Source organism: Kribbella sp. NPDC026611 (assembly GCF_040638345.1).
Classification (GTDB): Bacteria; Actinomycetota; Actinomycetes; order Propionibacteriales; family Kribbellaceae; genus Kribbella.
Window position 1 is genome coordinate 1 of sequence record NZ_JBEZYC010000007.1, and the last position, 57,241, is coordinate 57,241.

A 57,241-nucleotide genomic window follows, 5' to 3' on the forward strand; every position below is an offset into this window, starting at 1 on the left:
GTACTGCGACCGGGAGGTCGTGGGAGAGTAGGACGCCGCCGGACATTCACACTGTTAAGGGCCACCCCATCCGGGGTGGCCCTTAACATTTGTCCGGGCAAGATTCTTGTCCCGGATTGGTCTGTGTTTGTCCATGCTTGTCCGTGGGTCGCGCGTCCGCCGGCCGATGAGCTGCCACCTGTGGGAAGCCCTCGATGGGGTGGAACGTTGTGGGTGGCGGTAGGTTTGTCCGATTACAGCTGTTCCGCATCGTTAGGAGTCCACCCGTGGCTACGCCACCTCGCAATCCTCGCTCCGGTTCTGGGGACCGTCGTGGTTCCTCCGGAGGCGCCGGCCGTTCCGGCGGTACTGGTGGTGGACGCTCCAACTCGGGTGGTCGCTCCGGCTTCAACTCCAGCCGCGGTGGTGCGCCCAACCGCGGTGGCTCGTCCGGCGGTGGCGGTTCTGCCGGTCGTGGTGGTTCGTCTGGTCGCGGTGGCTCGAGCTCGGGGAGCGGTGGGAGCCGCCCGGGTGGGTTTGCCGGCCGGCGTTCTGCCGGTGGGTCTTCGTACCAGAACCGGGACCAGGGCTCGAGCGAGAACAGGCGTGGGTTCGCCGGGTCGCGCGGGGACAACAAGTCCGAGCGGGATCCGTTCGGCGGTCAGTTGTCCGACGACCGCGGTGGACGTGACGACCGCCAGGGCGGCGGCTACCGGCGCGACGACCGCAGCGGACGAGACGACCGCAGCGGCTACCGCCGCGACGCCGGCGACAACCGAAACCCCCAGCGCGACGACCGCGGCGGTTACCGTCGCGACGATCGCGGCGACAGCCGTGGTGGACAGCGTGATGACCGCGGTGGGTTCCGTCGGGACGATCGCGGTGATAGCCGTGGTGGACAGCGGGACGACCGCGGCGGTTACCAGCGGGATGACCGTGGTGACAGTCGTGGTGGACAGCGGGACGACCGCGGCGGTTACAGGCGTGACGACCGTGGCGATAGCCGCGGTGGTCAGCGGGACGATCGCAGTGGCTACCGGCGTGACGATCGTGGTGACAGCCGTGGCGGTCAGCGCGAGGACCGTGGTGGTCAGCGGGACGATCGCGGTGGGTTCCGGCGGGATGACCGTGGTGACAGTCGTGGTGGTCAGCGTGATGACCGTGGTGGTTACCGGCGGGATGACCGTGGTGACGGCCGGGGTGGGCAGGGCGATCGCGGTGGGTTCCGGCGGGATGAGCGTGGTGGGGCTGGGGCGCCTCGGGCCGGTGGGACGGCTGGTGGGCGGTTTGGGGCTGGGCGTGATGAGCGTCGTGGGTCCGGGGACCGTGAGGACCGGCGTGGGCCTGGGACTCGGGATGAGCGCAGCTCCGGGTCGCGCGGGTTTGGATCGCGAGATGAGCGCGGCAGTGGGTCGCGCGGGTTTGGGTCGCGGGATGAGCGCAGTTCCGGGTCGCGTGGGGTTGGTTCGCGGGATGAGCGCGGCGCGGGCGCGCGTGGGTTTGGGGCTCGGGATGAGCGGCGTGGGGCGGGGGCTCGGGACGAGCGTCGCGGCGGTGGGGCGCGGGATGCGCGTGGTAGCAGTGGACCTCGTGATGCGCGTGGCGGTGGGGGTCGGGATGAGCGTGGGGCTGGGGCGCGGGGTGGGTTCCGGCGGGACGATCGTCGAGATGACCGGCGGGATGATCGTCGGGACGACCGGCGTGAGGAGAAGGCTGGGCCGCGGCGGGATGACCCGAAGATCCCGGAAGGGATTACCGGGGCTGAGCTTGATCGGTCGGTGAAGGCGGAGCTGCGGTCGTTGCCGCGGACGCTCGCCGACCTGGTCGCGCAGCACTTGGTGGCATCGGGACGGTTCCTGGACGACGACCCGGAGCTGGCGTACCAGCACGCGCGGACCGCGCGGCGGCTGGCGGCGCGGCTTGGGGGAGTGCGGGAGGCGGTTGCGATCACGGCGTACCTGGCTGAGCACTTCGACGAGGCGCTCACCGAGTTCCGTGCGGTGCGGCGGATGACGGGCAATCACGAGGTCATCGCGATGATGGCTGACTGCGAGCGTGCGCTCGGCCGGCCGGACAAGGCGCTTGCGCTGACCAAGGACAAGCACGTCAACGCGCTGTCCGAGGCGACGCAGATGGAGCTGCTGATCGTGGCGGCTGGTGCGCGGCGCGACATGGGACAGGTTGCTGCGGCGATCCAGACGCTCGAGGTTCCGGAGCTGACGAAGCGTACGCGCGCTGACTGGTTGCCGCGGCTGCGCTACGCGTACGCCGATGCGCTCGAGGCCGCTGGTCGTAAGGACGATGCGCTGATCTGGTTCCACCGTGCGGCGGGTGCTGACGGCGACGGTACGACGGGAGCCGCTGAGCGGGCCGCCGCACTCGAGGGCCTGGAGTTCACCGACCTCGACGAGGACGACACGGTCGAGGACGAGGAGTACTTCGAAGAGGAGTACGCCGAGGACATCGCCGAGTCCGATGAAGACGAGTCGGAGGAGGACGAGTCCGACGACGTAGACGACGACATCGCTGACGAGGTCGCGGACGACATCGCTGACGAGGTCGCGGACGACATCGCGGACGAGGTCGACGAGGACGAGTCCGACGAGGTGGACGAGGACTTCGCGGACGAGGTCGAGGTGGCAGACGCCGACTCGGCCGGAGACGACGCGGATCTCGGCGACGAGGATGACGCCGACCAGACGGACGACGTCGACATCGACGCGACTGATGAAGTCGATGCGGACGATGCGACCGACGAGGCTGACGACGGTGATGATGCGGGTGTTGTGGGGTCAGAGGGTTCGGAAAAGTAGGCCTACGCGGGGTTTGGGGCCGAAGGACGTGGCCTTCTGGGGTAGCACCACGCCCTGGGCGGCTGAGCGCAGTACCTGGTCCAGCTGTGGCGCCGTGAGCTCCACAGCGGCCTGCTGAGGCCCAGCCAGCGCCAGTGCGTCGGACAGGGTGTGGTGGAAGGTGAGGTCGTCCTCCACCACACCCCACGCGGGCAGCAGCACCTCATGGAGCTGTGTGACCGTCGGAGTGTCCTTGCCGGACCGCAGCGTCAACCAGTCCGAACCGTCGGTGACCGAAATCCGCCCGTCGAGATCCTCCAACCGCCCAGGCAGCACCTCCCACCCCGCCGGCGTCCGCGACCGCACAACTGTCAGGTCCAGCCCAGGTACCACCCGGTGGATCGGGTCCAGCGTCAACGGATGCCGGTCGTAGTCGACCAGCATCGCGAGCCCCACCTCAGCGCTCCGCCGGTATGGCTCCCGCAGCTGCCGCTCCAGGTACGCCGCATACCGGTGGTGGCCATCAGCGATCAACGCCTCGTGCCGTGCGAGCTCAGCCGCGATCTCTGCGAGCTGCTCCGGCGCCTCGATCCGCCAGATCCGGTGCTCGGCACCCCTGTCCGTCTCAGCCTCCAGCCACGGCTGCCCGGACCGCGCCGCGTCCACCGCATCGCTGGCCACCCCGCCGTCGCCGTACGCGAGCAGGATCGGCTCCAGGTCCGCGTCTGTCGCCTCCATCAGCCGGAGCCGGTCGTCGACCCAGTGCGGCATGACGTCCTCGTGTGGCAGCACCACGTGCCGTGCCGGGTCCAGCCGGAGCGCCCCGACCAGCCCGCAGAGTACGGCGTCGCCCAGCCGCTGCTCGTAGACGTACAGCGCCGGCCGCTGGTCCTGCACCACCACACCGTCGCGCTGCCACCGGGACAGTCGCTCCGCAGCCCGGTTGTACCGGTCCGGTCCGAGCTCCGGGTCGCGGGGCACCGTGAGCCGCACCATGTTGTGCAGATCGCGGTCGGTCAGCCGCCGGACGAGGGCTGGTTCGAGGACGTCGTACGGCGGTGACGTGACGGCGCCGAGTGCGCTCACCATGCGCGCCACGAACCGCCACGCGCGTAGCGGCTCCAGCCTCAGCACACTCCCCTCCGTATCCGGCATGAGCGGCATCGTACGATCGGACGGATGAACACGGAACGTGAGGCACCCGCGCCTTTGTCGGAGTGTGACGAAACCCTCGCCAGTCGGTACGACGTCGCGCTGCTCGACCTCGACGGCGTGGTGTACGTCGGACCCGACCCGGTCCCGGACGCGCCCGAGAACCTGCGCGCCGCGGCCAAGCAAGGGATGCGAATCGGCTACATCACCAACAACGCGAGCCGGCCGGCGCGGATCGTCGCCGAGCACCTCGCCTCGTTCGGGCTCGACGTGCTCGCCGACGACGTGGTCACCTCCGCCCAGGCGGCGGCCAAGCTGGTCGCGAGCGAGTTCCCCAAGGGGTCTCCGGTTCTGGTCGTCGGTGGCGAGGGGTTGTACGTCGCGCTCGAGGAGTACGGGCTGACCCCGGTCCGGAGCAGCGACGCGAATCCGGTGGCCGTCGTACAGGGCTTCCACCCCGACGTGAACTGGGTGATGCTCGCCGACGGCGCACACGCGATCCACGAGGGCGCCAAGTGGTTCGCGACCAACCTGGACCTGACGATCCCGACCGCCGCGGGTAAGGCGCCCGGCAACGGGACGCTCGTACAGGCGATTCGCGCTGCCGTCGACGTGGATCCGGTCGTGGCCGGGAAGCCCGAGCCGCCGTTGCTGGAGACGAGCATCGAGCGGCTGGAAGCCAAGCGCCCGTTGATGATCGGCGACCGGCTCGACTCGGACATCCAGGGTGCGAACGCGGTCGGCATCGCGAGCCTCTGGGTGGCGACCGGCGTACACGACGCGTACGACCTGGCGCGGGCGCCGAAGAATCAGCGGCCGACGTACATCGCCGCCGATCTGAGCGCGCTGGCCGAGAAGCAGCCTGGCGTGACGGTCGACGGCGCCAAGCACACGTCTGCCGGGTGGACCGCCGAGGTGGTCAACAACGCCGTCGCGGTCAAGGGCGAGGGAGCGCCGTACGACGGTCTCCGCGCGATCCTGTCCGCGGTCTGGGCCGCCGTCGACACCCCCACCGACCAGCCCAAGGCCGCGAAGAGCGTCGGCCGCACCCGTCGTCCGCGCCCGAAGCCCGCCCCGAGCGCGGATTCGATCGCCTTGGACGCGGCGTTGCACCGGGTCGGCCTCGACAAGTAGGCACGCCTGGCTGGTATCTCCGGATCGAGGCGATACCGTTGCTGGGACGAAGCGAGGAGGCAGTCATGGTGATGGACGCACTGCGCGGCTACGTACAACTGGCGAACGGGTTGACCGAGGTCACCAAGCAGAAGGCGCAGGCGGCAGCGAAGGCACTGCTGCAGCAGACCGGCGCGGACAAGATGACCAACCGGGTCACCGACCTGGCCGACGAGATCGTTGCCACCAGCAAGAGCAACCGCCAGCTGCTGCAGGCGATCGTGACGAACGAGGTCGAGGGCGCCGTCGCGCGGCTCGGGTTCGTCCGGGCCGAGGAGGTCGCGGCGCTGGCGCGCCGGGTGAAGCTGCTCGAGACCGAGCTCGCTGACGCCCGCACTCACGTGGCAGAACCGGCCGCCGCTGCTGTCAGCGACGTGGACGACGACTGGTCCGAGCCGTTGCCGGCAGCGCCGGCGAAGAAGGCCCCGGCCAAGAAGGCTGTTGCCAAGAAGGTCGCGAAGAAGGCGCCGGCCAAGAAGGCCGCGGCGAAGAAGGCAGCGGCCAAGAAGACGGCGAAGAAGGCCTGACCGTGACCGAGCACCCTGGCGAGCAGTTCCCACCGGACGTGGATCCCGACGTCGAGCCGGGTTTCCAGCCGGGGGAGTACGAGGAGACGCAGGACGAACCGGACTACGACACCGAGCCCGGTTCGCAGCAGCAGGAGCACGTGGATCCGGCGGAGGTGGAGTTCGGCCCGGAGTTCGCCCGGGAGCCGGGGCAGGAGCACGAGCACTCCTTCGAGGCCGAGTCCGCCGAGGACCCGGACGACGAGAGCCGGCCGATCGAGAGCCCGGAGTACGAGAGCCAGCCCGTCGAGGACCCGGAGTACGAGGGCGGGTCGGACGAGGGTGGGCATCCGTTGGCGGAGGAGACGATGTCGCGGCTCGACGAGCTGCGGGACCGGCCGGTGGGTGAGCACGCCGAGGTGTACGCCGACCTGCACGAGCGGCTGCAGAGCGCGTTGGTGGAGGCGGACGCCGAACAGGGCGACCGGAGCTGAGTGGCCAAGGGAGTCAAGCGTTCGCGGCTCGACGCCGAGCTGGTACGACGCGGCCTCGCCAGGTCGCGTGAGCACGCGAGCGACCTGATCGCCGCCGGCAAGGTGAAGGTGTCCGGTGCGGTGGCGACCAAGGCCGCGACTGGGGTCGGCGCGGACGCGCCGATCGTCGTCGACACGTCCGACCACGACGACCCCGGTTATGCGAGCCGCGGCGCGCACAAGCTGATCGGTGCGCTCGAGGCGTTTCCACAGGTCGAGGTCAAAGGCCGGCGAGCCCTGGATGCGGGTGCGTCGACGGGCGGGTTCACCGACGTACTGCTGCGCAACGACGCCGCGCACGTGATCGCCGTCGACGTCGGGTACGGCCAGCTCGTCTGGGCGCTGCAGACCGACGACCGGGTGACCGTGATGGACCGGACCAACGTTCGCACGCTGACCCTCGACGACATCGGTGGTGAACCGGTTGATCTCGTGGTCAGCGACCTGAGCTTCATCTCGCTGACGATCGTGCTGCCCGCGCTGACCGGTGTCGTCAAGCCCGAAGGCGAGCTGGTGCTGATGGTGAAGCCGCAGTTCGAGGTCGGCAAGGAGCGGCTGGGCAAGGGCGGGGTGGTCCGCGAGCCCGAGCTCCGGGCGGACGCCGTCCGCCAAGTGGCCGCCAAGGCGCACGAGCTCGGCTGGGGAATCCAAGGCGTCGCGGCCAGTCCGTTGCCTGGTCCGTCAGGAAATGTCGAATACTTCCTGTGGATACGCCGGGAAGCGCCGCCCCTCGATGAGACGATGCTCCTGACCGCCATCGAAAGCGGTCCCCAGTGACAGAGCGGTCCACAGCGACGTGGGAGGGCAGGGTGGCTGAGCACGAGCTGCGGCGCGTGCTGCTGGTGACGCACACCGGCCGGGAGCAGGCTGTCGAGGTGGCGCGCGATGCGCACCGGCTGCTCACCGACGCCGGGATGCAGGTCCGCCTGCTCACCGAGGAGGCGGAGGCGCTCAAGCTCGATCCCGTCGAGGTCATCGACGATCCGGAGAAGGCGGCGCTGGACGTCGAGCTGATCATCGTGCTCGGCGGCGACGGGTCGATCCTGCGCGGTGCCGAGCTGGCCCGCCCGCACGGGACGCCGGTGCTGGGGGTGAACCTGGGCCACGTCGGCTTCCTGGCCGAGGCCGAGGTCGACGACCTGGAGCGGATCGTCCAGGTCGTGGTCGACCGCAGCTACACGGTCGAGGAGCGGATGACGCTGGCCGTCGACGTCCGGCTCGACGACGAGCTGATCTTCGAGACCTGGGCGCTGAACGAGGCAAGTGTCGAGAAGGCCGCCCGCGAGCGGATGCTCGAGGTCTTGGTCGAGGTGGACGACCGCCCGCTGTCCCGCTGGGGCTGCGACGGGGTCGTGGTCGCCACGCCGACCGGGAGTACGGCGTACGCGTTCTCGGCCGGTGGTCCGATCGTCTGGCCGGAGGTCGAGGCGATCCTGATGGTCCCGCTGAGCGCACACGCGCTTTTCTCCCGGCCGATCGTGGTCGCGCCGACGTCGCGGCTGTCGATCGAGCTGATCCCGTCCTGGCACGGTCGCGGCGTGCTGTGGTGCGACGGGCGGCGGATGGTCGAGGTGCCGCCCGGTGCCGAGATCCAGGTACGGCGGGGTGCGACGCCGGTCCGGCTGGCCCGGGCCCACGAGGCGCCGTTCACCGACCGGCTGGTGGCGAAGTTCGACCTGCCGGTGCTCGGCTGGCGCGGCGCCGCCGAGCGCAAACGCAACGGAAACGGACGCTAATGCTGTCAGAGATCCGCATCACCGGACTGGGTGTGATCGAGGACGCGACGCTGGACCTCGATCCCGGGTTCACGGCTGTGACCGGCGAGACCGGGGCCGGTAAGACCATGGTCGTGACCGGCGTGAACATGCTGCTCGGCGGCCGCGCGGACAGCGGTCTGGTGCGGCACGGCGTACGGCGGGCGCGGGTCGAGGGCCGGGCGACCGACGTACCGAAGTCGATCGTGCGGGAGGCCGAGGAGCGCGGCGGCGAGCTGGACGACGAGGAGCTGCTGATCGCGCGCGAGCTCTCGTCGGAGGGCCGGTCGCGGGCGTTCCTCGGTGGCGCCTCCGTGCCGGTGTCGGTGCTGGGCGAGGTGTCCGGCGACCTGGTCGCGATCCATGGGCAGGCGGATCAGTGGCGGTTGCTGCAACCTGCGCGTCAGCGTGAGACGCTTGACACCTTTGCCGGCAAGCGGGTCCAGGTGCCGCTGCAGGAGTACTCCGCTGCCTACAAGCGGCACCGCGAGATCGAAGCCGAGCTGACCGAACTCACCACACGCCAGCGCGACCGCCTGGCCGAGGCGGACTTGCTGCGCTTCGGTCTGGACGAGGTGGCGAAGGCAGAGCCGCTGCCAGGTGAGGACACCGAGCTGGCGGCCGAGGAGGAGCGCCTCGCGTACGCCGACGGTCTGCGTACTGCGGCGACGACGGCAGCGGGCGCCCTGGCGGCGGAGGACCTCGACGCGACGCGGCCGAGCGACGTGCTCGGCCTGCTCGCGCTGGCAAAGCAGGTGCTCGACGGCGAACGCGAACACGACGCCAAGCTGGCTGAGCTCGCGGACCGGGCCGGCGAGCTGGGCTACCTGGCGGCTGACTTGGCCGGCGAGCTCTCGTCGTACGCCGCTGACGTCGACACGGACCCGGCGCGTCTGGCCGTGGTCAGCGAGCGGCGGTCGCTGCTCAACGGGCTCGTTCGTAAGTACGGAGACGAGCAGGGGACTGTCGACGAGGTGCTGGAGTGGACCAAGCGCTCCGCGGCCCGGCTGGCTGAGCTGGACGGCAGCGACGAGCGCGTGGAGCTCCTGACCGCAGAGCTGTCTGAGCTGGACGCGCGGCTCGGCGACCTGGCCGGACAGATTCGCGAAGCGCGAGTCGAGGCGGCACAGCGGCTTGGCGTTGCGGTATCCGAAGAGCTGGCCGGCCTGGCGATGCCGCACGCGTCGCTGTCGGTAGAGGTGCACGAAACCGCCCGTGGCCCGTTCGGCATCGACGAGATCGAGTTCTGCTTCGCGGCGAACCCAGGGAGCCCGTCACGCCCGCTGCAGAAGGCTGCGTCCGGTGGTGAGCTCTCACGAGTGATGCTGGCGCTCGAGGTGATCCTGTCCGACACGCACCCGGTGCCGACGCTGGTCTTCGACGAAATCGACGCCGGCATCGGTGGCCGCGCCGCGGTCGAGGTCGGCAAACGCCTGGCCCGCCTGGCCGAGAAGGCCCAGGTGATCGTGGTCACCCACCTACCGCAGGTAGCCGCCTTCGCCGACCGTCACGCCGTTGTCCTCAAGAGCGACGACGGATCGGTCACCACCAGCGGCCTGGTAGCTCTGGACGACGACGCCCGCCTCAAGGAACTCTCCCGGATGATGGCCGGCCTGGAACACTCCGACGCCGCCCAGGCCCACGCCGAAGAACTCCTCGCCCTCGCGGCCGAACGGCACAAACCCCGCAAGAAGGGTCGTTCGAAAGGATGAATTGACGGACAGTCACCGTTAATTCAGTGCGTGAACGCGGGCCTGGCTGGGTAAATGAGCCAGGAAGGGGCTCTTGACATGGCAGGATGAGAGCGCGATGAAACTGCCCAGCCTGCGGAGAGCACGTCCGACTGAACTGCCCGGCATCACCGGAGTGGTCCGGCTGGATCGCCGTACCAAGAATCTCACCAAACGGCTCAAGCCGGGAGAGATCGCGGTCATCGACCACGTCGACCTGGACCGGGTGAGCGCCGAGGCGCTGGTCGACTGCAAGGTCGCCGCGGTCGTCAACGTGGCCGACTCGATCAGCGGCCGGTACCCGAACCTCGGTCCGGAGATCCTGGTCGAGGCCGGCATCCCGCTGGTCGACGGCGTCGGCCGCGAGGTGTTCTCGGTCCTGCACGAGGGCGAGCGGGTCCGGCTGAACGAGTCCTCCCTGTACCGCGGTGACGAGGTCGTCGCGAAGGGCATCAGCCAGGACAGCCAGAGCGTCGCAGAGCTGATGGACGAGGCCCGGTCCGGGCTGTCGACCCAGCTGGAGGCGTTCACCGCCAACACGCTCGAGTACCTGCGGCGCGAGCGCGACCTGCTGCTCGACGGCGTCGGCGTACCGACGATCCACACGCCGATGGAGGGCAAGCACGTCCTGATCGTGGTCCGCGGGTACGACTACCGCGAGGACCTGGTCGCGCTGCGGCCGTACATTCGCGAGTACCGGCCGGTCCTGATCGGGGTCGACGGCGGCGCGGACGCCCTGGTCGAGAACGGGTACGTCCCGGACCTGATCGTCGGCGACATGGACTCGGTGAAGGACGACACGCTGAAGAGCGGCGCCGAGGTGGTCGTGCACGCGTACCGCGACGGCCGCGCCCCCGGCTCCGAACGCCTCGAGCGGCTCGGCGTCGACTCGATCGAGTTCCCGGCCACCGGCACCAGCGAGGACGTTGCGATGCTGCTGGCCGACTCGAAGGGCGCCTCGCTGATCGTTGCGGTCGGCACCCACAACTCGTTGGTGGAGTTCCTGGACAAGGGCCGCTCCGGGATGGCGAGCACCTTCATCACCCGGTTGCGCGTCGGTGCCAAGCTGGTCGACGCCAAGGGCGTCGGCCGCTTGTACCGCAGCCGGGTGTCGACGCTTCAGGTGGTCGCGCTGGCCGTGGCCGGGTTGTTCGCACTCGCGATGGCGATGGTCGCCATCGGCGCCGACGATGTGCTCTGGTCGATCCTGCGGGCGCGCTGGGGAGACTTCGTCTACTGGATCCGGGAGCTGTTCACGTGATCGACTTTCGCTACCACATCGTCTCGATCGTGGCGATCTTCTTCGCCCTGGGTGCCGGTGTGGTGCTCGGCGCCGGCCCGTTGAAGGGCACCGGCAGCGAGATCGTCGCGAGCCAGGCCGAGAAGGACCGGCAGCAGCTCCAGGACGCGCGCGACGAGCTGGTCCAGGTGAAGGCGCTGGACAAGTACCGCGACGACTACGTCGCCAAGGTGACCGCCGGCCTGACCGACGGCAAGCTGACTGGCCGGAAGATCGCGATCGTGACCATGCCGGGTGCGAACAACGACCTGACCAACAGCATCCAGGACGAGCTGGAGAAGGCCGGCGGCGTCATCACGACCAAGGTCGCGCTGGACGCCAAGCTGTTCGACTCCGGTCAGCGCCAGCTGGTCGAGACGCTGTCCAACCAGCTGGTCACCCCGGACCTGAACTTCACCAACACCACGACGTACCAGCGGGCCGGACTCGTCCTGGCGCGCGGGATCGCGGCCAAGGAAGAGGGCAAGAGCGCCGACGCCGACTCGACCAAGATGATCAGTGGCCTGACCGGCGCGAAGCTGCTGTCGCTCAAGCCGTCGCAGCTCAAGGAGCGGGCCAGCCTGATCGTCGTGGTGGCTGCCGACCCGCCGACGACGTCGACCGACAACGGGACGTTCAGCGACGCGATCGACTTCATCGGCGGCCTCGACCAGGGCAGCGCCGGCGTGGTCGTCGCCGGTACGCCGGACAGCGCGGGCGACCGCGGTCTGCTCAAGGACTTGCGGAGTGACTCCGAGGCCACCAAGATCGTTTCCTCGGTGGACGTTGCGGACCTCCCCTCCGGGCAGATGACGGTGGTCTTCGCGCTGGTCGAGCAGGCGAGCGGCAAGGCGGGGCAGTACGGCGCGGTCAACGCGAAGAACGGCGTCGCGCCGTCGGCCGTACAGACGAAGGACAACTGACGTGGGACTACTTGGTGCTGCCGTTGCGGCAGCCGCTACCGCCGCGCTCGAGCGAGCCGCGGAGAAGCTGCCGAAGGAGAACCGGGAGCCGTTCGAGCGGACGAACCACCGTGGTGAGGCAGTCACGCTGCTCGAGGGCCCGGTGGCCGTGCTCGGTGCGCTGGCCGGCGTCGCCGCGTCGCGTTCGTCCGGCAAGGTGAAGGCTGCGGCCCTGGTGGCCGGCTCGATCTCGGGCGCGGTCGGTGCGTACGACGACCTGCGCGGAACCACGCAGGCCAAGGGTTTCCGGGGTCACCTGAGCGCCTTGAAGCGCGGTGAGGTGACCAGCGGCGCGATCAAGATCCTCGGGGTCGGCGTGGCCGGTCTGACCGCGGCCGCGCTGCTGCCGCGCAAGTCGGGCGGCGCGAAGGCGATCGCCGGGATCGTTGCCGACGGCGCCTTGATCGCGGGTACGGCGAACCTCACCAACCTGCTCGACCTGCGTCCGGGCCGCGCGCTCAAGGGCGTCGCTGCTCTGAGTGCCCCGCTCGCTGTCGTGAGCGGCCCGGCCGCCGCAGTAGTGGGTGCGGCCGCCGCCTCCGCGCCGTCGGATCTCGGCGAGCGCTCGATGCTCGGTGACTGCGGCGCGAACGGCCTCGGCGCGATGGCCGGTACGGCGCTCGCCGCATCCCTCCCGCGTCCGCTCAAGACGCTCGTGCTCGCCGCGGTCGTCGCGCTCAACGTGGCCAGCGAGAAGGTCAGCTTCACCAAGGTGATCGCCGGCACCCCGTTCCTCGACAAGATCGACCAGTGGGGCCGACGGCCCAGGTGAGTCGGGTCGCCCGCGCCGCACTGATTGTCGCGGCCGTCACTGTTCTGGCGCGGGTGGTCGGGTTCGGGCGCTGGCTGGTCTTCTCGAAGACGGTTGGTGCGGGCTGTCTGGCCGAGGCGTACACGACGGCCAACCAGCTGCCCAACATCCTCTTCGAGGTCGTTGCCGGCGGCGCGCTGGCCGGTGCCGTGATCCCGGTGCTCGCCGGTCCGGTGGCGCGGGGCGACCGAGCCGCGCAGGGCCGGATCGTCGGCGCGTTGCTGTCCTGGTCGTTCGTGCTGCTGGCGCCGGTCGCCTTGCTGGCCTGGGTTCTGGCCGGCCGGTACACGGACGCGATGCTCGACCCGGGCGCCGACTGCGGCAGTTCGGCGGCGACAGCGACGCGCATGCTGGCGATCTTCGTCCCGCAGGTCTTCGGGTACGCCGTCGCAGTGGTCGCGACCGCGGTTCTTCAGTCCCACAAGCGCTTCGCGGCCGGCGCGCTCGCGCCGCTGATCTCGAGCGTCGTTGTCGTCGCCACCTACTTCTGGTTCGCGGCCCTTGCTCCCAACGCCGACGCCGCGTCCCGTGGCGCGACTGATCTGTTGGCCTGGGGTACTACGGCAGGTGTGGCTGCGCTGGCGTTGACTGCTTTGGTCCCGATGCTCGTGCTGCGGTTGCCGATCAAGCCAACGCTGCGGCTGGACCCCGGCGCCGGTCCGGTGCTCCGCAGGCTTGCACTCGCCGGCCTGGCCGTACTGATCGCGCAACAGCTGACCTTCGTGGTCACGACGTACCTGGCCAACCACCGTGGCGTTGCCGGCAGCATCGCCGTCTACACGTGGGCCAACGCGGTCTACCTGTTGCCGTACGCCGTTCTGGCCGTGCCGATCACCACTGCGGTCTTCCCGCGGCTCGCCGCGGCCTTCGAGGCGGGGGAGGGCTTCGACCGGTACGCGGCGTCGTCCACCCGCGCCGTGATGCTCGCCGGTGGCGCCGGAGCCGCCCTGCTCGTGGGTACGGCGGTACCGGTCGCCCGCATCTTCGCGTACGACGACGGCGCCGTACAGAACGCCAGAGCCTCCGCCCTCGCGGACGCGCTCGTGCTCTTCGCACCTGCTGCCATCGGCTTCGCCGTACTCATGCACGTCGGCCGGGTGCTGTACGCGCGGCACTCTGGTCGGTCCGTCGCTGTGGTTACGTCTGCGGCATGGGTACTGGTTGCCGTGGCTGGAGTCGTGTTGACAACGCAGTGGGGCGCGGTACCCGCGCTGGCCGCGGCGATGTCGGTTGGCATGGTCGTCGGCGCGGTAGCGCTGCTCGTGGTCCTGCGACAGGAGGCAGGGGGCGGTGCGCTCGCCGGATTCGCCCGTGCGACGCTTGCCGGGCTGACGGGCGCTGTACTGGCCGGAGCGGTCGGCTGGGCGGTCTCCGTACCGGCTGGTGACGCGGGCCCTGGCAAAGCGGTCGGGTTCGCTGTCCTGTCCGGTGTGGCGGTTGTCGTGGTGTACGCCGTGGTCGTGCTTGGCTTGGATCGCGCGGACGCTCGCGCACTGATACGTCGGGAGAAGTGATGAGGATCGGCCTGCTGCTCGCGGAAGCGCGTGGTGGCATTGGGCAGCACGTCGCGTCGCTCGTGCCGCGGTTCGTGAGTGCCGGCCACGAGGTGGTCGTGTCTGCACCGCCCGGCACCGCCGAGCACTTCGACTTCGCGCCCGCCACAGTCGTTGCTCAGGCCGCCGGTCTGCGGGGGTGCGACGTGATCCATGCCCACGGCTACCGCGCCGGCATGACCGCACTGCGCGACCGGTCGCGCCTGCGGCCCCTGGTCGTCACCTGGCACAACGCGATGATCACGCCCGGTCCACGCGGTCTTGTGATGCGCATGGGGCAGCGGCTGGTTGCCAGAGGCGCCGACCTCACGCTGGGCGCCTCCACCGACCTGGTCGAGCTGGCCAAGAGTCTCGGTGCCCGCAACGCCCAGCTGTCCCCAGTAGCGGCGCCGACGATGCCTCAGGGCCACACGCCGCCAGCCGACGTACGTCGTGAGCTCGGGCTGACGAACCAACCCGTCGTACTGACCGTGGGCCGGCTCGCACCGCAGAAGGACTACCCGACGCTGCTGTCCGTAGCCGCTCGGGTGCACGAGTCCACACCGCATGCTGTTTTCGTAGTGGCCGGTGACGGACCGCTGCGGGACAACCTGCAGGCCCGGATCGACGCCGAGAAGCTACCGGTCCGGCTGTTGGGCCACCGGACCGATATCGCGGACCTCCTGGGTGCGGCGGATGTGTTCCTGCTCACATCGCACTGGGAGGCCCGGGCGCTGGTGGTCCAGGAGGCGATGCAGGTCGGCGTACCGGTCGTCGCGACGGCGGTCGGCGGCATCCCCGAGCTGGTCGGCGACGCCGCGGTACTGGCGTTTCCCGGCGATGCGGACGGGCTGGCCGACGGGGTCCGGACCGTGCTGTCGGAGCCCGAGACGGCGAACGCTATGCGGACGCGGGGCCGGGAGTTGGCCGCCAGATGGCTGGACGAGGACGCAGTGGCAAAGAATCTCCTCGACCTTTACGCGGGTCTCGTCGCGACCGGTGCTTGACAAGCGGTAGGCTGGAGGCCCGTGGACAGGGCTTCTATTTCTCAGCGGACCAAACACGTATTCGTCACGGGGGGCGTAGCGTCGAGTCTCGGTAAGGGGCTGACCGCCTCGAGTCTCGGCAGTCTGCTGACCGCACGGGGCATCCGGGTGACCATGCAGAAGCTGGACCCGTATCTCAACGTGGACCCCGGCACGATGAACCCCTTCCAGCACGGCGAGGTGTTCGTCACCAACGACGGCGCCGAGACCGATCTGGACATCGGGCACTACGAGCGGTTCCTCGACCGGAACCTCTCCCAGGTGGCGAACGTGACCACCGGACAGGTGTACTCCAGCGTCATCGCCAAGGAGCGGCGGGGTGAGTACCTCGGCGACACCGTCCAGGTGATCCCGCACATCACCAACGAGATCAAGGAACGGATGCTGGCGATGGCCGGTCCGGACGTCGACGTGGTGCTGCACGAGATCGGCGGGACGGTCGGTGACATCGAGTCGCTGCCGTTCCTCGAGGCCGCTCGCCAGGTCCGGCACGACGTCGGCCGCGACAACGTCTTCTTCCTGCACATCTCGCTGGTCCCGTACCTCGCCCCGAGCGGCGAGCTGAAGACCAAGCCGACCCAGCACTCGGTCGCCGCGCTGCGGTCGATCGGTATCGCCCCGGACGCGGTGGTCTGCCGCTCCGACCGGCCGATCCCGGACGGCGTGAAGCGGAAGATCTCGCTGATGTGCGACGTCGACCAGGAGGCCGTGGTGGCCGCGCCGGACGCGCCGTCGATCTACGACATCCCCAAGGTGCTGCACGCCGAGGGCCTGGACGCGTACGTCGTCCGCCGCCTGAACCTGCCGTTCCGGGACGTCGACTGGACGCGCTGGGACGAGCTGCTGCGGGTCGTGCACCACCCGAAGGACGACGTCACGGTCGCGCTGGTCGGCAAGTACATCGACCTGCCAGACGCGTACCTGTCGGTCGCGGAGGCGCTGCGGGCCGGCGGCTTCGACAACGACGCGCGGGTGAACCTGCGCTGGATCGCCTCCGACGAGTGCGCCACCCCGGAGGCCGCGGCGCGGCTGCTCGGCGACGTGGACGCGATCTGCATCCCGGGCGGCTTCGGCGTCCGGGGAATCGAGGGCAAGATCGGCGCGATCCGGTACGCCCGCGAGCAGGGCATCCCGATCCTCGGCCTGTGCCTGGGGCTGCAGTGCATGGTGATCGAGGTGGCGCGGCACCTGGCCGGGCTGGACGAGGCGAACTCCAGCGAGTTCGACCCGGACGCCGAGCAGCCGGTAATCGCGACCATGGAGGAGCAGAAGCACATCGTCTCCGGCACCGGGGACATGGGCGGCACGATGCGCCTCGGGCTGTACCCGGCCAACCTGGCCGACGGCTCGATCGTCCGTGAGCTGTACGGCGCTCCGTCGGTCCAGGAGCGGCACCGGCACCGCTACGAGGTCAACAACGCGTACCGCGACAAGCTGGAGACCGCAGGGCTGGTCTTCAGCGGCCTGTCGCCGGACAACGAGCTGGTCGAGTTCATCGAGCTCGACCGGGCGCAGCACCCGTACTTCGTGGCCACGCAGGCGCACCCGGAGCTGCGGTCGCGGCCGACCAAGCCGCACCCGCTGTTCTCCGGCCTGGTCGCGGCTGCACTGGACCGCCAGCGCGAGTCCCGGCTGCCGGTGGACGAGCCCGCGGTCGCCAAGAAAGCCGCTGCCAAGACGACGGTCAAGGCTCGATGAAGGACTTTCCCGAGCTGCGCTTCGGTGGCGGACTGGCCGACAAGCCGGAGCACTGGCCGGTCTCCGCCTCCGAGGTGGTGCACGAGACCGGCCGGGTGATCTCGGTACGACGTGACACGGTCACGCCGGCCGGTGCGGACTCGTTCGTCCGGGATGTCGTCGTACATCCCGGTGCGGTCGGGGTAGTGGCCTTGGACTCGGACAACCGGATGCTGCTGGTCCGCCAGTACCGTCACCCGGTCGGCTACCGGTTGCTGGAGCCACCGGCCGGGTTGCTCGACGTCCAGGGGGAGCAGTACCGCCTGGGCGCCGAGCGGGAGCTGTGGGAGGAGACAGGGACCAAGGCGGCCGACTGGCGCCTCCTGGTCGACGCCTTCACGTCTCCCGGCCTCACCAACGAGGCTGTCCGGATCTTCCTGGCCCGCGACCTGTCGCCCGCGGACGAGGCGTTCAAGCGGGAGCACGAAGAGGCCGACATGGAGACGGTCTGGGCTCCGCTGGTCGATGTCGTCGGTGCGGTCCTGGCCGGCCAGCTCCAGAACCCCATCCTGGTGATGGGCTCGCTGGCCGCTTGGACTGCTCTGAACGGCCCGGGCTTCGACGTTCTCCGGGCCGCTGACTCTCCCTGGCCGGCCAAGGACCACTGAACCGTCCGTAGTCCTTGACGTGCGGTCCGTAGTGGGCTATTTGTTGCTGACAACGATGTCACTCCGCCCAGTTACGTCGAAGGTTGGCCGCCCATGCGTTTGTCAGCTGTCCTTGCCGTTGCCCTCGTCGCTCTCGCCGCACCTACCGCACAGGCGACACCATCACCGACACCGTCACCGTTCGGGGGAGGCAGCGACCACCCGACGACGGCCACACCACCTGATCCATCGGTCGCCGGACTGCGCGCGCCGGAGCTCGCGGGCAGCAGCCGGATCACCGAGAGCTCGCTGGACCCCACCGAACACGTCGACCCGCTGATCGGCGCCTCCAATGCGGGCAACACGTTCCCGGGCGCGGTGCTTCCGTTCGGGATGTTCTCGTTCAGCCCGGAGACGAGCCGGGGGAACGCCTACCGGACCGCCGCGCCCGGCGGCTACCTGTACGGCGCGACACGGATCCGCGGGTTCAGTCTCACGCACATGAGCGGTACCGGTTGCGCCGGCGGGTCGGGGGACATCCCGATCTTTCCGCTGGCCGGGGAGGTGACCACCTCGCCGCAGTCGGACGCGAAGGACGCTGTCTACGCGAGCACCTTCAGCCACACCAACGAGGTAGCCAAGCCCGGCTACTACAAGGTCGGTCTGGACTCCGGTGTGACCGCTGAGCTCGCCGCCACGACCCGCACCGGGTCCGCGGCGTTCACCTTTCCGGCTGACAAGGCCAAGACCCTGCTGTTCCGTACGTCGAACTCCGAGGTCGGCTCCAGCGACGCCGAGGTCAGCATCGACCCGGCCAAGCGAACTGTCAGCGGCTCGGTGACGGCCGGCAACTTCTGCGGCTACCTGGCCAGCGTGGCGCAGCGCAGCTACTACACGCTGCACTTCGTCGCCGAGTTCGACCAGCCCTTCAAGAACCAGGGGACCTGGACCGACAGCACCGTCACGCCGGGCAGCACGGCCGCTCGCGGCGGTACGACGTACGGCACCGACGGCTGGATGCCGCCGAACAAGGGCTCCGGTGGGTATGTCGGCTTCGACAGCGACAAGGTGACGATGCGGATCGGCATCTCCTACGTCAGCACCGCCAACGCCCTCGCCAACCTGCACGCCGAGAACCCCCGCGGTACGTCGGTCGCCGTGACGACCGCGAAGGCCAAGCAGGCCTGGCGCAAGCAGCTGGACCGCACCGAGATCACCGGCGGTACGACGGACCAGCGGACCACCTTCTACACCGCGATGTACCACGCACTGCTGCACCCGAACGTGTTCAGCGATGTCAACAAGCAGTACTGGGGTTTCGACCAGAAGCCGCACTACGTGTCGCGCGGACAGCAGGCGCAGTACGCCACCTTCTCCGGCTGGGACGTGTACCGCTCTCAGCTGCAGCTGTTGACCCTGCTCGAGCCAGAGCGCGCTGGCGACATCGCGCAGTCCCTGTTCAACCAGGCCGCGCAGAACGGCGGCATCTGGGACCGCTGGACGCATGCCTCCGGCAGTACCTCGGTGATGACGGGCGACCCGTCCGCGCCCGCAGTGGCCGGCATCTACGCGTTCGGTGGCACCAACTTCGACGTACGGGGTGCACTGAGGTCGCTGGTGAAGGCGGCGACCGTTCCGACCGCCAAGGACCTCAGCTCGGCCGGGAAGCCGGTCATGACGGTCGGCGAGCGGCCGTCGCTCGACAAGTACCTCGCGCTGCACTACGTACCGACCAAGTCCAACGCGTGGGGCGGTGCGGTTGAGACGCTCGAGGACGTGACCGACGACTTCGCCCTGGCGCAGCTGGCCCAGCGGACGGGTGACAGGACGACGTACCAGCAGTTCCTGAACCGGTCGCAGTACTGGCAGAACGTCTTCAACCCGCAGAACGGCGGCTACGTCCAGAACCGGGACGACAACGGGGCCTGGCCGGCGTTCACGCCGTCGACGTTCGACGGGTTCGCCGAGGGCAGCAGCGCGCAGTACACCTGGATGGTCCCGCACAACCGGGCCGGGCTGGTCGACGCGCTGGGCGGTACGGACGCGGCGAACCAGCGGCTGGACGCGTTCTTCAAGAACCCGGACGGCACCTGGGCGCTGACCGGAGCCAGCGAGCTGCACGCGGAGATGGACAACGAGCCGTCGATCAACACGCCCTGGATCTACAACTACACCGGCAAGCCGTACCAGACGCAGGAAACGTTGCGTCAGGCAATGAATCAGCTGTGGAACACCAGCACCGGTGGGATTCCGGGCAACGACGACCTCGGTGCGATGTCGTCCTGGTACGTCTGGACCTCGCTCGGGCTGTACCCCGACGTACCGAGCCGGTCGGAGCTGCAGGTCGCGGCACCGCTCTTCCCGCGCGCGGTGATCCACCGGGACGGTGGCAAGACGATCCGGATCAACGCGCCGGGCGCGGACGCGACGTACGTGCAGTCGCTGAAGGTGAATGGTCGTACGACGACCAAGCCGTGGCTGCCGGAGTCGTTCGTGCAGCAGGGCGGCACGCTGGACTTCAAGCTGGGTGCGACGCCCAACACCGCATGGGGCGCCTCCCCACAGGACGCACCGCCGTCGTGGCGGACCGGTGAGATCCCGTTCCAGACCGCCACCGACGCCAGCCGGGTTGTGGTTGCTCCTGGCACCACCAGCGGACCCATTGCTTTGCAGGCGTACCGGCTGAGCGGTGCGGCGCAGGACGTGACCTACACGGTCAAGACACCGACCGGTCTCACGGCCACGCCGGCCAGCGGCACGTTCCACGTCGACAAGACCGGCAACGCCGCAGTGACCATCAGCGCAGCAGCAGGTACGCCGGACGGCCGCTACCCAGTCACGGTGTCGATGAAGGCCGCTGACGGCACCGCGCTGCCGCAGGTCGGTTTCACTGTCGTCGTCGGCCTCCCGAACTCGTTCTTCGTACTACGTGAGGGCGTGGGCATCTCCGACGACAACGGCGACCACACGGAAGCTGACTACGACGGCGGTGGCGTCAGCTACTCCCGTCAAGCGCTGGCCGCGGCCGGTCTAACTCCTGGTGGCACCGGCAGCGTCCAGGGACTCAGCTTCACCTGGCCGGATGTCCCCGCGGGCGACCCCGACAACGTGCCCGCCGACGGTCAGCTGCTGAACCTCGACCTCCCAGCCGGTACGACGAGGCTGTCGTTCGTCGGCAGTGCGGTCAACGGCAACCAGCAGACGACCGCGACGCTCAACTACGCGGACGGCACGACGTCACCGATCGACCTGTCCTTCAGCGACTGGACGCTGGGCGGCGGTGGGGACACGCTGCACTACGGCAACGTGATCGTTGCGACCACGCCGTACCGGAACGAGTCGGGTGGCGGCAGGGACAACGTCACGACGCACATCTTCGCCACGGCGCCTGTGACCTTGACCCGAACGCCTGTCAGCATCACGCTGCCACAGAACCGCGACCTTCGGCTGTTCACCGTGGCAGCCGGCTGAACGGGAGGGATTGCTGATGAGAGTTCCGAGTGTGATCGCTGGTGCGACGCTGATGGTGGCCAGCCTGCTGGTGGCCACTGCGCCCGCCGACGCTGCGCTTCCGACGACAACGAATGGCCCATGCGGCTACGAGGCGACGCCGGACGACCCGGCGGTCCGTCCCGTGTCGCTGCCGCCGGACCCGCTGCACACGCCGGACCAGGGGATCGTGAAGGTCCTCGTCGCGACCAACCGGGGCCCGATGCTGCTCTCGCTCGACCGGGCCAAGGCGCCGTGCACGGTGCAGAGCTTCCTGCACCTGGCCAAGAGCCGGTTCTACGACTTCACCACGTGCCACCGGCTCACGCTCTACCCGACGCTGAAGGTCCTGCAGTGCGGCGACCCGAGCGGGACCGGTGAGGGCGGACCGGGCTACAAGTACAAGGACGAGCTGCCCACGGACCTTCCGAACTGGCCCGGCGACTCCACCGGTACCCGGAAGGTCTACGCCCGCGGCACGGTAGCGATGGCCAACGCGGGCCCGAACACCAACGGCTCGCAGTTCTTCCTGGTCTTCGCGGACTCTCGCCTGCGCCCTGACTACACCGTCTTCGGCACAGTCGACCGCCTCGGCCTCGCCACGCTCGACCGGGTAGCAGCCGGTGGCACCGTGGTAACCCCCGACAACCCGGACAATCTGGACGGCGCACCCGCCCTCAAGACCGACATCCTGGTCGCCCGCTCACTGGGCGTCCGGTAGGACCTCGCCGCCGCCCTCCGCGAGGGCGGCGGCGACCAGCCGGCGGCTCGCCGCGAACTCCTCGGCCGGGACCTTCGGGAGCAGGTCGTCCCAGGCGGCGATCATGGCGCCGCGGAGCTGCATCATGCCGAGGGGACGGGCCAGGAACCACAGGTGGAAGTGCTCACTGCTGTCGCCCCACCGGTTGAAGTGGGTCCGGCCCACGCTGTCGAGCCGGCGAATCGCGTTGGTGACTCGCTGGATCAGCACACCCAGAGTCGCGGTGAGTTCCGGCGGCATGTTGTCGAGCCGGTAGTGCTCGGTCGGCTCCAGCACACCGACGAAGGGCAGCCCGGTAGGCCCTAAAGCCTTCAACTGCCACTGGTGGTCCCGCCAGATCACGGACCGGTCCGGGTCGGAGCAGGTGAGGCACGGCGGGCCACCGGCTTCGCCCCGCCGCGGCGGCTCGGGCAGTACCGGGTCTGCGAGGCGGACCACCTGCACGTCGCCTTCGAAGGGAAAGAACGGTTCGCCGAGCAGTGGTTCGACGGACATGCGCTCGCCGTACGGCAGACGAGCGTGGTAGTCGGACGGCAGCTGGTTCATGCCCTGCACTGTGCCGGAGGATGGGCTCATGCGAAAGCCGGAGCTGGCCAGCTTGTTGGGTCTCGAGCCGCACCCGGAGGGTGGGTGGTACCGGGAGACGTGGCGGTCGGACGTCGAGTTCGAGCCGGACGGGTACGACGGAAAGCGCGCGAGTGCTACCGCGATCTACTTCCTGCTGGCGCCGGGGGAGGAGTCGCGCTCGCACCAGGTGCGGTCGGCGGAGATCTGGCTGTGGCACTCCGGCGGCCCACTGACCCTGCAGTACGGCGAGGAGACCGCGACCCTCGGCCCGGACGTGCAGGCAGGACACCAGCCTCAGGTGGTCGTCCCGGCCGGGGCGTGGCAGTCGGCACGCCCCGCTGGTGACCAACCGGTGCTGGTGTCCTGCGTGGTCTCGCCCGGCTTCGACTTCGCCGACTTCCGCCTAGGTTAGGACTGTCGCCAGCGCCTCGTACCCGGGCAGCAGATCGATCCCCTCCTTGCCCAGCTGCTGAATCGCCACGTGGTCGGCGCCGGCGTCCAGGTGTGCCTTCAGCCCGGCCGCGATGTCCACCGCCGACCCGTGCAGCACCAGCGCGTCTACCAGCCGGTCGCTGCCTCCGTCGGCGAAGTCGTCGTCGGTGAACCCGAGCCGCTGGAAGTTCGCCAGGTAGTTGCTCAGCTGCAGGTACGTCGCGAGCGTCTCCCGCGCGGTCGCCCGCGCGATTTCCGGATCGGTCTCCAGCACGATCATCTGCTCCGGCGCGAGCAGCACACCACCACCGAGCACGCGCCGCGCCTCGCGGGTGTGGTCCGGCGTGGTCAGGTACGGCAGCGCACCCGCCGCCCGCCGCCCGGACAGCTGCAGCACCTTCGGCCCGAGCGCGGCCAGCGCACGTCGCTCGGCCGGCACCTTGGCGTCGTCGAGCTCGTCGAGGTAGTTCACGAGCGCCTCGTACGGCGACGCGTACGTCGCGGTGTGCTCCCGGTGGCCGACGCCGACCCCGAGCAGGAACCGCCCCGGCTGCTCGTCCTCCAACCGGTGGTACGACGCCGCGACCTCGGCCGCCGGCGACTTCCAGACGTTCACAATGCTGGTGCCGACAGCAACCGAATCCGTTGCGGCCAGCAACACCTCGGCGTCGCGCAGGTCCGCTTTCGGGGAGCTCCCGAGCCATAACGTCCCGTACCCCGCCTGCTCCAGGCCCGCCGCCAGTTCGGGACCGTAGTGCTGGGCCCCGTGCCAGACCCCGTACCGTCCCAGTTCGACCGCCACGCCGTGCTCCTCTCGTCGACCGTCACGCGTGCAGCCCGGGGCGGACGGGCTCCAGTACCAAGCATCTCCTCCGCGCCGGAGTAGCCGTCAACAATGGTTGTCACGTCAAGGGTGCGAACTCGTTGCCGGCGGCCCGGGGAACGGCGCTCCGTGGCGGCAAGCTCACCGACCGTGCCCGGATCCGGGTCGTGCCGGTCCGGCCGGATTATCGACGGGGTACCGGTGGGGCAGGTGTAACCGAACCGCCACGCGCGAATGTGTGCGTCGCGTGAAGATCAGACCATCCCATCCGGTGGTATGAACCTCGCGGGCATACACTCGGCAGCGACCTGGCAGCTCACCCCTCAACCGCCGGGCCGCGGACACAACGACGTGGGCCGTACACCTGGAACGTGAAAGAAGGGCAAGTTGTGAAGGTCGGAGTACCGAAGGAAGTCAAGAACCACGAGTACCGGGTGGCGATCACGCCGTCCGGTGTGCACGAGTTCGTGCGCAGCGGGCACGAGGTGCTGATCGAGCAGGGGGCGGGCAACGGATCGCTGATCCCGGACGCGGAGTTCGTCGCGGCGGGGGCGCGGATCGTGCCGACCGCGGACGACGTCTGGGCCGACGCGGAGCTGGTGCTCAAGGTGAAGGAACCGGTGGCGGAGGAGTACCACCGGATGCGCAAGGACCAGGTCCTGTTCACGTACCTGCACCTGGCCGCCAGCCGCGACACCACCGACGCGCTGACGAAGGCCGGCATCACGGCGATCGCCTACGAGACCGTCCAGTTGCCGGACGGGACCCTCCCGCTGCTGGCGCCGATGAGCGAGGTGGCCGGCCGGCTCGCACCGCAGTCCGGTGCCTACCACCTGATGGCGCAGGGCGGCGGCCGCGGCGTGCTGCTCGGCGGCGTGTCCGGCGTGCACCCGGCCCGCGTGGTCATCCTCGGTGCCGGGGTCTCCGGGATGAACGCGGCCGCGATCGCGCTCGGCATGCAGGCGCAGGTGCAGCTGTTCGACCGCAACATCGCCCGGCTCCGCCAGGCCGACCAGATCTACCAGGGCCACCTGCTGACGATCGCCTCGAACGCCTACGAGATCGAGCGCGCGGTGCTGGAGGCCGACCTGGTCATCGGTGCGGTCCTGGTCGTCGGTGCGAAGGCGCCGAAGCTGGTCACCAACGACATGGTCAGCCGGATGAAGCCGGGCAGCGTGCTCGTCGACATCGCGATCGACCAGGGCGGCTGCTTCGAGGACTCCCGTCCGACCACGCACGCGGACCCGGTCTACAAGGTCCACAACTCGTTGTTCTACTGCGTCGCGAACATGCCCGGCGCGGTCCCGAACACGTCGACGTACGCGCTCACCAACGTGACGCTGCCGTACGCGATCGAGCTGGCGAACCTGGGCTGGCGGGAGGCCCTGAAGCAGGACCACAGCCTCGCGCTGGGCCTGAACACCTTCGATGGCCACGTCACCTACGGACCGGTCGCGGACGCGCACGACCTGTCCCAGCTGAAGCTCGACGAGGTCCTGGTCTGAGCATTGCGCGAGCGGTCGGCGCGTACCTCGACCACCTGACGGTCGAGCGCGGCCTGGCCGCGAACACGTTGGCGTCGTACCGGCGGGACCTGCGCCGGTACGGCGACTTCCTCGCCTCGGTCGGGATCGACGATCTCGGCCGGGTGACCGAGGCCGTGGTCAGCGACTTCCTGATGCGGCTACGCGAGGGTGACGCCGACCATCCACCACTGACCGCGTCGAGCGCCGGACGGACGGTGGTGGCGGTCCGCGGGTTCCACCGGTTCTGTCTGCGCGAGGGAATCACTGCGGTGGACCCGGCGGCCGCGGTGAAGCCGCCGGCGCCACCACAGCGGCTACCGAAGGCGCTGTCGGTGGACGAGGTGACGCGGATCCTCTCCGCTGCGGCTGGAGCAGAGGCGGAGCCAGCTGTGTTGGCTACGCGCGACGCGGCGTTGCTGGAGTTCCTGTACGGCACCGGCGCCCGCATCTCCGAGGCGGTCGGGCTGGACGTCGACGACATCGACCTGGACGCCGGTGCGGTCCTGCTTCGCGGCAAGGGCAGCAAGGAGCGGGTGGTGCCGGTCGGGTCGTACGCCCGCGAGGCACTGTCGGCGTACCTGGTCCGCGGTCGTCCTGACCTGGTCTCCCGAGGTCGCGGGACCCCGGCCCTGTTCCTGAACGCCCGCGGCGGCCGCCTCTCCCGCCAGAGCGCCTGGACCGTACTGCGCCGAGCCGCCGAACGCGCCGGGATCGCCAAGGAGATCTCGCCGCACACCCTCCGCCACTCCTACGCCACCCACCTGCTCGACGGCGGCGCCGACGTCCGCGTGGTCCAGGAGCTCCTGGGCCACGCCTCGGTCACAACCACCCAGATCTACACCCTGGTCACGGTCGACAAGCTCCGCGAGGTCTACGCAACCTCCCACCCCAGAGCCCTCCACACCTGACCCCACGCCGCCGCGATACTCGGTGCTGTGCCGATCCCAGCGCAAGAGTTCGTGACGGCCTTCGCGCAGCAGCTGTCCGACTACAGCGGTCGCGACGTCGCCCAGGTCAGTGCTGATGTCCGGTACGGCGGCGACAATCTCCCGCTCTGGGTCACCGACCTGCTGACGGAGGACCTGCGCGCCTACATCGAGGACCCGGCCCGCCCGGACCTCGCCCGGTTCCGGCCGGTGTACGAGAGCGCCCGCCAGTCCGTCATGGACCTCCTGCGGCGTGAGCTCCCGCGGGCGACGAGGCCGGACACGGGGTTCGTGACCGAGCAGCTGGAGGCGCCGCGGGCTCACGCCGGACGAGTGTTCGCCACCGCGGTCGGTTTCGTGGACTCGACCGGCACGCAGACCGGCGAGCCACGTTCACTCGACCGGCAACGAGCCTTGCGGGCGCATGCCGCGCTGGAGTCGTTGCACGGGCTGCCGGAGGATCGGCGGCCGGACCTGGCGAAGCTGGCGCAGTGGCAGGCTGCAGCGGAGGACATTGCCCGGAGTGACCGTCCGGGCCGCAGGGAGAGCCTCGCCGCCGAGATCGACGGGACCCTGGAGCGGGCGGCCGGCTACCTGCACGAGGTGCCTAGGTCCGGCACCCGTGCCGAGGATCTACTTCGGGCTGGTACCGCCATCGCGTGGACGGCGGACCGGCAGCTCGACTTCAAGGTTCAGCTCGGGGTCGCGGGCGTGCTCGGACGGACCGAGACACCGGGGAGCGACAGGTTCGAGGGGCGGCTGGCGGCCAGCTTCGCGCAGGGCGTTGCCGCCGCGTCAGGCCGCCCGGCGGCGTACGCACTGGAGCGATTCGTCGCCGAAGCGCACAGGCACGGGCGAGACCAGTGGGCTGAAGCCGGCCGGATCCTGGTCCCGGACGGCGCGGTCGTGCACGCCTCCCACGTCGACCTGGCCTACGCGCGCTCGTTGGTCAAGAACGCGATGCGTGACGAGCTCCTGACCCACTACGGCAATCCGGACCGGATGCCCGACCTGACGCCGGAGGAGGTCGGGCTGCGGGCTGCCGCGGCCGGTACGGCGATGGTCGGCGAGCTGAGCATCGACCTCCCTACGTCCCCGGTTCTGGACCCGGACCTGGAGTCAACCGTCGCGGCGGCCTCCGACGGAGTCACCGCGGCCGGCGGACGGACCGCGTATTCGGCGGCCACGCTGGATCCGGATCAGGAGAGACTTATCGCATCGGTCGAGCGCGGGCCGAAAACCGAAGGTCACTCGTACTAGCTCTAGTCTCCTCGGGTGAGTGAACAGGGGACGGCGGCTGAGGAGCGGCATGCCAGTTGGTTGGAGTTGTTCTTCGACCTGACCGTGGTGGCTGCGGCGGCGCAGATTTCGCATCGGTTGCACGGGGCTGAGACGGTCGGGCAGGTCGCCGTGTGTGCGGCGATGTTCTACGCGGTGTGGAGCGTCTGGACCGCGACCAGCGTGTACGCGAACGTCGCGGGCGAGCGCACCAGGCGCCGCGCCGTACTGCGGACCATGCTGGGGATCGGTGTGATGGCTGCCGCGGTACCGGGGGTGTGGCCGGGGCTGCTGCCGGAGCATGACGACGTACCGCACGGTGGCAGCCGGACCATCGCGTTCACGGTGGCGTTCCTGGTCTGCCGCGGGATCGCTGCGTCGTCGGCCAACCGGGACGGGAAGGTCATCGGTTTCTGGCCGGCCACCCAGGGCGTCATGGCTGCTCCGTGGATCGTCGCCCTGTTCGTCCAGACGGAGACGGCGTACTGGCTGTGGCTCGGTGGGATCGTCGCAGACCTGCTGTTTTCGGTGATGGGTGCTCGCAACCCGAAGGCCTTGAAGCAGCGGGCGGACAGCGTCCGGCACCAGCAGGAGCAGGAGCAGCGCCGGGCGTCGTGGATCAACCGCCTGCCGTTCGGTCGCCGCGAGGATGTGCAGGTGAAGCCACCGCTCATCACCGTGGCCAAGGTCGAGCGCGGGCACCTGGACGAGCGGCTGGGCCTGTTTGTGATCATCGTGCTCGGTGAGGCGCTGGCACAGGTCGTGGCAGCCAACACCGACCTGGACTGGAACTGGCAGGTCGGTCTGGCCTCGCTGGCCGCGTTCTGGTTGCTCATCCAGCTGTGGCAGCTGACGACGCTGTACGGGTTCAGCCCGGCGCCTCGCAGTACCACTCCCCTCGAGCCGTGGGCCGCACTGCTCGCCCACCTCGTCGTCACCGGAGCCATCGTCGCGATGGCGGCCGGACTGGGTGGGCTGATCCCGGATGCGGGTGAGCACCTGGAGACGAAGGACCGCTGGTACCTCTTCGGCGGGCTGGCGCTGTACTTCGTGATCAGCGGGGTGGCCGGCGTGATCGGCCGGGTCCGGCTTCGCTGGTTCCTCGGCTGGCAGCTGCCGTGCCTGATCGCCTCGATCCTGCTCGCGGTCCTGGCCGACGGACTCCCCGCGTGGACGCTCGCGATCGCTGCTGCCGCCGTACCGAGCTGGTTCTACAGCTACAACCGGCTCGTGAAAGGTTAGACCCCGGTTCCGGCGCAATCGGAACGGTGTGCGATCATCTGATTACGGTTGGTCATCCAGACCGGGTGATCGGCCGGGTCCGGAGCTTTGTCGACATTCGACCCGACCCCGGTGCGGAGTGGCTGGTTGAGAGTGCTTGAATGCACGCTTACAGTCGCTGGGATCGCCCGTATCGGTTGAAAGGTTTGACGAGTCATGAACGAGTCGACATTCCCGGGCACCGAACGATTCTCGGGACACCTGCCGGAGCACCTTCCGGCCCCGGAACCGGCCCACCAGCCGATCAGCACCCCACCCAGCACGTCACCCAGTCCTGCACCGACCACGCCACCCGACGGCAACCCCGCGCGCCCGGTTCCGCCGGCGCGGCTGCCCGACAACTATGCGGAGATGCCGAAGCCGACGGCCAAGCTCACCGCGGAGGACCTCGCACCTGTGAACGACCCGAACGGCCCGCGTAACAAGATCGGGCCGACCGGCCGGCCGCTGCCGGACCTGCCGGAGCCGAAGCCGCCGACGAAGACCGGGCCGGCGCAGGTGATCGCGATGTGCAACCAGAAGGGTGGCGTCGGCAAGACCACCACCACGATCAACCTCGGCGCGGCGATCGCCGAGACCGGCCGCAAGGTCCTGCTGATCGACTTCGACCCGCAAGGGTCGGCCTCGATCGGCCTCGGCGTGCAGCCGCACGACCTCGAGCTGTCGGTCTACAACCTGCTGATGCAGCGCGACATCACCCCGGACGAGGTGATCCGGCCGACCAGGGTGGAGAACCTCGACCTGCTGCCGGCCAACATCGACCTGTCCGCGGCCGAGGTGCAGCTGGTCCAGGAGGTCGCCCGCGAGTACACGCTGCAGCGGGTGCTCGAGCCGATCATCCCGAACTACGACGTGATCCTGATCGACTGCGCTCCGTCGCTCGGTCTGCTCACGGTGAACGCGCTGACCGCGTCGCACGGCATCGTCGTACCGCTGGAGTGCGAGTTCTTCGCGCTCCGCGGCCTGGCCATGCTGACCGACACGATCGGCAAGGTGCAGGACCGGCTGAACCCGAAGCTGGAGATCGTCGGGATCCTCGGCACCATGTTCGACGGCCGCACCACGCACGCCCGGGAGGTTCTCGACCGGGTCGTGCAGGCGTTCGACGAACGTGTCTTCCACACCGTCATCCGGCGTACCGTCAAGTTCCCCGAGACCACGGTCGTCGGGGAGCCGATCACGACGTACGCCCCGTCCTCGTCCGCGGCGCACCAGTACCGCGATCTTGCCAAGGAGGTGCTCGCGCGTTGTCCCGCCGGGTGAGCCTGCCAGGTGCCAGCGAACTCTTCGGGGGTGCGGCACCGCAGCAGACCAAACCCGAGAAGCGCACCACCACTGAAGGCCCGGCGTCGGTCCGGGCCCGTACGACGGTCGTCGACGACCGGAAGTCGAGTGGTCGGATCCGGCACGACACGAAGATCACCGTGTACGTGACGGAGGAGGAGCTGCTCGGCTTGGAACAGACCAGACTCGCGCTGCGCGCGGAACACGGCCTGATGGCCGACCGCGGCCGGATCGTCCGCGAGGCGATCGACGTGCTGCTCGCCGACTTCGTCGACCACGGGCCGGACTCGGTGCTGGTGCGGCGGCTTCGCGCGTCCGAGGACCGGGCCGCGGAGCTCAAGGGCACGGAGTGACCGTGTCCTCGGACTCGTTGCCGCTCGACCTGGACGCGCCACCGGCTGTTGCCGAGGGCAAGGGGTTCAGTGTTCACCTGGTGAACTTCGAGGGGCCGTTCGACCTGCTCCTGCAGCTGATCTCGAAGCACAAGCTGGACATCACCGAGATCGCGCTCTCGGTGATCACGGACGACTTCATCGCGCACATCAAGGCGCTCGGGTCGGAGTGGGACCTGGACCAGACGTCGGAGTTCCTGCTGATCGCGGCGACGTTGCTCGACCTCAAGGCGGCCCGGCTGCTGCCGAAGGGCGAGGTCGAGGACGACGAGGATCTCGCGCTGCTCGAGGCTCGGGATCTGCTGTTTGCGCGGTTGTTGCAGTACCGGGCGTTCAAGCAGATCGCGGCGCTGGTGCAGGAGCGGATGGCGGTCGAGGCGAAGCGCTTCCCGCGATCGGTCGGCGTCGAGCCGCGGTTCGCCGAGCTGTTGCCTGAGGTGTTGCTGGGTCTTGATCCGGCCGGTCTCGCGGCGTTGGCCGCGCGGGCGATGGCGCCGAAGGACGATGTGGTGCCTGGGGTGTCGCTGGCCCACCTGCACGCTCCGCGCGTCACGGTCCGGGAGCAGGCTCTGGTGATCGTCGACAGGTTGCGGCGACAGCGGGCGACAACTTTCCGCGCGCTGGTCGCCGACTCGCCGGACACTGTCACCACCGTGTGCCGTTTCCTGGCGTTGCTGGAGCTCTTCCGCGAGGCAGCCGTCACCTTCGACCAGGTCACGCCACTGGGCGAACTGACCATCCGCTGGACCGGCACCGACGAAGGCTCGATCGCCGTCAGCGACGAGTTCGACGAAGAACAAAAACCCCCGTCCGAGGAAGGCGAAGCCCCCCAGGTAGACGACAACCCCGACTTCCTGGAACCAGGCCCCACCCACACCGAAGAAGACCCCACCCCCGAACCCACCGAGACGGCCCCCCAGTGACCAACCCCACCACCCCCCACCCCGCCGCCTCACCCAGCACTAACCCCGCCGCACCCACCTCCCACGCCTCCCACGCGGACAGCCCACCCCCGGACACCCCACCAACCGAGGAACTGGCCGGCGCCGACCTCGCTGCAGACCCAACCACCGCCAACCCGGCTGGTGACCGGCTTGCTGTGGACGCGGCTGGTGACAAGCCCGCTGGGGACAAGCCCGCTGGGGACCCAGCCACCGGCCAGCCTGCGGCTGAGCACCTGGCTACCCCCGCACTCAACTCCGAGGCCGGTACTCCGCAGAGCGATAGCGCGTCTGCCGAGGACGAGACCGCGGAGGACGCCCCGTCTGACGAGCAGCGTTCAGCGGCCGAGGGACCGGCTGATGGCGGGCTCGCTGGAGACCCGGCCCTCGACGAACCGCCCGGTGGCGAGCCCGCTGGAGACCCAGCCACCGGCGACCCGGCTGGTGGCGAGCCCGCTGGAGACTCAGCCCCCGGCCAGCCTGCGGGTGAGCACCCGGCTGCCCCCGCGCTCAACTCCGAGGCCGGTACGCCGGAGAGCGGTAGCGCGTCTGCCGAGGACGAGACCGTGGAGGACGTCCCGTCTGACGAGCAGCGTTCAGCGGTCGACGACGGCATCGACGAAGACAGCACACAGTCCGAGGACGCCGCACCAGCAGAGGACGGCGCACCAGCAGACGACAGCGCCTCGGCGGACGACGACGTACCCGCAGACGACGACGTACTGGGAGAGGACGGCGTACCCGCACACGACGACGTACCCGCGGAGGGTGGCGTATCGGCTGGGGGTGAGGAGCATCTGCCGCCGGGGCAGACTGCGGTGCCGCTGGGGGATGAGGTTGTTGTTGATGATGAGACGATGCGGCGGGCGCTGGAAGCGATCCTGATGGTGACGGACGAGCCGCTCCCCGTGTTGACGTTGGCGAGAGCGGTCGGCCGGCCCACGGGTGATGTGGCGGACGCGTTGGTGCAGCTGGCGGGGGAGTACACCGACCAGGGTCGCGGGTTCGACCTGCGCGAGATCGGTGGCGGCTGGCGGTACTACACCCGCGCAGAAGCCGCGCCGTACGTCGAACGCTTCGTCCTCGACGGCCAACAGGCCCGCCTCACCCAGGCCGCACTCGAGACCCTGTCAGTTGTCGCATACAAACAACCAGTCAGCCGCGCGAGAGTCTCCGCCATCCGTGGCGTGAACGTCGACGGTGTCATGCGCACCCTCGTAGCCCGAGGCTTGGTCGAGGAGGCGGGAGCCGACACCGACTCCCAAGCCACCCTCTACCGCACCACGACGTACTTCCTGGAACGCATGGGCATGCAGTCCCTGGACGACCTCCCCGAACTAGCCCCCTACCTCCCCGACATGGACGACATCGAAGAGGAACTGGCCGCCCAATCCCTACCACCCGCCGACTCCCCAGAACCAGGCACGCCGACCTCCGACGAACCGCCCGCCACGTCGGGAGCTGAGGAAGCCGCATCCGACGGCGGCGACCGCGCGACGGCTACCGACGAGCTGGCCGCGGAGGGTGCTCCAGCCGTGAGCGCGGAAGCTGACCTGGACGAGACCGACGAGGCCTCGGTGGACACCGACGAGGACCAGGCAGGCACTCCGGCGTCCGGCGAAGCGGATGGCGTCTCGGAGAATGACTTCGGCGAGGACGGCTCGTACGACGCTGGGGACGTCGGGATCGACGGGGACCTGGTGGTTGACGAGGCCGTGGAGCTGGATGTCGAGCACAAGGAAGACGCGTTGACGCCCTCAGATGAGATGGGCGCGTCGGACGAGACCGACCCGACAGACGCTGACGTACTGACGCGTGAAGACGAACCCGCAGAGGACGAATCGGCGGTGGGCGGCGGCCAGCCGGCGGGGGATGACTCCGGGGAGGGGGTGCGGGATGGAGGGTGAGGGGAAGGTTCGGTTGCAGAAGGTTTTGGCTCGGGCGGGGGTGGCTTCTCGGCGGAATGCGGAGATCTTGATCGAGGAGGGGCGGGTCGAGGTTGACGGGGTGGTGGTGACCGAGTTCGGGGTCCGGGTGGATCCGGAGCTTGCCGTGATCAGGGTGGACGGTGAGCGGATTCCGCCGGTCAGTGCCAACGTCTACCTCGTGCTCAACAAGCCGCGCGGTGTGGTGACGACGATGTCGGACCCGCAGGGGCGGCCGTGTGTCGCCGACTTCGTGCAGGATCGGCCGGAGCGGCTGTTTCACATCGGCCGGCTCGACACCGACACCGAAGGCCTGCTGCTGCTCACCAACCACGGTGAGTTCGCGCACCGCCTCGCGCACCCGTCGTACGAAGTCTCCAAGACGTACGTCGCCGAAGTAGACGGCAACGTCAAACCAGCGGCACTGCGCCAACTCCTCGACGGCGTCAACCTCGACGACGGACCCGCCCAGGCGGACACCGTCAAGGTCGTCTCGACCGTCCCCGGCCGCACCCTCGTCCAGATCACGCTCCACGAGGGCCGCAACCGCATCGTCCGTCGCATGTTCGACGCGGTCGGTCACCCGGTCAAGCGCCTGACCCGCACCGCGATCGGCCCGGTACGCCGTGGCAACCTGCACACCGGCGAGCTCCGCGACCTCGACCCGAAGGAACTCGGCCAGCTTCTCGACCTGGTCGACCTGTAGCCCGCACACTGTCCGCATGTGGGCCGTGATCGGGGTATGGGACATCGACGAGGACCTGATCGACGCGATCCGCAGCCAGGTGCCCGACATGGCCGCAGGCAAGATCAACCTGCCCGGCTTCGTCCACGGCACCTGGACGATGGACGGTCACGCAGTACTCGTCTTCGCCGACGAGCCCAGCGCACTCCAGTACTACGAAGACATGCTGACGCAGGGCGCCGTCGACCGTCCCGGCATCCGCAGCGTGGTCTGGCACCTGTCCGAGGTCGGAGCCGAGTCGGACACCACCGGCTGGACCGCCCGCGACGGCACCCGCCACGCCCAGCCCTAGCCGCCAGACCTAGCCGACCAGCGCGTCAACCCTCATTCGCCGTAGAGCAGCGCGTCCGCCTCGGAGCTGCCGGGGAAGTGCCGGAAGTAGGCCTTGTCCTCCGGAGCCACCAGTTGGTTGCCGACCTTGCCCAGGCCCTTGATGACCGTTGCGGTGCCGTTGGCGTGGCTGACGGCGTACAGGTAGCCGTTGCGGGTGTCCTTGTCGATCGCCAGCAGCACTGTGCTCTGCTTGCCGCACCTCTCGGCGATGAGCGTCTCGAAGCTCTGCCAGGTCGACGAACGCACCTTCTTGACCACCGGCCCGCCCCTGGACGGGATGCGGATCGTGTACAGCGCCCCGCCGCGGGTGTTGGCCAGGAACGTGTCGTAGGTGGCGGTCTGGCTCAACAGCGCCATCGTCTTCACCGCCGAGAACCCGGTGTATGTCGCCTTGTTGCGCCAGACGGACCCCTCCACGGTCCAGCGCGTGATGACGTTCCCCTCGAGCGCGTACGTGTTGGTGCGCGGGACGGGGTACGTGTAGGCGTTCGACTGCTCGAAGTAGGTCTGGTGGATCCAGCCGCCACCCACCTTGGTCTTCTGGTACGACGCGGGGTCGAGCTCACCCGTGGTCAGGTCCGTGACGTACCGGAACCGGTAGAGGTCGTTGACGATCTGTACGTACCCCGAGTCTGCCATGCCCGCCGGCGGGTCCGGCTCCCAGCCGACGGACGACGCGAGCCGCACGCTGTCCACCGGGAAGAGCGCCTTGGGCCCGACCTTCGGCGTACCCGCCGTCACCGGCGTGGTCGCTGTGATCCGCTGGAACTTGTGGTCGCCCTGCACCGTCACCGTACCGAGCGTCAGCGAACAGACAGCCGTAGTCCGCGCCTGCGCCGTGGCTTGCGCGTGGGCCGCTCCGGGCACCAGTGCAGCCGCCGCCATCGCCGTACCGAGCATCCCCACCGCATACCGCAGTCTCGTCATGCCGCACAGGCTAGGGCTTCCCGGAAGAACGAGTAGACCAGTTTGCGTACGGCGGCTACCGCGCGCCCGGACCCGACCAGCTGGGCCCGAGCGGCAGCCGACATGAGCCCTGCGGCCTGCAGTTGCGGAGCGAACGCCGCATAGTCCGTCCACACCCAGTGGTTGGCGTCAGCCAGCTCCACCCGCCGCACCGGACCGCCGTGAGACATCACCGCGTCCCACGTCCGATCGAAACGCGAGTCACGGTACCCGTCCGTCCCAGCGAGCAGCAGCGGCTTTCTTGTCCCGTGCTGCGCTATCGGATAGAGCTCACCATCCAGCGTGTCGAGATAGCCCTCCAGGTTGACCGCTGCCGCGACCCGCGGGTCGTCCAACGTGACAGCCGCGGTCGCACCACCTGCAGAGTGCCCGTAGACCCCGATCCGCCGCGTGTCGACCGGCACCGGCAGCTCGGACAGGTGGTCGAGCACGAACCGTACGTCGTCGAACCGCGTCCGCATCATCAGCCGGGACAGTACGGCGTCGGTCACTGTCGACGGTGGCATCTCGATCACCCGCAGCCGCCCGTCCGGATACGAGACCTCGCTCGCCTCACCCGGGTGGTCGATCGTCACCACGACGTACCCGTGGCTGGCCAGCTCCTCCGCTACCGACGTGCCGATGGTCCGCGGGTCCGCACCACCCGGGCTGTACAGCAGCACTGGCCGACGACCCGGTGCAGCGGGCGCCTCGACGTACGAGTGCGTCAGCGTGGCCGCCCAGTCCACCCCGCTGGTCGGCAGCTCGGGGTGGAGCAGCCCAGCGTCCAACCCCTTGAACACGGCAGCGGCAGCGGGTGTCAGCTGCGGAGCCGGCGAACCTCCTCCGCGAGCGGGGTAGAAGAGCGAGAGCACCAGCTCTCGGGTGCCGGTGTGGTTCCAGGGGTCAGTCCGCGAGGGATCAGTCAGTGACATCGTCCGCATACCGATCCGCCACGGCCCGGTCGGCGCTGGCAGCCGCAGACGAAGCTCGGAGGCAAAGGCGGGTGTAGTCGCCGCGGCCAGTGGCAAGGCGGCGGCTGTGGTGAGAAATGCTCGTCGTCTCATGCCCCGAGGCTGACCGTCCCGCTGGTGCAGGTCAGCACCCGAGGGCACATCTCCACCCGGATTTCCTGCCCTGGGTGGAGCATCAATGGGGTAACGCCGGACGGCGGCGCGCCTGAGATCTGGCCCGGTTGTCCGGGGAGCGCCGTACTGTGGTGATGTGAACCGGCGAATCTTCGGTCTGGAGAACGAGTACGGCGTCACCTGTACGTTCCGCGGGCAGCGGCGACTGACCCCGGACGAGGTGGCGCGGTACCTGTTTCGGCGGGTCGTGTCCTGGGGGCGGAGCAGCAACGTCTTCCTCCGCAACGGGGCGCGGCTGTACCTCGACGTGGGCTCCCACCCGGAGTACGCGACGGGGGAGTGCGACTCGGTCACCGACCTGATCGCACACGACAAGGCCGGGGAGCGGATCCTCGAGGGTCTGCTGGTGGACGCGCAGAAGCGGCTGCACGACGAGGGCATCTTCGGCGACGTCTACCTGTTCAAGAACAACACCGACTCGGCCGGCAACAGCTACGGCTGCCACGAGAACTACCTGGTCAGCCGGCACGGCGACTTCGCCAAGCTGGCCGACGTGCTGATCCCGTTCCTGGTCACCCGGCAGCTGATCTGCGGCGCCGGCAAGGTGCTGCAGACGCCGCGCGGCGCGGTGTACTCCGTGTCCCAGCGCGCCGAGCACATCTGGGAAGGGGTGTCCAGCGCGACCACCCGGTCCCGGCCGATCATCAACACCCGCGACGAGCCGCACGCGGACGCCGAGCGGTTCCGCCGGCTGCACGTGATCGTCGGCGACTCGAACATGTCCGAGACCACCATGCTGCTGAAGGTGGCCAGCACCGACCTGGTGCTGCGGATGATCGAGGCCGGCATCGTGATGCGTGACCTGACTCTGGACAACCCGATCCGGGCGATCCGCGAGATCAGCCACGACATGTCCGGCCGCCGCGAGGTCCGGCTGGCCAACGGGCGCGAGGCGAGTGCCCTCGACATCCAGACGGAGTACCTGACCAAGGCGCGCGACTTCGTCGACCGCCGCGAGCTCGGGACGCCGGCCGTCGAGCGGGCGCTGTCGCTGTGGGAGCGGACGCTGAAGGCGATCGAGTCCGGCGACCTGTCCGGGATCGAGCGCGAGATCGACTGGGTGATCAAGTACCGGCTGATCGAGCGCTACCGCTCGCAGAACAACCTCGGCCTGGCCAGCCCGCGGGTCGCGCAGCTCGACCTGGCGTACCACGACATCCACCGCCCGCGCGGTCTGTACTACCTGCTCGAGCGCAAGGGCGCCGTCACCCGGGTGGTCGACGACCTGCGGGTCTTCGAGGCCAAGTCGGTGCCGCCGCAGACGACCCGGGCGCGGCTGCGGGGCGAGTTCATCAAGCGCGCGCAGGAGCGCCGCCGCGACTTCACCGTCGACTGGGTGCACCTGAAGCTCAACGACCAGGCCCAGCGGACCGTGCTGTGCAAGGACCCGTTCAAGTCCCATGACGAGCGGGTCGAGAAGCTCATCGCGAGTATGTAGGTCTTCGCTAAATCGAGTGCCCGGCCGGTTCTTGATCGCTACACAGTCGGTATGACGATCGAGATCCGGCCGATCACCCCGGCCGAGGCCAAGGAGTACCTGCGCGTCCTGCCGTACGCGAACGGCTTCCCCCAGGAGGAGCCCGAGCCGTCGGCCTGGTACGCCGGTCGCGCCGCCTGGCCACCGCAGGTCCCGGCGACCCCGGCTGACCTCGACAGGTACGCCGAGCAGCTGCAGGCGGACTGGATCCGCCCGCAGGCGGCATTCGTCGACGGCAAGATCGCAGGTGGTTCGGCGATCGTGTCCGTCGAGGTCACCGTGCCCGGTGGACGACAGGTGGCGCTCGGCGGCGTCACGTCCACGGCCGTGCTTCCGACGTACCGGAGGCGAGGGCTGCTGCGGCAGATCATGGGCGCGATGCTGGACGACTGCCGGGAGCGGGGTGAGTCCCTGGCTGGACTCAGCGCGAGCGAGGGGACCATCTACGGGCGGTACGGGTTCTCGCCGGCCACGTTTCAGCACCGCTGGGAGGTACGCCGTACCGACGTCGCCTTCCGCGATGAGTTCACGGACACCGGGTCACTGGAGCTCGTGGACGCAGCCGAAGCAGGTTCGGTGTGGCAGGTGCTGCACGAGCGGATCCGGGCGGTGCGAGTAGGGGAGATCAGTCCGCTACCCGGCCGCTGGCAGGGTCTGGATGCGCTGCCGGCCGATGGAGCCGGGCGGGCGCACCACCTGGTGCATCGGGACGCAGCGGGTGAGGTGGACGGCGCAGCGATCTTCCGGTTGCCCTGGGCGACAGACCCGGCGGACGCCGGCGAACTGCAGGTGGAGGCGTTCGAAGCGCTGACACAGGAGGCGTACCGCGCGCTGTGGGGCCTGTTGCTCGACTTCGACCTCACCAAACGAGTAGTGGCTGCGCGACGGCCAGTAGACGAGCCACTGCGTTGGATGCTGACCAACCCCCGCGCGCTGAAGCTCACCCGGACCCGCGACAACCTATGGCTGAACATCCTCGACGTACGCCGTGCTCTGGAGGCACGGACCTACGCAGCCAGCGACGTGCTGGTGCTGGAGGTTGCCGGCGGAAGCTATCGGCTCGATGCTGGGCCAGAGGGCGCCAGCTGTACGGCGACCAGCGAGTCAGCGGACCTGAGCCTCGGCCTGAATGAGCTGGGAACGCTCTACCTCGGAGGGGTCGGGGTTAGTGAGCTTGCCCACGCCGGTCGGGTCGCCGAGCACACCACGAGGGCACTGTCCCGGCTGGACGCGTTGCTGCGACCGGATCGCGCCCCGCACAACGCAGTGGGCTTCTGAGGCTTGTCACCGTACGTGCTGTGACGCAACGGTGACGCAGGCGGCCGCCGCCGTGGTTGCCCGTGCAGGCTAGGGTGGGCCGCGTTCATCGCCGAGCAGGTGTCTGGAGATCTTCCGTGCGCAAGTTGTTGAGTCTCGTCGTGGTTGCGGCGCTGGGGTCCTCCCTGGTGGCCTGTGGCTCCGATAAGAAGCCCGAGTTCGGGGCGGCCGGGGTCAAGGTGACGTCGGACTTCGGGCAGAAGCCGACCATCACGCACCGCGACGGTGACCCGGACAAGACGCTGGTGACCGAGGTCCTCAAGGAGGGCGACGGTCCCGAGGTGAAGAAGGGCGAGCTGCTCACCGCGAACTACCTCGGCCAGATCTGGCGCGACGGCAAGGTCTTCGACAACTCCTACGACCGGGGTGCGCCGTCGTCGTTCCCGATCGGCGTCGGTGGTGTCATCTCGGGCTGGGACGAGGGCCTGGTCGGGAAGAAGATCGGCAGCCGGGTGCTGCTGTCCATCCCGTCCGACAAGGGCTACAAGTCGACCGGTAACGAACAGGCCGGCATCAAGGGCGACGACACGCTGATCTTCGTCGTCGACCTGGTCAGTGCGGCCGCCAACGACACGGCGCTGGACGCCAACCCGGTCACCCCGTCGACGCCGACCAAGATCACCGTGACCGGCCCGCTGAACGCTGAGCCGAAGGTGACCGTCGCGCCCGGCACCAAGCCGCCGGCGAAGCCGGGCAAGCCGGTCGTGTTCGCGCTCGGCAAGGGCAAGCCGATCGAGAAGGCCAGCCAGCTGATCGGCCGGTATGTCGTCTTCGACTACACCGGCAAGAAGCAGGCGAGCACCTGGGACGGTCAGCCCGCCGCCAATGGTCAGCCCGCGCAGCCGGGTGCACCGACGGACCAGCTGCAGGTCGGTCCGGGCCCCTCCGGCCAGACCGGCGCGCTGGACGCATTGGCCGGCGTTCCGGTCGGTAGCCGGGTGCTGGTCGAGCTGCCGCCGTCGAAGGACCAGAAGGGCAAGACGATCAACGCCTTCGCGGTCATCGACATCCTGAACGCGTTCCCCGCCCCGAAGCAGCAGGGGCAGTAGTACTTCGTCGCCAGAGGGCCGGTCTCTTCCCGTCATGGGGGAGGCCGGCCCTCAGCGCTTGAACCAGCGGTTGGTGTCGGGGTGCAGGGACAGGGCCAATGCGGTCAGCACGGCAGTCAGGTGCACAGCGCGGAGTACTGCGATGGCGACGAAGCTCGCGGACCAGTCGATGGTGCCGAAGTCGCCGTTGTCCAACAGCCAGCCGATCGGCTCCATGACCAGCGACACCACGCCGACGGTGCCGAGCACGCCGGCCAGCAGGTACCGCGACCACGGCACACCGCGGCGGAAGAACCGGTCGATGACCACGAACAGGCCGCCGTAGATCAGCGTGCGGATGGCGATCTGTCCCGCGATCGCAGACGTCGAGACGTCGTCTCCTACTGCGAGCCCCACCTGGATCACGGTCTCGACCACTCCGGCGCCCACCGCGAGCAGCCAGAGATTGGTGGCCCACCGCGCCGTGAGGGGCGCTTCAACGCGAGCAATCGTTCTCATGTACCCAGAGTCGGCGCTGACGGCCGCCGGATCAGGAGTACTGCGTCCCCACTCGAGGTGGACGTACCACCCCTGAGCGCCCTCAGCCCCGCTCGAGTCCGGTCGTCCGCTCCGTGTCCCGCGCCCGCTGCTCGAGGTTCGTGACGGACCCGCCCGTGCCGACCGTGACCAGCCCTTGTGTGGATTCGACGTACCGGTGGAACCCCTCTTGCCCGGCGACGTACGCCATCACGTCGACGTCCTGCGGCAGCTTGGGCGGTACTCCGAAGATCCGGGTGTGCGCGGTGGCCAGCAGGACCCTGGTCACCGCGTCGCCGCCGCGGTCGTACTCCGGTCCCTGGTACAGGAAGTACTCCGCGGCGATGAACCTGCGCCGGGCGTCCGGATCGTCGATCAGGTCGGACCGGCCGTTCGCCCGGTCCGTCTCGAGCTCTGCCAGCGTCTCGAACCCTTCCCACTGCAGGGCACGCCGGTCGTCCGCGTCCGCGGTCCGCGTGCAGTAGAGGCCCTCGACCTTGGCGAAGATGCCAAGCGCAACACCGGCCGTCAGACCGCGCAGGATCTGGTTTCCGGCGATCTGCCGGCCGGACCGCGTCAGCACCCAGTTCTGCAGCTTCACGAAGTCAGGTGCCTCGGCGTCGAAGCGGGCCTCGATCAGCCCGGCCAGCCGGTCGTGCTGACGACTCGCGGGCGTCTCGGCGCCAGGGACGATCACGCCGCGTTCCGCATCGATCCGGAAGCCGACGCTGCGCAGGCCGCGACCGAACATGTCCACGATCGGCACGTCGCCGATCGGCCGGCCGTACTGCCTGAGCAGCGACTCAGGGCTTCGGCCTTCCTCCCGCTGCGCGAGCTGGTACCGCCAGTCCGCCAGTTGCCGGTGGAGGCGAAGAAAGTGGATTGCGCGCTCACGGACCGAGCCGGCGCCGCCCAGTTCGCCGCCGAGCCATTCCAGCGCTTCGGTGGCGGCGCTTGCCTGCAGCGCCGCGAACCGCTCCTGCTGATCCCAGACCGCTGGGTTGTTCGACGTCTTGATGATGTGTGGCGTCGGAAAACTGGCAGCGGTGATCAGCGTCATGCCGGCGTGTCCACCAGCCCCGCCGCGTGGCGACCGGCTGCGGCTGCGGCCTCGAAGTACGCGCGGTCCTCGTCCAGGCTGCGGCCCATCGTCGACAGCTTCACCGGTGCGGACCGCATAGCGTCGTACAGCCCGTCCACACCGACCCGGACGACCCGATGCCGCGCCTTCAGCGGCTCAGCCGCATCCCGTACGGCGTCACCGAAGTCGCCAGACAGATCAGGTACGACGACGTCCGCGCGCTGCAGCGCCACGCGGCCGTACGCGGTGAGGCTGTGGTGAGAGATGCCGCGGTGGCGCGGACGTGGATCCGCCTCTGAGATGCGCAGCGAAGCGACTGCTCGACCGCCCAGGGTGCCTACCGCGTTGACCGCCTCACCCGACTGCACCCCGGAGAAACCCCAGCGGGTGCCCGTGCCCAGATTGCCCGGTCCTTGAGTGATGACGACCAGCTCAGCGGCCAGCACGTGAACGGCCGTCAGCAGTCCCGTGTGGACCGTCACGGCCTCGCGGTCACCGCCGTACGCCTGCCCGACCGTCACCGTCCCGCTCAGCCAGCCCGCCTCGCGGAGAGATGCCACGCTGCGCGAGAAGGCGAGCGGTAGCGCACCGCCGTCGGTCATCACGTACACGATCCTCGTGGTCGGCCGTGCCTCGTACACGCCGGCCAGCACAGCCGGCAGGGCGGAGTGCAGGTCCGCCACGACCACCGGCGTACCGAACAGGTCGTCCGCGTCCCGCAGTACGTCATGGTCCGGCGAGTCCTGCTCGTCCGCACCGAGCACCATCGCCTGGAGCGGCGTGTAGCGCGCCTTGACCAGGTGCCCGGACTCAGGCGGGTCTGCAGGCAGCCGGTCCGGGATGGCCACTACCAGCGCGTACCCACCGGTGCCGAGGCCGCGGTCCAGCGCACTGACATTGAGCAGCACCCGGTCACCGGGCTCTGGGGTACCGACGAGCTCTGGATAGGCCAGAGCGCTCACAGCCTGTTCGCCGACGGTCACCGTCAGCTCAACCGCACCTGTCCAGCTGCGCCCGACCTGTGCCACCACACCGTCCCGCCACCGAATCACAGAGGCGAGCTTAGGGGGTGTCGGGTGATCCCCCGAGACCGTCGAACCGGTGTTCGAAGTTGTGGCGCGGAAAGGCGGGTTTTAGCCACCGGGAGGCCGTAAGGTGGTCGGGTGTCGGCGCGGAAGAGTGAGCGGCTGCTCAATGTGGTCATCTGCCTGCTGGTCGCGCGCACTTACGTGACCAAGGAGCGGATCCGCGAGGTCGTCGAGGGGTACGCCGGGCAGACCGACGACGCCTTCGAGAAGATGTTCGAGCGGGACAAGGACGAGCTCCGCGACCTCGGCATCCCGATCGAGATGGGCACGATCGACAAGTTCTTCTCCGACGAGGTCGGCTACCGGATCCGCCGGGACGTGTTCGAGCTCCCCGAGGTCCAGCTGGAGCCCGACGAGGCGGCCGTGCTCGGTGTCGCCGCCCGCGTCTGGCAGCACGCGAGCCTGGCCGAGGCGACGACGTCCGCAGTGCTGAAGCTGAAGGCAGCCGGCATCCAGACCGACCAGTCGGCGCTGAGCGCGATCGAGCCACACGTAGGCGCGTCGGAACCGGCGTTCGACCCACTCTGGTCCGCTGTCGTCGCTCGGCAGGCCATCCGGTTCCAGCATCTGCGTAGTGGGGCCTCCGAGCCGATCACGCGCACGCTGGAGCCCTGGGGCATCGTGTCCTGGCACGGTCGCTGGTACGTCGTCGGCCGCGACCGGGACCGGGAGGCGACGCGGATGTTCCGGCTGTCGCGTATTCGCGGTGATGTGAAGACGATCGGCGAGCCCGGCGCGTTCACCGTGCCGGAGGGGACGGACCTGCGGTCGCTGGTGTCCGAGCTGGCGCCACCGCGGCCGACGTCCGAGGCGAAGGTGCGAGCGCGGACCGGTTCGTGCGTGAGCCTGCGACGGCGTGCGAACGCGATCGAGGAGTACGAAGAGGGCTGGGACCTGCTGCACGTTCCGTACGCCGACTCGTCCGTGCTCGCCGAGGAGATCGCGTCGTACGGACCGGACGCGGTGGTCGAAGGACCGGGGGACGTGCTGGATGGCGTGCTGTGGCGACTGCGGGCGGTGGCCGGCGCATGAGTAATGCACGTGACCAGGTGCAGCGTCTGCTGGCTTTGGTGCCGTACCTGCGCGAGAACGACGGCGCTCGGGTCGACGACGTCGCCAAGGAGTTCGGCGTCCGGCCGAAGCAGATCATCGCGGACCTGAAGGTCCTGTGGTTCTGCGGGCTGCCCGGTGCGCAGATGGGCGACCTGATCGAGATCGACATCGAGGCGGCCGAGGGCGACGGGGTCATCCACCTCAACAACGCGGACTACCTGGCCCGCCCGTTGCGGCTGGCCGCGGATGAGGCGCTGGCTCTGCTGACCGCGCTACGCACGCTGCGGGAGGTGACTGCCGGAGCGGACCGCGACGCCGTCGACCGAGCGATCGCCAAGCTCGAGCGCGCGGCGGGGGAGGCGGCAGCCGCCAGCGAGGGCCGGGCCGCGCACGTCCACGTCGAGCCGGCCGATCCGCAGATCGCCGAGATCGTCAACCAGGGCCTCGCGACGAAGCGACGGCTCCACCTGACGTACGACGTACCGTCGCGTGACGAGACCACCGAGCGGGACGTGGATCCGATGCGCCTGGTCGTGTCGGACGGCCGGACCTACCTGGAGGCGTGGTGCCGGCTCGCGGAGGACGTGCGGCTGTTCCGGCTGGACCGCATCGCCGCCGTGAAGCTCCTGGACCTGCCAAGCGAGCCTCCTCCCGAGGCCACGCCCCGGGACCTGTCCAACGGGATGTTCCAGCCGTCCGACTATGACCTGCTGGCCACGGTCAAGCTGGACCCACCCGCACGCTGGGTCGCCGAGTACTACCCCACCGAGTCCGTTGAAGAGGGCCCCGGCAACTCCCTGATCATCAAACTCCGAGTCGCCGACACCTCCTGGCTCCAGCGCCTGACCCTGCGCCTGGGCGGCGCGGCCACCGTCCTGGACCCGTCGGACCTCTCCACCCAGATCGCCGCCACTGCCCGAGAGGCCCTCGCCGCGTACGACGATTAGCCCTGGCTGAGTTGTTTCTCCAAGGGGGAGCGGAAGCGAGGGGTTACGCGGACGCCGGCCATCCAGGTGGTCCAGCGGGCGGCTTCGGCCTCGACCTGCGCGGTTGTTTCCGCGCCGACGTCCTCGAGTAGCTCGTACCGGACCTCGCCCGAGTCCGGCTGACCCCAGCCGCCGATGATGCGGCCGTTGGACCAGATGGTCGGGCCGACGTTGCCGGTGCTGTCGAAGAGCCTGGCCTTGTGCGGCCCGAGGTACCAGTCCCGTTCCTTCCACCCCATCGGCGTCGGGTCCAGCCCAGGCAGGAAAGCGACCCACGGCTCGACCGGTACCTCCGGCTCCTCGTCGCCGGGCAGCACATACCCGACAGCGCCGTCCAGCTCGACCGCAACCGCCTCGACAGCGACCAACGCTTTCTTCGTCTGCCCAGCCGTCCACCCAGCCCACCACTGCAGGTCAGCGGCTGTGCCTGGTCCGAAGGCCGCCAGCCACGCGCGGGCGAGCATTACGCGCGCCTCCTCGGCGGTCGGCTTCACGCCCAGTCCACCCGGCAGCCAGTCCTCGGCCGGCGACCACTGGTGCTGGCCGCTCAGCCACGTCCCCAGCGGCCGTCCGCGCACGATCCGGCCCTCGGCGGACAGCTGGAACAGCACCCGGCTCGTCACGTACGGCTGAGCGGCGTACGTCTTCCCCTCCGCCATGCTGAGCCGGGTCCGCAGCCGCGGCTCGTCCGCCGACAGTTCCTGCGCGGTCGCTGACCCCCGCAGCGCCAGTGCAGTGGCAGTGGACTCCTCAACCGCGGCCAGCCATTGCGCACACGCCTCCGCGTCGCCGGCCACCCCGGCCTCGGTCAGGTGCCTCACCAGCAGCTTCCGCTGCTTCAGCGCGATGTCGTCCGTGCACGCCGCCTGCACAACCGGTGCGAACGGCGTCGGTACGACGAACACCGTTCGCCGCATGCCCAGCATCCGGATCAGCTCGCGGTCGTCGTACAACGCACGCTCTGTGCTCGCAACATCACTCCCCGGCACTCGCGCGGCCACGCTGAGATGGACAGTGGCCGGATCGGTGGCGTGCAGCGCGACCATCGAGGCCGCCGCGTCGACCGGGCCGGACGCCTGGCAGCCCGCTCCCAGCCGGTGTCGTCGCCCCAGCCGCGCGCGCCGCTCCTCGACCCCGATCCGCACCATTCCGACCCCTCGCATCCACCGATCCTGGACCCTCGTGTCCCGGCCGAAAACCCCCGGCGGACACTCGGTTTTACCATCACGTTCCGGCACCGTTGTCCACCGAGACCCACCGCCGGGCGTGGGTGGAAGCCGGGGAGCGGTTAGGCTCCTTGGTATGTACTGGTTCCTGCTCTTCCTCGCGGTGGTGGCGGTGTGGCTGCTCGTCCTCGCCCTGCTCGCGAAGAAAGTGTGGGGTCAGGTCAAGGCGCTGACGCGTGAGTTGGTCGCCGCCCAGTCCAAGCTGGAGGCAGCGCAGAGCGCGGACGGGTCTGGACAGACCCGCCGCGACGAGCACGTCCCGGCGTAGTATTCGGCCACGAACTCAGGCTCGAGCCACGAGTTGATGTTTTGGGAAAGGGAGATCGACATGGCACCGCTCCTCGGCATGCCGCAAGGCGCAGAGTGGCTCGTCATCCTCGCGATCGTCGTGCTGCTGTTCGGTTCGGCCAAGCTGCCGGCGCTGGTGAAGCAGCTCGGCAAGTCGAAGAAGATCTGGGAGGACGAGGTCGGCCCGCGCAAGAAGGACCCGGAGCTGACCGAGAACCAGACCCAGGCGCCGGTGCAGCAGCCTGCCCCGCAGCCGCAGGCGGCGCAGCAGCAGAACCAGGTGAACGGCCAGGCGCCGGGCGACGGCCTGCCGCCGACGCACACGGCCAACTGAGCCGAGTGCCACAGCTGTGTCGATGGTGAGGTTCGGGCGGCGCAAGAAGGAGAACCAGGAGCGGCGTCCGAAGGACCCAGAGGGTCGGATGACCCTGCGCGAGCACATTGTCGAGCTCCGCAACCGCCTGCTCATCAGCGTGCTCGCGATCGTGATCTGCACGATCGCGGCCTGGTTCTTCTACAACCAGGCGTTCCACTTCCTCACCCAGCCGTTCAACGAGGCGATCCTGCCGTACGCCAAGGACCGGCAGCTCAAGCCGCAGTTGACGCTGCAGGGTGTGGGTGACCCGCTGACGTTCAAGATCAAGGTGTCGGCGATGATCGGTGTGGTCGCGTCCGGCCCGATCTGGCTGTTCCAGCTCTGGGCGTTCATCGCGCCCGGTCTGCACCGCAGCGAGAAGAAGTGGGCGTACCTGTTCGCCGCGATCGCGGCGCCGCTGTTCGCGGCGGGTCTCGGGGTTGCCTACTGGACGCTGCCGAAGGGCATCCAGATCCTGCTCGGCTTCACCCCGGACACGATCCAGAACCTGGTCGAGATCAGCAAGTATCTCGACTTCGTGATCCGCACGATGCTGGTCTTCGGCGTCGCGTTCCTGATCCCGCTGATCGTGGTCGCGCTGAACATGGTCGGCCTCGTCCCGGCCGCGGCGCTCGGCAAGTTCCGCCCGTACATCATCCTGGTGATCTTCGTGTTCGCCGCGGTCGCGACGCCGTCCGGTGACCCGTTCACGATGTGCCTGCTGGCGATCCCGATGTGCCTGCTGTTCTTCGTCGCCGAGGTGATCGCGCGGGTCAACGACAAACGCCGGCAACGCCGCAACGACGAACTCCTGGCGGACTGAGTGAGTCGCCGGATCGCGCTGGTGGTGAACCCCTCCAGCGGACGAGGGCTGGGCGCGCGCATCGCTCCCACCGTGCGGGAGCGGCTGGCCGCGGCCGGGCTGACCGTCGACGTTCACTCCACGACGTGCGCCGCGGACGTCGGCCGGATCTCCGCCGAGGTGGTCGCGTCCGGTGCGGACGCGGTCGCGCTGATCGGCGGCGACGGCACGATCCACCTCGGCGCTCAGGTGCTGGCCAACTCCGGGATGCCGTTCGGCGTGATCCCAGCCGGCACCGGTAACGACTTCGCCCGCGGCATCGGCGTACCGCTGAAGAACCCGGCGGCCGCGGCCGACCTGATCGTGGCCGGTAAGACCCGCACGGTCGACCTCGCGGTGGCGAAGGACGAGTTCATCACCACAGTCGTGGCCGGTGGCTTCGACTCCTTGGTGAACAAACGGGCCAACGCGATGAGCTGGCCCAAGGGCAGCTCGCGGTACACGGTCGCGACGCTGGCCGAGCTGCGCACGTTCAAACCGCTCGAGTACGTCGTCACCGTCGACGACCAGGTGATCGAGACCAGGGCCATGCTGGTCGCGGTCGGCACCGGCCCGACGTACGGCGGGGGACTGCAGATCTGTGCCGGTGCCGTGATCGACGACGGGCTGCTCGACGTGACGATCATCGGGCCGGTGTCCCGGCTGACACTGCTACAGCTGTTCCCGAAGCTGGCCAAGGGCACCCACGTCGGGCACCCGAAGCTGACCGCGCTGCGCGGCCGCCAGGTGCGGGTCGAGTCGCCGGGCATCACGGCGTACGGCGACGGCGAGCCGCTGGGGCCGCTGCCGGTCGACATCTCAATCGCTCCGGGCGCGCTGACCGTCTTCGCCTGAGCCGTGCTTGGGCGGATGCCGCCGGGCTGTGCGTGACCCGCCGAAAACATTAACGTCTGAGGTATTCTCATCTCTGCCCTCCGTCTGATAGGAAAGCTTCCTAACAGTTTCTGTTCCTCGGACGCCCCTCGGAGGAGTCATGGAGAATCGCCCCACCCGCCGGACCACGCTGCTGCTCGGACTGTCGCTCGCGGCCGTCCCGGCGGCCGGCCTCGCCGTCTCCCGCTACGCGTCGCACGCCGACGCCGCGGTGCAGGCGACCGGACTGGACGATCCCGCGAAGAAGGAGATCGCGATGGAGATCGTCTGCAGCGCGGAGAACTCGTCGCTGGACTGGAAGGCGCAGTACAAGTACATCGAGGACATCGACGACGGCCGCGGTTACACGGCCGGCATCATCGGGTTCTGTTCGGGCACCGGTGACATGCTCGACCTGGTCGAGCTGTACACCGACCGCAAGCCGGGCAACGTGCTGGCGAAGTACCTGCCGGCGCTGCGCAAGGTGAACGGCAGCGACTCGCACAAGGGTCTCGACCCGAACTACACCAAGGACTGGAAGACCGCGGCCAAGGACAGCGTCTTTCAGGGCTGCCAGAACGACGAGCGCGACCGGGTGTACTTCAACCCGGCCGTGAAGCAGGGCAAGTCGGACGGTGTCCGCACGCTCGGCCAGTTCTGCTACTACGACGCGATCGTCATGCACGGTCCGGGGACCGACTCGACCAGCTTCGGCGGGATTCGCAAGCGGGCGCTGGGCCATGCGAAGCCGCCGTCGCAGGGCGGCAACGAAACCACCTGGCTGAACGCGTTCCTGGACGCGCGGGTCTGGGCGATGAAGCAGGAAGAGGCGCACAGCGACACCAGCCGGGTCGACACGGCCCAGCGGGTGTTCCTCAAGAACGGCAACTTCGACCTGAACACGCCGCTCAGCTGGAAGGTGTACGGCGACTCGTACCACATCGCGTAGCCACCGAAGACCCGCAGCCGGGCTCCCGTCGGACCACCAGGGAAGGGAGCCCGGCTGCGTCATGTCCGGGCAAGTCCACGGTTGTCTGACAGTTGTCCACAGGTCGAAAAATCAGGTCCTCGGGCGGGGTGCGGGAGTCGTATATTCCCTGCCAACCACCCAGGACACGAACTGAGGTCGACCAATGAGTCGTGAAGAGCGCGAAGCGGCACGCAGCATGATCGAGAAGGGCGAGCTCGGGCAGTCGCCGCAGCAGCAGCGGGCCGAGTTCAACGAGCGGTTCGGGAGCCTCCCGCTGGGCGACGACGTGGTGCTGACCGAGCGGACGCTGGGCGGGGTGCCGGCTCTCGACGTGAAGGTCGCCGGTGCGGGCGGCGAAGGCATCATCCTCTACCTGCACGGCGGTGCGTACATCATCGGAAACGCGCGGACCGGGGCCAATCTGGCGGCGCCGCTGTCCCGGCTCTCCGGCGTACCGGCGGTGTCGCTCGACTACCGCCTCGCGCCGGAGCACCCGTTCCCGGCCGGGATCCACGACGCACTGGCGGCGTACCGGGAGCTGGCGGGGAGCGGTCAGCAGGTCGTGATCGCGGGTGACTCGGCCGGCGGTGGCCTCACGCTCGCCACGCTGCTTGCGGCTCGTGCCGAGGATCTGCCGATGCCGGCCGGCGTGGTGCTGTTCTCGCCGTGGACCGACACGACGCTGAGCGGGCCGAGTATCGACGCCCGGGGTGACTACGACCCGCTGTTCAGCAGACCGAACATGGCCGAGTCCGCCGAGCTGTACCTCGGCGGCGCGGACCCGAGGAACGAGCTGGCCAGCCCGGTCTTCGCCGACCTCAAGGGCTTCCCACCGCTCCTCGTGCAGGTCGGATCGGCGGAAGTTCTGCTCGACGACTCCCTCCGCCTGGTGGCTCGCGCCGCCGAGCAGGAGGTGGACGTCAGCCTCGACGTGGTCGCCGGCGCCCCGCACGTGTTCCAGTACTTCGCGGGCCTGATGACGGAGGCGGACGAGGCGCTGGAGCATGCCGCCATGTTCATCAGGAACCGCCTCACCGACAAATCTGTAGGCGGCGTCGCATAGATTGGACCCGTGAGCGAGCGGAGCGAGGTCACCATCAAGCACTGCGAGCCGTGCTCATCCACGCCCGCAGCGAAGCGAGGACGTGGATGAGCACCCCGTCCGAGAAATATGCCGTCTTTCGCTCGGACCAGGAGCATCCCGCCGTGAAGGAGTTCCGGGCGCTCTACGACTTCGAGCTGGACGAGTTCCAGCTGCGCGCCTGCGCCGCCCTCGAGGACGGTCACCAGGTGCTGGTCGCGGCGCCCACCGGCTCCGGGAAGACGCTGGTCGGTGAGTTCGCCGTCCACCTGGCCCTGGAGCGCGGCCAGAAGTGCTTCTACACCACCCCGATCAAGGCGCTGAGCAACCAGAAGTACGGCGACCTGGTCGACCGGTACGGCGCGGACAAGGTCGGCCTGCTCACCGGTGACAACTCGATCAACTCCGAGGCCCCGATCGTCGTGATGACGACCGAGGTCCTCCGCAACATGCTGTACGCCGGATCGAGCACACTGCTCGGCCTGTCGTACGTCGTGATGGACGAGGTGCACTACCTGGCCGACCGGTCCCGCGGCGCGGTCTGGGAGGAGGTGCTGATCCACCTCCCGGACTCGGTCTCGGTGGTCTCACTGTCCGCGACCGTGAGCAACGCGGAGGAGTTCGGCGACTGGCTGGAGACGGTCCGCGGCAACACCGTGGTCGTGCTGGAGGAGAAGCGGCCGGTGCCGCTGTTCCAGCACGTCATGGTCGGCAAGCGGCTGCACGACCTGTTCGCCGGCGAGGCGCCGACGGCTCGGGTGGGTGCACCGGAGAAGCCGTCCAGGTCGGGCAATCCGGCCAAGGCAAACGCTTCGGTCAAGGCCGACGTGAAGGATCTGGTCAACCCGCAGCTCGTCCGGATCGCCCGCGACGACAACCGGATCTTCCGCGACGACTCCCGCAAGCCGCGCCGGCGCCGCGACCTGCCGAAGGGCAGGCCGGCCCGGACCCACTTCACGCCGTACCGCTCGGACGTGGTCGAGGAGCTCGACGCGGGTGCGTTGCTGCCGGCGATCTTCTTCATCTTCTCCCGCAAGGGGTGTGAGGACGCGGTCGTGCAGTGCCTGCGGTCCGGGCTGCGGCTGACCAAGCCGGCCGAACGTGACGAGATCAAGCGCGTGGTCGCCGAGCGGACCGCGGACCTGCCCGACGAGGACCTGGGCGTGCTCGGCTACCACGACTTCGCCGAGGCGCTGAGCCGTGGCATCGCGGCGCACCACGCGGGCATGCTGGCGGCATTCAAGGAGGTCGTCGAGGAGCTGTTCGCACGCGGGCTGATCAAGGTCGTGTTCGCCACCGAGACGCTTGCCCTGGGCATCAATATGCCGGCCCGCACGGTCGTGCTGGAGAAGCTGAGCAAGTGGAACGGCGAGGCGCACGTCGACATCACGCCGGGCGAGTACACCCAGCTGACCGGGCGGGCCGGGCGGCGCGGGATCGACGTCGAGGGGCACGCGGTCGTGCTCTGGCAGCCCGGGTTCGACCCACGCGAGGTCGCCGGTCTGGCGTCGACGCGTACGTATCCGCTCCGCTCGTCGTTCTCCCCGTCGTACAACATGGCCGTCAACCTGGTTCGCCAGGTCGGGCGGACGCGCGCCCGCGACATGCTGGAGCTCTCGTTCGCGCAGTTCCAGTCCGACCAGGCCGTGGTCGGGCTGGCCCGTCAGGTGCAGCGGAACACGGAGGCGCTGGAGGGTTACAAGGAGTCGATCGACTGCCACCTCGGCGACTTCCTCGAGTACGCCGAGCTGCGCCGGCGGATCGGTGAGCGCGAGGCGTCCAGCTCGAAGCGGCGCAAGCTCGACCGCCGGGTCGAGGCGCAGGAGTCGATCGAGAAGCTCCGGACCGGCGACATCATCCGGATCCCGGCCGGCCGCAGCGCAGGCTGGGCGCTGGTCCTCGACGGCGGCATGCGGTCCGAGCGCGAAGGGCCGCGGCCGACCGTGCTGACGCTGGACCGGCAGGTGCGGAAGCTGTCGATGGTCGACTTCCCGACCCCGGTCGAGGCGATCAGCACGCTGCGGATCCCGAAGAAGTTCAACCCGCGCAACCCGCAGCAGCGGCGCGAGCTCGCGCAGGTACTGCGGAACCGTACGGATCTGCTCGGTGAGGACGGACCGCCGTCGCGCACCCGCGGCAAGGACGTCGTCAGCCACGCGGACGACCCGGAGCTCCAGGAGATGCGGGCCCAGCTGCGCGCACACCCCTGCCACGGCTGCTCGGACCGCGAGGACCACGCCCGCTGGGCCGAGCGGTACTTCCGGCTCGACCGCGAGAACCGTGAGGTGCAACGCAAGATCGAGCAGCGGACGAACACCATCGCCCGCCAGTTCGACCGGGTCTGCCAGGTGCTGGACGCGCTGCACTACCTCGACGGTGACAAGACGACCGAGGCGGGTGACCGGCTGGCCCGCATCTACACCGAGCTCGACCTGGTCGCCGCTGAGTGCCTCCGGCAAGGAGTTTTCGACGACCTGACCGTGCCGGAGCTCGCGGCGTGCCTGGCCGCATTGGTCTACGAGTCGCGGTCCAAGGATGAGCCGACCTCGCCGCGGCTGCCGAAGGGCGACGTACGGCACGCGATCGAGCGGATGGGGCTGATCTGGCGCGACCTGTCCGCGCTCGAGCGGGACATGCGCGTCGACTTCCTGCGGTCGATGGATCTCAACTTCTGCTGGCCCGCGTTCCGTTGGGCGTCGGGTGCTTCGCTGGCAGAGGTGCTGTACGAGTCCGACCTCGCCGCGGGTGACTTCGTTCGTTGGGTGAAGCAACTGATCGACCTGACCGAACAGATCGCAGACGCGGCCGGCGCCACCCCGCTGCGCAGCACGGCGCGGGCAGTCGTCGACGAGATCCGCCGCGGCGTCATCTCGTACGCATCCATGGTCGAATAGGGCGCGTCGCCCTAGACCTCTTGCGGTGAGAGACTCCTTCGCGTTGTCCACCCCTGCCCAGAGGAGAACACGTTCGTGGAGTTGAACCGCCGTACCCTCGGCAAGCTTGCTGTCGCCACTGGAGCCACTGCTGCGGCCGGTACGGGCGTCGGCTACACGGTGAGCCGGTCGGCCGACGCCGCTACGACCTGGAAGACGACCGGTACGGCGGTGGCTGCGCTCGCCGGGTTCGACAACCAGATGAAGGCGTTCATGCAGGCCCGCGGGGTGACCGGCGGCCAGCTTGCCGTCACCTACAAGGGCCGGCTGGTGCTTGCCCGCGGCTACAGTACGTCGACGGCGCTGGATGTCCAGCCGACGTCGCTGTTCCGGATCGCCAGCCTGACGAAGTCGTTCACCGCGGCGGCGATCGTGAAGCTCGTGCAAGACGGCAAGCTCGACCTGGCCACGCCGGTGGTGAACCTCCTGGACATCAAGCCGGCCACCGGGCTGACCCGGGACTCGCGCTGGTCGACGATCACGCTGTGGAAGCTGCTGCAGCACCTCGGCGGCTGGGACCGGGACGTTTCCGGTGACCCGACCTCGAAGGACGCGACGATTTCGCGGACCCTCGGCGTACCGATGGAGCTGCAGCACGCGGACGTGATCAAGTACATGGCCGGGCAGAAGCTCGACTTCACCCCGGGTACGAAGGTCGCGTACTCGAACTTCGGGTATCTCCTGGCCGGTCGCGTGATCGAGAAGGTCAGCGGGCTCAGCTACGAGAACTACGTGCAGCAGAAGCTGCTGACGCCGCTCGGCATCAAGCGGATGGCGCAGGGGTGGAGCGTCGCCAAGCACACGGGCGAGGTGCCGTACGAGTCGCAGTACAGCGGGCCGACGGTGCTCGACATGACCGGCAAGACGGTGCCGTCGCCGTACGGCACGTTCAGTCTGCGGATCCACGACGCGAACGGCGGCTGGATCGCGAGCGCGCCGGACCTGGTCCGCTGGGCGAAGCTGTTCGACGCGCCGGGCAGCATCTTCAACAGCACGTCGCTCAGCCGCTTCTGGTCCAAGCCGTCGACCGGCGTGAACCCGGACGGTTGGTACTACGGCCTCGGCTGGCAGGTCCGCCCGGTCACCGGCGGCACCGGCCGCAACACCTGGCACACCGGCAGCCTCCCGGGTACGTCGACGATCATCGTCCGCACCAACACCGGCCTGAGCTGGGCCGCGCTGTTCAACCGGCGCGACGACCCGTCCGGCAAGTCCTACGGCGACATCGACGCAGCACTGTGGACCGCCGCGAACGGCGTCAGGACCTGGCCGACGACCGACCTGTTCCCGAAGTACTTCTAGCCGTCGGCGCTGCCTGCGACCGCCTTTTCGTCTCCCTCGAAAAGCTCCGTAGCTGAACCCGGGACGCTCGTACCGTCAGAACCGCGACCCGCCACCCCATGCGGCGGGCGCGATTCTGGGGAGTGAAATGACACGCAAGATCCTTAGGGCGGGCATCGCATTGGCTGCGCTGTGCGTCGTTGCCTCGACCGGCGCCACCCAAGCCGCCATTGCCTCGCCCCTCGCGGTGCCGAGCACGTCGCCGACGGTGAGCAACGGATACGTCGACCCGGACCGCGTCATCGGATGCGCTTCAGGGCATGTCTGCATCGCAGTGCCGTACGGCGCAGGACGCTGGGTGTTCGACTTCTACAACTACGGCTCCTACTCGACGTACAACTGGAACGGCACGGGCACAGTCATGAACGCCCAGACCGGCAACGCCGCGTTCCGCTACGACGACGCCCGAGGCCACCAGCTCGGTTGCATCCCGGCAGACGGCCGCAACCACAGCGTGAGCGTAGGCCCGGTCTACCGCGTTCGCGTCACCGCGACACCTTGCTGACGGTCTAGAACATCAGTGCTCTGAAGTGCGGCGTGCTGACCTGGGCCTCGCCGGCCATGGCGGTCAGTACGCCGCGCATCGCCTCGACCGCCTCGTCGCCGAGCTTCCGGCGCAGGCGGCGTTCGTACGTCTGGTGAAACCTTCGTGCCGCCGCCAGCGCCGCCTCGCCGCGTGCGCTCAGGTGTAGCAAGCGGGCCCGGGCGTCGGACGGATCCGGCCGGCGTTCGACGTACCCGCGCCGCTCCATGTCGTCGGCGATCTGGCTCGCGCCCTGCTTGGTGATGTCGAGCCGCTCGGCCAGCCCGGTGATCGTCGTCGGTGCGGCGCCGAGCGTGCGCAGTACGAAGCCGTCCGACCGCCCTTGGTCGTCGAACCCCTGCGCCGCCGTGTACGCCCGCAGTTCACCGACGAACTCCTGCTCGGCCAGCAGCAGAAGAACCCCGAAATCCAGCTTGCCCGATCGCGTCATACCGGCCATGATAGTCAAGTCAACTTGGTCAAGTTGGATTGACTAAATCCGAGGGGTTTCCTGATGCAGGTAGTTCGCGCGGCCGACGCGCCGCGGTTCGAGCTGGGCGGGGTGGAGTTCGCAGTCTTCGCTTCACCGAGCAACGGTTCGAAGCAGCTGTGCGCGTGGCGGCTCACGCTCCCGCCGGGCCACGGCGGCGACGCGCCGCACACTATCGACGCCGACGAGGTCTTCGTGGTGCTGAGCGGATCCGTCCGCCTCACCCCGGACGGCGAGAAGCTAGGGCCGGGCGACGCCCTCGTCGTGCCGGCGGGTGAGCCGATTCAGGTCACCAACCTGGGCGACGAGCCCGCAGCGCTGCACGTGGCAATCACTGCGGGCTTCACCGGGACGATGGCCGACGGTACGAAGGTCCAGCCGCACTGGGCCCAGTAGAGCTCAGTAAAGCTCAGCAGCGCCGGAATGGTGCGCTGTACGTCGTCTTGCTCGGGGTGGCGACGTAGTAGTCGGTGACCCAGGACCCGTCACTCAGCCGGTCCCACACCGACGTCGTACCGACCTTGGAGCCGGCCGCCTGGCAGGTGATCCATGCCAGTGAGCCGATCGGCAGCGGGCTCGGGTACACGGCGTACGCCGTACCCGGTCCGTGCCGGCGGCTCAGGTTGTTGGTCGTTGTCTGGTACGGGAACGCGCAGCCGGGCAGGGGTGCGCTGTAGCCGGGCTTGCTCGGGGTACGCACGTAGTAGTCGGTCACGTAGGTGCCGTCGATCAGCTTGTCCCACACCGTGGTCGTACCGATCTTCGGACCGAACGTTTGGCACACGACACGGACCGCCTTGTTCGCAGCGATCGTCGAGCGAACCGGGTACGCCGTACCAGGGCCGCTGTACGAGTGGATCGTTGTACGGACGGTGTACGTGTACGCGACACTCGCCACGGGCGCGTCGAACCGGTCGTTGTCGATGTTGAGCGTCACGCCGCCGTACGTCTCCGAGTGGTCGCCGACGTACTGCTTGCCGCGCTGTCCGACGGCCCAGAACGTGTTGGGGATACCGGCCCAGCCGGTCAGCGCGCTGCTGCCGTCCCAGCGGGCGATCCAGAGCGCGTCCGGGCGTGCGTACGAGCTGGAGTTGTACGCCGCGGCCAGGTCGGGTGCGCCGGACGCGAGGTTGGCGTAGACGCCGGACATGTACCGCTGGAAGTGCATCTCCTTCGTCCACGCCGACAGGTAGTGCAGTACTGCGTTGCGGCAGACCGCGTTGGTCCTGTCGTAGTTCTCCATGTCGTTGTAGACCGCACTGCCCGGCAGGATGCCCAGTGCCTTCGCCTTGGCCACCGCATCGTCCGCGTCGCGCACCGCGTCCCGGTTGGAGGAGGCGGTCGACATCTTGTACCGCCGCGTGCCGCAGGGCGCCTGTAGACCG

Annotated in this window: 54 protein-coding genes (1 of these 54 cut by a window edge); 43 read left to right on the forward strand and 11 right to left on the reverse strand. The window is 69.1% G+C overall.

Annotated features, from left to right (window positions below):
• Positions 1 to 666 precede the first annotated feature (666 nt).
• Together AB0E69_RS26865 and AB0E69_RS26870 are read left to right on the forward strand one after the other, a co-directional pair.
• On the forward strand, positions 667 to 1,761 hold the full coding sequence (locus AB0E69_RS26865) for a hypothetical protein (RefSeq protein ID WP_360151667.1): 1,095 nt from the start codon (positions 667 to 669) through the stop codon (positions 1,759 to 1,761).
• On the forward strand, positions 1,758 to 2,792 hold the full coding sequence (locus AB0E69_RS26870; RefSeq protein WP_360151670.1) for a hypothetical protein: 1,035 nt from the start codon (positions 1,758 to 1,760) through the stop codon (positions 2,790 to 2,792). Before AB0E69_RS26865 ends, AB0E69_RS26870 begins: the two co-directional genes overlap by 4 nt.
• Here the strand turns inward: AB0E69_RS26870 and AB0E69_RS26875 are convergent.
• Positions 2,772 to 3,926, reverse strand: coding sequence for a DUF1015 domain-containing protein (locus AB0E69_RS26875; protein ID WP_360151673.1), 1,155 nt, complete (start codon positions 3,924 to 3,926; stop codon positions 2,772 to 2,774). The genes AB0E69_RS26870 and AB0E69_RS26875 overlap by 21 nt on opposite strands.
• Positions 3,927 to 3,950: 24 nt before the next feature.
• Here AB0E69_RS26875 and AB0E69_RS26880 point away from each other — a divergent pair, with 24 nt between their 5' ends.
• From AB0E69_RS26880 to AB0E69_RS26950, 15 genes are all read left to right on the forward strand, one after another.
• Entirely contained in the window at positions 3,951 to 5,057 is a 1,107-nt protein-coding gene (locus tag AB0E69_RS26880; RefSeq protein ID WP_360151676.1) for an HAD-IIA family hydrolase, read from the forward strand.
• Between the two features lie 65 nt (positions 5,058 to 5,122).
• On the forward strand, positions 5,123 to 5,623 hold the full coding sequence (locus AB0E69_RS26885) for a polyhydroxyalkanoate synthesis protein PhaF (protein ID WP_360151679.1): 501 nt from the start codon (positions 5,123 to 5,125) through the stop codon (positions 5,621 to 5,623).
• Positions 5,624 to 5,625: 2 nt separating this feature from the next.
• On the forward strand, positions 5,626 to 6,096 hold the full coding sequence (locus AB0E69_RS26890) for a hypothetical protein (protein WP_360151682.1): 471 nt from the start codon (positions 5,626 to 5,628) through the stop codon (positions 6,094 to 6,096).
• Positions 6,097 to 6,912 (forward strand): TlyA family RNA methyltransferase, encoded by an 816-nt coding sequence (locus AB0E69_RS26895; protein ID WP_360151685.1) that lies wholly within the window; start codon positions 6,097 to 6,099, stop codon positions 6,910 to 6,912.
• Between the two features lie 32 nt (positions 6,913 to 6,944).
• Positions 6,945 to 7,871 carry an NAD kinase gene (locus tag AB0E69_RS26900; protein WP_360151688.1) on the forward strand — a complete coding sequence of 309 codons (927 nt, stop codon included), beginning with the start codon at positions 6,945 to 6,947 and terminating at the stop codon, positions 7,869 to 7,871.
• Positions 7,871 to 9,601, forward strand: coding sequence for a DNA repair protein RecN (recN, locus tag AB0E69_RS26905; protein WP_360151691.1), 1,731 nt, complete (start codon positions 7,871 to 7,873; stop codon positions 9,599 to 9,601). The genes AB0E69_RS26900 and recN overlap by 1 nt, the downstream gene beginning before the upstream one ends.
• A gap of 97 nt (positions 9,602 to 9,698) precedes the next feature.
• Positions 9,699 to 10,880 (forward strand): putative cytokinetic ring protein SteA, encoded by a 1,182-nt coding sequence (gene steA, locus AB0E69_RS26910; RefSeq protein ID WP_360151694.1) that lies wholly within the window; start codon positions 9,699 to 9,701, stop codon positions 10,878 to 10,880.
• Positions 10,877 to 11,821: a copper transporter gene (locus AB0E69_RS26915; protein ID WP_360151697.1), complete on the forward strand. Its 945-nt coding sequence runs from the start codon at positions 10,877 to 10,879 to the stop codon at positions 11,819 to 11,821. The genes steA and AB0E69_RS26915 overlap by 4 nt, the downstream gene beginning before the upstream one ends.
• Before the next feature lies 1 nt (position 11,822).
• Positions 11,823 to 12,632: a hypothetical protein gene (locus AB0E69_RS26920; RefSeq protein WP_360151700.1), complete on the forward strand. Its 810-nt coding sequence runs from the start codon at positions 11,823 to 11,825 to the stop codon at positions 12,630 to 12,632.
• On the forward strand, positions 12,611 to 14,185 hold the full coding sequence (locus AB0E69_RS26925) for a lipid II flippase MurJ (RefSeq protein ID WP_360151703.1): 1,575 nt from the start codon (positions 12,611 to 12,613) through the stop codon (positions 14,183 to 14,185). Before AB0E69_RS26920 ends, AB0E69_RS26925 begins: the two co-directional genes overlap by 22 nt.
• Positions 14,185 to 15,210, forward strand: coding sequence for a glycosyltransferase family 4 protein (locus tag AB0E69_RS26930; RefSeq protein ID WP_360151706.1), 1,026 nt, complete (start codon positions 14,185 to 14,187; stop codon positions 15,208 to 15,210). Before AB0E69_RS26925 ends, AB0E69_RS26930 begins: the two co-directional genes overlap by 1 nt.
• A gap of 21 nt (positions 15,211 to 15,231) precedes the next feature.
• On the forward strand, positions 15,232 to 16,947 hold the full coding sequence (locus tag AB0E69_RS26935; protein ID WP_360151709.1) for a CTP synthase: 1,716 nt from the start codon (positions 15,232 to 15,234) through the stop codon (positions 16,945 to 16,947).
• A complete protein-coding gene (locus AB0E69_RS26940) occupies positions 16,944 to 17,594 on the forward strand; it encodes an NUDIX hydrolase (RefSeq protein WP_360151712.1) in 651 nt (216 codons plus the stop codon). The genes AB0E69_RS26935 and AB0E69_RS26940 overlap by 4 nt, the downstream gene beginning before the upstream one ends.
• A gap of 93 nt (positions 17,595 to 17,687) precedes the next feature.
• Positions 17,688 to 21,044 carry a GH92 family glycosyl hydrolase gene (locus AB0E69_RS26945; RefSeq protein WP_360151715.1) on the forward strand — a complete coding sequence of 1,119 codons (3,357 nt, stop codon included), beginning with the start codon at positions 17,688 to 17,690 and terminating at the stop codon, positions 21,042 to 21,044.
• A 16-nt stretch (positions 21,045 to 21,060) separates the two neighbouring features.
• Positions 21,061 to 21,783 carry a peptidylprolyl isomerase gene (locus tag AB0E69_RS26950; protein ID WP_360151718.1) on the forward strand — a complete coding sequence of 241 codons (723 nt, stop codon included), beginning with the start codon at positions 21,061 to 21,063 and terminating at the stop codon, positions 21,781 to 21,783.
• Here AB0E69_RS26950 and AB0E69_RS26955 read toward each other — a convergent pair.
• Positions 21,766 to 22,368, reverse strand: a complete 603-nt coding sequence (locus AB0E69_RS26955) for a hypothetical protein (RefSeq protein WP_360151721.1) — start codon at positions 22,366 to 22,368, stop codon at positions 21,766 to 21,768. The genes AB0E69_RS26950 and AB0E69_RS26955 overlap by 18 nt on opposite strands.
• Before the next feature lie 28 nt (positions 22,369 to 22,396).
• On the opposite strand from AB0E69_RS26955, the gene AB0E69_RS26960 reads away from it, so the two are divergent.
• A complete protein-coding gene (locus AB0E69_RS26960) occupies positions 22,397 to 22,801 on the forward strand; it encodes a cupin domain-containing protein (RefSeq protein WP_360151724.1) in 405 nt (134 codons plus the stop codon).
• On the opposite strand, the gene AB0E69_RS26965 is transcribed toward AB0E69_RS26960, so the two are convergent.
• Complete coding sequence (locus tag AB0E69_RS26965; protein ID WP_360151727.1) at positions 22,793 to 23,623, reverse strand: LLM class F420-dependent oxidoreductase; 831 nt, start codon at positions 23,621 to 23,623, stop codon at positions 22,793 to 22,795. The two genes, AB0E69_RS26960 and AB0E69_RS26965, sit on opposite strands and share 9 nt — an antisense overlap.
• Positions 23,624 to 24,033: 410 nt before the next feature.
• Here AB0E69_RS26965 and ald point away from each other — a divergent pair, with 410 nt between their 5' ends.
• From ald to AB0E69_RS27015, 10 genes are all read left to right on the forward strand, one after another.
• A complete protein-coding gene (ald, locus tag AB0E69_RS26970) occupies positions 24,034 to 25,149 on the forward strand; it encodes an alanine dehydrogenase (RefSeq protein WP_360151730.1) in 1,116 nt (371 codons plus the stop codon).
• The gene (gene xerD, locus AB0E69_RS26975; protein ID WP_360153092.1) at positions 25,146 to 26,078 is read left to right on the forward strand and encodes a site-specific tyrosine recombinase XerD; all 933 of its coding nucleotides are present in this window, start codon (positions 25,146 to 25,148) and stop codon (positions 26,076 to 26,078) included. The genes ald and xerD overlap by 4 nt, the downstream gene beginning before the upstream one ends.
• A 27-nt stretch (positions 26,079 to 26,105) precedes the next feature.
• Positions 26,106 to 27,356 (forward strand): hypothetical protein, encoded by a 1,251-nt coding sequence (locus AB0E69_RS26980; RefSeq protein ID WP_360151733.1) that lies wholly within the window; start codon positions 26,106 to 26,108, stop codon positions 27,354 to 27,356.
• Between the two features lie 15 nt (positions 27,357 to 27,371).
• A complete protein-coding gene (locus AB0E69_RS26985; RefSeq protein WP_360151736.1) occupies positions 27,372 to 28,616 on the forward strand; it encodes a low temperature requirement protein A in 1,245 nt (414 codons plus the stop codon).
• Positions 28,617 to 28,811: 195 nt separating this feature from the next.
• Positions 28,812 to 29,918, forward strand: a complete 1,107-nt coding sequence (locus AB0E69_RS26990; protein ID WP_360151739.1) for a ParA family protein — start codon at positions 28,812 to 28,814, stop codon at positions 29,916 to 29,918.
• Positions 29,903 to 30,292 (forward strand): hypothetical protein, encoded by a 390-nt coding sequence (locus AB0E69_RS26995; protein WP_360151742.1) that lies wholly within the window; start codon positions 29,903 to 29,905, stop codon positions 30,290 to 30,292. Before AB0E69_RS26990 ends, AB0E69_RS26995 begins: the two co-directional genes overlap by 16 nt.
• A gap of 2 nt (positions 30,293 to 30,294) precedes the next feature.
• The gene (locus tag AB0E69_RS27000) at positions 30,295 to 31,254 is read left to right on the forward strand and encodes a segregation/condensation protein A (protein WP_360151745.1); all 960 of its coding nucleotides are present in this window, start codon (positions 30,295 to 30,297) and stop codon (positions 31,252 to 31,254) included.
• Complete coding sequence (gene scpB / locus AB0E69_RS27005) at positions 31,251 to 33,179, forward strand: SMC-Scp complex subunit ScpB (protein WP_360151748.1); 1,929 nt, start codon at positions 31,251 to 31,253, stop codon at positions 33,177 to 33,179. The genes AB0E69_RS27000 and scpB overlap by 4 nt, the downstream gene beginning before the upstream one ends.
• Positions 33,169 to 33,903 carry a pseudouridine synthase gene (locus tag AB0E69_RS27010; RefSeq protein ID WP_360151751.1) on the forward strand — a complete coding sequence of 245 codons (735 nt, stop codon included), beginning with the start codon at positions 33,169 to 33,171 and terminating at the stop codon, positions 33,901 to 33,903. The genes scpB and AB0E69_RS27010 overlap by 11 nt, the downstream gene beginning before the upstream one ends.
• Positions 33,904 to 33,919: 16 nt before the next feature.
• The gene (locus AB0E69_RS27015; RefSeq protein WP_360151754.1) at positions 33,920 to 34,234 is read left to right on the forward strand and encodes a hypothetical protein; all 315 of its coding nucleotides are present in this window, start codon (positions 33,920 to 33,922) and stop codon (positions 34,232 to 34,234) included.
• Positions 34,235 to 34,266: 32 nt separating this feature from the next.
• Here the strand turns inward: AB0E69_RS27015 and AB0E69_RS27020 are convergent, their stop codons facing one another.
• Both AB0E69_RS27020 and AB0E69_RS27025 read right to left on the reverse strand, forming a co-directional pair.
• The gene (locus AB0E69_RS27020; RefSeq protein WP_360151757.1) at positions 34,267 to 35,202 is read right to left on the reverse strand and encodes a hypothetical protein; all 936 of its coding nucleotides are present in this window, start codon (positions 35,200 to 35,202) and stop codon (positions 34,267 to 34,269) included.
• A complete protein-coding gene (locus tag AB0E69_RS27025) occupies positions 35,199 to 36,287 on the reverse strand; it encodes a prolyl oligopeptidase family serine peptidase (protein WP_360151760.1) in 1,089 nt (362 codons plus the stop codon). The genes AB0E69_RS27020 and AB0E69_RS27025 overlap by 4 nt, the downstream gene beginning before the upstream one ends.
• A 157-nt stretch (positions 36,288 to 36,444) precedes the next feature.
• Between AB0E69_RS27025 and pafA the strand changes: the two genes are divergently transcribed.
• The 3 genes from pafA to AB0E69_RS27040 all read left to right on the forward strand — a co-directional run bounded on the left by pafA (position 36,445) and on the right by AB0E69_RS27040 (position 40,211).
• Positions 36,445 to 37,806, forward strand: a complete 1,362-nt coding sequence (gene pafA, locus AB0E69_RS27030) for a Pup--protein ligase (protein WP_360151763.1) — start codon at positions 36,445 to 36,447, stop codon at positions 37,804 to 37,806.
• 51 nt (positions 37,807 to 37,857) lie between these two features.
• Complete coding sequence (locus AB0E69_RS27035) at positions 37,858 to 39,123, forward strand: GNAT family N-acetyltransferase (protein WP_360151766.1); 1,266 nt, start codon at positions 37,858 to 37,860, stop codon at positions 39,121 to 39,123.
• 116 nt (positions 39,124 to 39,239) lie between these two features.
• Entirely contained in the window at positions 39,240 to 40,211 is a 972-nt protein-coding gene (locus AB0E69_RS27040) for an FKBP-type peptidyl-prolyl cis-trans isomerase (protein ID WP_360151769.1), read from the forward strand.
• A gap of 51 nt (positions 40,212 to 40,262) precedes the next feature.
• Here AB0E69_RS27040 and AB0E69_RS27045 read toward each other — a convergent pair whose 3' ends face one another.
• The 3 genes from AB0E69_RS27045 to AB0E69_RS27055 form a co-directional block, all read right to left on the reverse strand.
• Positions 40,263 to 40,709, reverse strand: coding sequence for a hypothetical protein (locus AB0E69_RS27045; protein ID WP_360151772.1), 447 nt, complete (start codon positions 40,707 to 40,709; stop codon positions 40,263 to 40,265).
• A gap of 82 nt (positions 40,710 to 40,791) precedes the next feature.
• The gene (locus AB0E69_RS27050; protein WP_360151775.1) at positions 40,792 to 41,787 is read right to left on the reverse strand and encodes a hypothetical protein; all 996 of its coding nucleotides are present in this window, start codon (positions 41,785 to 41,787) and stop codon (positions 40,792 to 40,794) included.
• A complete protein-coding gene (locus tag AB0E69_RS27055) occupies positions 41,784 to 42,860 on the reverse strand; it encodes a DUF3866 family protein (protein WP_360151778.1) in 1,077 nt (358 codons plus the stop codon). Before AB0E69_RS27055 ends, AB0E69_RS27050 begins: the two co-directional genes overlap by 4 nt.
• Positions 42,861 to 42,971: 111 nt before the next feature.
• Here AB0E69_RS27055 and AB0E69_RS27060 point away from each other — a divergent pair, with 111 nt between their 5' ends.
• The gene (locus tag AB0E69_RS27060) at positions 42,972 to 43,928 is read left to right on the forward strand and encodes a WYL domain-containing protein (protein ID WP_360151781.1); all 957 of its coding nucleotides are present in this window, start codon (positions 42,972 to 42,974) and stop codon (positions 43,926 to 43,928) included.
• Entirely contained in the window at positions 43,925 to 44,896 is a 972-nt protein-coding gene (locus AB0E69_RS27065; protein WP_360151784.1) for a WYL domain-containing protein, read from the forward strand. The genes AB0E69_RS27060 and AB0E69_RS27065 overlap by 4 nt, the downstream gene beginning before the upstream one ends.
• Here AB0E69_RS27065 and AB0E69_RS27070 read toward each other — a convergent pair.
• Positions 44,893 to 46,098, reverse strand: coding sequence for a winged helix DNA-binding domain-containing protein (locus AB0E69_RS27070; RefSeq protein WP_360151787.1), 1,206 nt, complete (start codon positions 46,096 to 46,098; stop codon positions 44,893 to 44,895). The genes AB0E69_RS27065 and AB0E69_RS27070 overlap by 4 nt on opposite strands.
• Before the next feature lie 139 nt (positions 46,099 to 46,237).
• On the opposite strand from AB0E69_RS27070, the gene AB0E69_RS27075 reads away from it, so the two are divergent.
• The 9 genes from AB0E69_RS27075 to AB0E69_RS27115 all read left to right on the forward strand — a co-directional run bounded on the left by AB0E69_RS27075 (position 46,238) and on the right by AB0E69_RS27115 (position 55,348).
• Positions 46,238 to 46,429, forward strand: a complete 192-nt coding sequence (locus AB0E69_RS27075) for a hypothetical protein (protein ID WP_360151790.1) — start codon at positions 46,238 to 46,240, stop codon at positions 46,427 to 46,429.
• Positions 46,430 to 46,489: 60 nt separating this feature from the next.
• Positions 46,490 to 46,783 (forward strand): twin-arginine translocase TatA/TatE family subunit, encoded by a 294-nt coding sequence (locus AB0E69_RS27080; protein ID WP_360151793.1) that lies wholly within the window; start codon positions 46,490 to 46,492, stop codon positions 46,781 to 46,783.
• Positions 46,784 to 46,805: 22 nt separating this feature from the next.
• Complete coding sequence (gene tatC, locus AB0E69_RS27085) at positions 46,806 to 47,627, forward strand: twin-arginine translocase subunit TatC (protein ID WP_360151796.1); 822 nt, start codon at positions 46,806 to 46,808, stop codon at positions 47,625 to 47,627.
• Positions 47,628 to 48,500, forward strand: a complete 873-nt coding sequence (locus AB0E69_RS27090; protein ID WP_360151799.1) for a YegS/Rv2252/BmrU family lipid kinase — start codon at positions 47,628 to 47,630, stop codon at positions 48,498 to 48,500.
• A gap of 139 nt (positions 48,501 to 48,639) precedes the next feature.
• On the forward strand, positions 48,640 to 49,467 hold the full coding sequence (locus AB0E69_RS27095; protein ID WP_360151802.1) for a chitosanase: 828 nt from the start codon (positions 48,640 to 48,642) through the stop codon (positions 49,465 to 49,467).
• 184 nt (positions 49,468 to 49,651) lie between these two features.
• Positions 49,652 to 50,551, forward strand: coding sequence for an alpha/beta hydrolase (locus tag AB0E69_RS27100; RefSeq protein WP_360151805.1), 900 nt, complete (start codon positions 49,652 to 49,654; stop codon positions 50,549 to 50,551).
• An 86-nt stretch (positions 50,552 to 50,637) separates the two neighbouring features.
• Positions 50,638 to 53,463, forward strand: coding sequence for a DEAD/DEAH box helicase (locus tag AB0E69_RS27105; protein ID WP_360151808.1), 2,826 nt, complete (start codon positions 50,638 to 50,640; stop codon positions 53,461 to 53,463).
• Between the two features lie 75 nt (positions 53,464 to 53,538).
• Positions 53,539 to 54,804, forward strand: coding sequence for a serine hydrolase domain-containing protein (locus AB0E69_RS27110; RefSeq protein ID WP_360151811.1), 1,266 nt, complete (start codon positions 53,539 to 53,541; stop codon positions 54,802 to 54,804).
• A gap of 127 nt (positions 54,805 to 54,931) precedes the next feature.
• Positions 54,932 to 55,348, forward strand: coding sequence for a hypothetical protein (locus tag AB0E69_RS27115; protein WP_360151814.1), 417 nt, complete (start codon positions 54,932 to 54,934; stop codon positions 55,346 to 55,348).
• Positions 55,349 to 55,352: 4 nt separating this feature from the next.
• On the opposite strand, the gene AB0E69_RS27120 is transcribed toward AB0E69_RS27115, so the two are convergent.
• Positions 55,353 to 55,817: a helix-turn-helix domain-containing protein gene (locus tag AB0E69_RS27120; RefSeq protein WP_360151817.1), complete on the reverse strand. Its 465-nt coding sequence runs from the start codon at positions 55,815 to 55,817 to the stop codon at positions 55,353 to 55,355.
• A gap of 63 nt (positions 55,818 to 55,880) precedes the next feature.
• Between AB0E69_RS27120 and AB0E69_RS27125 the strand changes: the two genes are divergently transcribed.
• The gene (locus tag AB0E69_RS27125) at positions 55,881 to 56,252 is read left to right on the forward strand and encodes a cupin domain-containing protein (RefSeq protein ID WP_360151820.1); all 372 of its coding nucleotides are present in this window, start codon (positions 55,881 to 55,883) and stop codon (positions 56,250 to 56,252) included.
• A 13-nt stretch (positions 56,253 to 56,265) separates the two neighbouring features.
• Here the strand turns inward: AB0E69_RS27125 and AB0E69_RS27130 are convergent, their stop codons facing one another.
• Positions 56,266 to 57,241, reverse strand: the 3' portion of a protein-coding gene (locus tag AB0E69_RS27130) for a glycoside hydrolase domain-containing protein (RefSeq protein ID WP_360151823.1). The gene runs 302 nt beyond the window's last position; only the last 976 of its 1,278 coding nucleotides appear in the window; the start codon falls outside the window, past its right edge — the gene reads right to left on this strand; it ends in the stop codon at positions 56,266 to 56,268.

Bases quoted from the DNA above. Each gene is read 5' to 3' on its own strand.
- AB0E69_RS26875 (WP_360151673.1), bottom strand. From the start codon at position 3,926: ATGCCGGATACGGAGGGGAGTGTGCTGAGGCTGGAGCCGCTACGCGCG.
- AB0E69_RS26880 (WP_360151676.1), top strand. From the start codon at position 3,951: ATGAACACGGAACGTGAGGCACCCGCGCCTTTGTCGGAGTGTGACGAA.
- AB0E69_RS26885 (WP_360151679.1), top strand. From the start codon at position 5,123: ATGGTGATGGACGCACTGCGCGGCTACGTACAACTGGCGAACGGGTTG.
- recN (WP_360151691.1), top strand. From the start codon at position 7,871: ATGCTGTCAGAGATCCGCATCACCGGACTGGGTGTGATCGAGGACGCG.
- steA (WP_360151694.1), top strand. From the start codon at position 9,699: ATGAAACTGCCCAGCCTGCGGAGAGCACGTCCGACTGAACTGCCCGGC.
- AB0E69_RS26930 (WP_360151706.1), top strand. From the start codon at position 14,185: ATGAGGATCGGCCTGCTGCTCGCGGAAGCGCGTGGTGGCATTGGGCAG.
- AB0E69_RS26940 (WP_360151712.1), top strand. From the start codon at position 16,944: ATGAAGGACTTTCCCGAGCTGCGCTTCGGTGGCGGACTGGCCGACAAG.
- AB0E69_RS26945 (WP_360151715.1), top strand. From the start codon at position 17,688: ATGCGTTTGTCAGCTGTCCTTGCCGTTGCCCTCGTCGCTCTCGCCGCA.
- AB0E69_RS26950 (WP_360151718.1), top strand. From the start codon at position 21,061: ATGAGAGTTCCGAGTGTGATCGCTGGTGCGACGCTGATGGTGGCCAGC.
- AB0E69_RS26955 (WP_360151721.1), bottom strand. From the start codon at position 22,368: ATGAACCAGCTGCCGTCCGACTACCACGCTCGTCTGCCGTACGGCGAG.
- AB0E69_RS26960 (WP_360151724.1), top strand. From the start codon at position 22,397: ATGCGAAAGCCGGAGCTGGCCAGCTTGTTGGGTCTCGAGCCGCACCCG.
- AB0E69_RS26990 (WP_360151739.1), top strand. From the start codon at position 28,812: ATGAACGAGTCGACATTCCCGGGCACCGAACGATTCTCGGGACACCTG.
- AB0E69_RS27010 (WP_360151751.1), top strand. From the start codon at position 33,169: ATGGAGGGTGAGGGGAAGGTTCGGTTGCAGAAGGTTTTGGCTCGGGCG.
- AB0E69_RS27015 (WP_360151754.1), top strand. From the start codon at position 33,920: ATGTGGGCCGTGATCGGGGTATGGGACATCGACGAGGACCTGATCGAC.
- AB0E69_RS27020 (WP_360151757.1), bottom strand. From the start codon at position 35,202: ATGACGAGACTGCGGTATGCGGTGGGGATGCTCGGTACGGCGATGGCG.
- AB0E69_RS27025 (WP_360151760.1), bottom strand. From the start codon at position 36,287: ATGAGACGACGAGCATTTCTCACCACAGCCGCCGCCTTGCCACTGGCC.
- AB0E69_RS27035 (WP_360151766.1), top strand. From the start codon at position 37,858: ATGACGATCGAGATCCGGCCGATCACCCCGGCCGAGGCCAAGGAGTAC.
- AB0E69_RS27045 (WP_360151772.1), bottom strand. From the start codon at position 40,709: ATGAGAACGATTGCTCGCGTTGAAGCGCCCCTCACGGCGCGGTGGGCC.
- AB0E69_RS27050 (WP_360151775.1), bottom strand. From the start codon at position 41,787: ATGACGCTGATCACCGCTGCCAGTTTTCCGACGCCACACATCATCAAG.
- AB0E69_RS27065 (WP_360151784.1), top strand. From the start codon at position 43,925: ATGAGTAATGCACGTGACCAGGTGCAGCGTCTGCTGGCTTTGGTGCCG.
- AB0E69_RS27070 (WP_360151787.1), bottom strand. From the start codon at position 46,098: ATGCGAGGGGTCGGAATGGTGCGGATCGGGGTCGAGGAGCGGCGCGCG.
- AB0E69_RS27075 (WP_360151790.1), top strand. From the start codon at position 46,238: ATGTACTGGTTCCTGCTCTTCCTCGCGGTGGTGGCGGTGTGGCTGCTC.
- AB0E69_RS27080 (WP_360151793.1), top strand. From the start codon at position 46,490: ATGGCACCGCTCCTCGGCATGCCGCAAGGCGCAGAGTGGCTCGTCATC.
- tatC (WP_360151796.1), top strand. From the start codon at position 46,806: ATGGTGAGGTTCGGGCGGCGCAAGAAGGAGAACCAGGAGCGGCGTCCG.
- AB0E69_RS27095 (WP_360151802.1), top strand. From the start codon at position 48,640: ATGGAGAATCGCCCCACCCGCCGGACCACGCTGCTGCTCGGACTGTCG.
- AB0E69_RS27100 (WP_360151805.1), top strand. From the start codon at position 49,652: ATGAGTCGTGAAGAGCGCGAAGCGGCACGCAGCATGATCGAGAAGGGC.
- AB0E69_RS27105 (WP_360151808.1), top strand. From the start codon at position 50,638: ATGAGCACCCCGTCCGAGAAATATGCCGTCTTTCGCTCGGACCAGGAG.
- AB0E69_RS27115 (WP_360151814.1), top strand. From the start codon at position 54,932: ATGACACGCAAGATCCTTAGGGCGGGCATCGCATTGGCTGCGCTGTGC.
- AB0E69_RS27120 (WP_360151817.1), bottom strand. From the start codon at position 55,817: ATGACGCGATCGGGCAAGCTGGATTTCGGGGTTCTTCTGCTGCTGGCC.
- AB0E69_RS27125 (WP_360151820.1), top strand. From the start codon at position 55,881: ATGCAGGTAGTTCGCGCGGCCGACGCGCCGCGGTTCGAGCTGGGCGGG.